Raw genomic sequence first — 57,671 nt, 5'->3', positions numbered from 1 at the left:
ACGTTTTTGTTGGCGGAAGATATATAAAAGAAATCATTCCGGAAGGAGATAATCCGGCAATAGATGTCCCCGGATTCGGAGAGATGAATGTTGTCGCCGGTTCCGAGTGGCTCTCTTCTAAAGGTCAGAAAGTTCAATATTACGTGAATATGGACAGTATCGACCATGAAATAGTATTGCCTGACCATAAAAAGATTACTGTAAAAGCCCTGCAAGGCATAAGAATAAATTTATAGAGTCATGAAAAACAGATATTCTTTACCATTATTTTTATTGAGTTGCCTCACATTCAGCTCTTTTGCTTCCAATACCTGGAAACTGCAAAATGTCGAATATCGTGTGGATACTTTATCACACGTAGTAATAGGTCCCGGAACTACCCAAACAACTTTAGCTTTGGAAGGACCGGTGAAGCTACGCGTGTTCTACACAACCACCGATATGACTAACCCGAATGTAAACCTGAAATTAATAATGGGGAAAGATAATCTGACAAGCAACGTAACCGTACCGAACATGCCGGCCTCTCACAACGATCCCGAAAATATATATTTTGCCGGGGTGAATGCCGATTTCATTGGTGGTATGGGCCCTGTCGGTACAACTGTGGCAGATGGCGAACTCTATAAGAGTTATAAGGGAACCGGCTGGTATGCAATAGGTATTGATAAAGATAAAAAATTCTGCTCCGGAGCTCCTTATACAACGTTCAAATTAGTCTCGCCAAATGCCGGACAGGCATCTATCAAAGCTGTCAATGCAGTACGTAGCGATAATGAGCTGATATTATTCACTTCGCGTAAAGGAAGTACTACAGGTACCAAAGGTGCGGGAGTAGAAGTAGGAGCTGTACCTGTCGACGGCCCGTTGAAAGCAGAGGGAGCAACCAAAATGCGTGTCACCATTGCACCGGTCAAAGACGTTGGTAATATGTCGATTCCGGAAGGAGGGTTTGTCTTATCCGGAACAGGATTTACAGCAAATACATTAGCCAAAATGCAATTGGGTGAAGAGTTTGAAGTGACTCCGACCCTCTATTTTGACAACGTAGTAAAAACAGATATCACAGAAATGTGCGGCGGATGCCCGATGCTGTTGCAGGGTGGTAAAATTCTTGAAACGCAAGGTGCATTGGATCATCTGGCCAACCGGGAACCCCGTACGGCAATAGGCTATAATTCGGATGGGACAAAAGCCATACTACTGGTTGTCGATGGCCGCCAAACAGGAGTATCGGTCGGTGTACCTTCAAAAGACCTGGCTGCAATCATGCTCAATCTGGGATGTACGGAAGCTCTGAATTTCGATGGCGGCGGTTCCTCTACTTTATATGTCAAAGAGTTGGGAGTGGTCAATACACCAAGCGAAGGGAGCCTGAGAGCAGTCAAAAACGGACTGTTTATCACAACTCCCGTCACCGAAGACAAGGTAATAGCAGAAATTCGCTTTGCCGACTATACTAAGAAAATAGAACGCAATAGTTATTACTCTCCGGTGATATACGGCTACAATGCACAGGGTGTGCTGATTGATACGAATGTAAAAGGAATCATGCTTTCCTGCAGTGCGAAATTGGGAAAAGTACAGGAAAACGGGAATACGGTATTGTGTAATGGCACAGGTACTCAACCACTAACCGCCTCTTTAGACGAATTGACATCAACAGTCCTTGTTACAGTAGAAAGTTCCGGAACAGGGATAACTTCCATAGCCGATGGAGACAAGGATGTGAATATCTACCCCAATCCCATAAGAACAGGAGAGCAAGCCCGTATCAATTTCAACGGAAGTGCAAAAATAAATATTTATAATGCTGCCGGACAATTGGTAAACAGTTTCAATTGTGAAAATAGCGAAGACGCAGCGGTAACACTACCGACCGAATCGCTAAGCCCAGGTTTTTATATGATTTCAATATCAGGTAAAACCTCCAACAAGATAGCCAAATTACTGATACAGTAATTCAATCAAAAATAGTTCTATTGTTTAACTTAAATTTCAAAGGTGATGAAAAAACAATTACTTACAGCAGCGTTAATGCTAACCGGCATGTTCGCTTTGACTCCTTCTGTTGCAGATGCGAAGTCTACTATGGATTCAAATCTTACTTTGTTATGGATGAACACGGATGTGGCTCCATTGACATTGGACGTACGCCAGGGTTTTGGTAGAGATGGAAAATTCTATCTTCAAAACAAGGCAGCCAAGACAATCGAAGTATGGAATGAAACCGGAAAAATCCAAGAGATTCCTTCCGGAGCAGGTACTAACATTACTTTCGATGATGCAGGAAACATCCTCGTACGTATCGGTACATTTCCCGATCCTTTCAACAAGGATATCAATGAATTGAGAATTATTCCTGCCGACGGCTCAGCAACGATAGATATTGCATTAAGCGGTATCACAGGAGGACGTTTGGACTTTTGGGGGCATGTTCAAGGCAATGTACTTGATAAGGAAACCGGCGGTATCATATACATGGGTACCACCTATTATCCCCAGCTGGTTGAAATACCTATCATAGACGGTAAACAAGATGTGGCCAACACATACACTTACACATATGCAAGCCCCTTCGAAATTGCAGGAAACTTTGCCACTACTACGATCATCTCAGCTTGGGAAGGAAAAGAGAATGTGTCTATTTTAAGTCCGTTATTTAATAAGACGAATTGCAATTCCATCCAGAAGCTATCATTGGATGAAGATGGAAACTGGTCGCACGACTCTTATTATATAACACCCCGCCACAGCGGATGTGCAGGATTCTATATCTTCAAACTCGGAGGACAAGATTACATCGTATATCCTTCCGGCTCGAACAATGCCGATGGTTTCACCGTATCAAAACTGGCTACGAAAGCTATTTCTGATGTTGAAGAGAGTGATGAATCGGTAAGAATAGCAACAAAATATTCAGAACAAAAAGATGATGGTAATCCCATGTATATCGGCAACGCTTTCTACGGAAATCATCTTTCGGCTGAAGCTATCAGCGAAACCCAGGCTCATATTTATCAATACTTCCCCAGTGGATACATTGCAAAATATTTATTCACAGTGGATGGTGGTACCGGTGTTGCAAAAGTAGAAGCTCCCAAAGCAACAATTATCGGTGGTAAGGGTGAAATAACCATTGAAGGAGAACCGACTTTTATCGAAGTTTATACCATTGGCGGTACTCTTATAAGCCGAAACCAAAACAACGTTAAGTGTATTCCGGGAACATATATTGTTAAAACTGATAACAATGTAACTAAAGTTATGGTTAAGTAAATGCCATTCGTTCAAATATCATTTTCTTAACATAACCAGTTACACAGGATAACAGAGAGAAGAGGTTGTAGTATTTTCTTTCTACAGCCTCTTTTTATCAATCACATTTACCTAACTATAAGAAACCATCTACACCATGAAGAAAGCCATAATACCTATATTATACGCTCTCGTCTTTTCATTTGGCAACGTACTGGCCGGTAATAAGCCATTGCCTAAAGATATAAATTCGATTATAAACCAACTTACTCTGGAGCAAAAAGCCCGGCTTCTGGTAGGATGTACGGGTAGTGATAACGGCTTAAGCCACATGGTTGCAGGTTCTGCAGGATATACCTTTCCTATCGATTCTTTAGGTATTCCCTCCATCAACCTGGCAGATGGACCGGTAGGTGTACGAATCACCCCTGTTCCATCGAATTGGAAATACATCATATATGATTCTCTGGGCATCCCCTCTGCAGGCAAGGCAGAAAACCCGGCAAGCGGGAAATCCCCCTCCCCCTATCCAACTAAAAAATACACCTCTTATTGCACCTGTTTCCCCTCTACTACCGCATTAGCCGCCACCTGGAACAAAGACATAGCACGGCTGGAAGGCAATGCAATAGGCGATGAAGCCAGGGCATATGGTGTCGACATCGTACTTACACCGGGAATCAATATCATGCGCAATCCTCTTTGCGGACGCAATTTTGAATATTTCTCCGAAGACCCTTACCTCTCAGGTATCATGGGAGCAGCCATGATTAACGGAATTCAGGACAAAGGCATTGGAACCAGCTTAAAACATTTTATAGCCAATAATCAGCAAACCGGAAAACTCTATAACGACGCACGTATCTCGCAACGCGCACTACGGGAAATTTATCTCAAAGGATTCGAAATCTGTATCAAAAACTCCGATCCATGGACCGTAATGGGTTCTTATAACAAAATAGGAGGTAAATATACTCAGGCAAATCCGGAGTTACTTAAAACAATTCTTCGTGATGAGTGGAAGTATGACGGACTGATAGTGACCGATTGGTATAAGAAACGGGATACTGTCGACCAGCTTAACGGTGGAACAGATTTAATGATGCCGGGAGAACAATCTCAAATAGACGAAATAATAGCCGGAGTAAAAAGTGGCCGGATCAGTGAAGCTACTTTAAACGAAAGTGTAAAATATACGTTGGAACTCATTTTCAAATCCATCTCTTATAAAAACTGGAAGTATACAGAAGCTCCCGACCTTTCCGAAAATGCAGAATTAGCGCGTAGTATAGCCACCGAAGGAATGGTATTACTGAAGAATGACAACTCTTTTCTTCCTATACCCAAAGGGACTAAAATTGCTCTATTCGGTGCTACTGCATACAAGTCTATTGCAGGCGGTACAGGTTCATCGAATGTAAATAAAGCCCATATTACTGATATATCTACCGGACTTGAAAATGGCGGCTATCAACTCAACAACAGATTGAAAGGAATCTACACAAAATTCGTAGAATTCCAGAATGATCTTCTTGATAAACACCCCCAAAGTACTGACTGGGAAAAATTATCTTATAACAGAACAGTCATTCCCGAAATGGATCTGACAAAAGCAGAAAATACCATCGAACAGGAAGCTAAAAATTCTGATATCGCACTAATCGTTATCGGCAGAGGCTCCGGAGAAGAATCCGACAGAAGGTTAGAGGGAGATTTCTATCTTACTCCCGAAGAAAAATTTATGATCGAAAAAGTATCCTCCCAATTTCATGCTTTTGGGAAAAAAGTAGCCGTAGTAATGAATGTCTGCGGCGTAATGGAAATGAATTCCTGGAAAGAGAAACCGGACGCTATACTGCTGGCATGGTTTCCGGGGCAAGAATGTGGAGATGCCATAACAGATATAATTAGTGGAAAAGTAAACCCTTCCGGGAAACTTCCGATGACTTTCCCGACAGATTATTTCGATATTCCTTCTTCTAAAAACTTTCCGATAGTGGGAGCGACCAAGAGTGGTAAGAATTTCGATTATACCAATTATGAAGAAGATATATGGGTGGGCTACCGTTACTTTAATACAGTAAAGCAATCGATTGTTTATCCTTTCGGATATGGGTTATCCTATACTGATTTCTCTTTCAGTAAACCAAAAATCGAAAGAACAAATAACAAGTGGGTAGCAAGTATTGAAGTGACCAATACAGGTAATGTCTCTGGTAAGGAGGTAGTACAACTCTATATTTCTGCTCCTGAAACCTTCATTCAAAAACCCGATATAGAATTAAAAGCCTTTGGAAAAACCCGGGAGTTAAAACCCGGAGAAAGCGAAATAATAAAACTTCAGTTTACCGATTATGATATAGCTTCATTCGATGAAAACAATTCGCAATGGCTTACGTCAAAAGGAAAATATCTTCTGTCTTTCGGTTCTTCAAGCAATGATCTTAAGGCTACTATTCCATTCAGTATCCGTAAAGATAAAACCTGGAAAGTGAATGATGTACTAAAACCCGTTGAGAAAGTAAACGTTATGAAACTCTCCATTAAATAACCGGTTTACAAAAAACGATTACTACCATTATTGAAAAAAGTCATGACTGATAAAAAGAAAAGAATGTTTATCACAACACTTAAAAAAAGATATATAACACTTATAGCCATAATAAGTAGCCTCACCGGAGTAAATACGACACTGGCTGCTTACCAGACTGATGTAATATCTGATATGGCTCTTATCTATCAGGGAGGTACCCATCGTCCCGAATGGACAGAAGACGAACTGCGGCCTTACGTTATACACACCTTTGCCGATGGGCATATGGACTGGTTTTTCGACTCTTTTCTATTTTTTGAGTTTACAGATAGCTGGCAGATAGCATTCGGATATAATTATGGAGCACGAAATGCCCGAAAGAGCGATTGGGAATGGTTACTCAACAGAATCTTTGAAAAAGGTAAATCTCTCGATGCACTGAATTCGTGTATCGAACACTATAAAACGATTATCGGAGAACCTCAGTTTAAACACAAAATAGTATTGGGGGTAGTATCGCCGATCACCGATCAAACCGATTGGGGAAGCCTTGATGGAGAAGTATTAAACTTTGCACATCGGAATGACCAGATAAAAGCTGCAAAATGGTACATAGACCAACTCATGGAACGGTTTAACGAAGGAGCATACGAGAATCTCGAACTAACAGGATTTTATTGGCTTGAGGAAAGTACTGCTAAATGCGGAGATTTACCCAAAGACGTAAGTGACTATATCCACCAACTGGATAAACGATTTTACTGGATTCCATACTGGAATGCCCAGGGGTATAACTTATGGAGAAAGTTAGGATTTGATACTGCTTTTTTACAACCCAATCATTTCTTTAACAAAGAGATAGCAGATGACCGCCTCCTTCAGGCATGCAATACTGCAAATAAATTCAATATGGGATTGGAAGTAGAGTTCGATAGCCGTGTATTGTATGAGAATGAAGATTCATATTACAGCAGACTGGAGAGTTACATCAATGCTTTTGAAACGAATAACGTCTTTGAAAATTCGGCAATAGCCTATTACTCAGGAACAAAAGGTATACTTGATATGTATCGTTCAAATTCTATTGAAAATACTCTCATTCTTGATAGAATAGCCAATCATATATTAAAGAGGCGCAGCCGGAGTGTAGGCATTGAAACGACCAATGACCCTAAAACTGATGTTATCGTGGCAGGGGGTGTCGGAGAATTACGTATAGAGGGAATCGCCGAATCGATTAAGATATACACTATAAATGGAATACTTGTCAGTGAAAATACCAGAAAGCTACAATGCGCACCAGGTGTTTATATAGTAAAAATTGACAGAGAAACCAGGAAGGTGATTGTACGATAATAAATTGTATTTCAAAAATAAAAACTTACTTATAAAAAGAACAAACATGAAAAAGATTTTATATTTCTTAGTGATACTAATCATTACAGCTCCTATACACTTGATAGAGGCTCAAAACAGTCAAGGAAATAAGTACAAAACCAGTAAGATCAGAGATCTTGCATTAATATACCAGGGAGGTGTACAGAGAATCGACTGGACTCCTGATCAGTTTGTCCCGTATGTCACCCATCAGTTTGCCAACGGCACGAAAGACTGGTTATTCGATGGCTTTCTGTTCCTCGAGTTTGCCGATGGTAAAGGTCATAATTATGCTTATGGATATGCCAAAAAGCAGGCACGAAAAATAGAATGGGAATGGCTTCTCGACAGGTTGTTTGAAAAAGGGAAAGCGCTGGATGCATTAAACCAATGCATTGAAAATGAGAAAAAAAATATCGGAAAACCATCCTTTAAACATCAAGTCATTTTAGGAATTGCTATACCATTACCTAAACAAAAAGACTGGGGAAGCATCGATGGAAATTCTCTTGATTTCAACCTGCAGTCTGACCAGGTTAAAGCAGCCCAATGGTATATAGACCAACTCATGACCCGTTTCAAGAAAGCTAAATACAAAAATCTGGAACTTGCCGGTTTCTACTGGGTAGATGAAGATATAGCAACCTGTAAAGATCTTCCTAAATATGTAAGTCAATACATCCACTCAAAGAAAAAGGAGTTTGTATGGATACCCTACTGGAAGGCTAAAGGATACGAACAGTGGAAAGACTTGGGATTTGACATCGCATATCAACAACCGAACCATTTCTTCACAAAGGACATCCCGGACTCCCGGCTGGACGAAGCTTGTGAACTTGCTTTGAGCAATGGAATGGCTATGGAATTCGAATGTGACAGCAAAGCTCTTTATGATTGTGAGGACTCTTCGTATGACAGAATGTTAGCCTACATCGAAGCATTCGAGAAGCACAATGTATTTGAAACCTCTGCCATCGCATATTACACCGGAAGCAAAGGATTTATTGACATGTATAATTCTACTTCCCCGGAAGATAAGAAGATTATGGATCGCCTGGCACGTCATATTACTGCCCGTAGAAATATGAAAGCATTAACCAAATAGATGAACCGGATTATATTAATTATATATGTGTTTATCTCCCTATCGTCTTATTCTCAAAACGAACTGAGCATAATAAAGAAGATAGGGGAGGATGTATATATATCTTCTATGATCGATGACCGTCATGAAATAAACTACTGGTTCAAAAAATGCATGGCCAATGATTTATTTACATTTTACCGTGTTTCCATTACTTCCGATTCCACTCATACTCAAATAGTAAATGAAACCTATAGCGATAATATAGGTCCATTTAACATTCTGGAAGGCGGTTGGTGTGGCGGTAACCATCTATTCCTGGATGAAAAAACCAAAACAGCCGAAACATTTTCTATCAAATTGTATGCTGATGGGCGTAGTATCACTACTGACACTACGCTCAAAGCGCATACAATTAAAATTGAAGTAAAAAATTATATTATTAACCCGCTCAGTGCAAAAGAAAAAGATAATCAGATATACTTCACCGACACGCTGTGCACTGAAAGTGTAAACTACACAGTAAACGGTAATAGTATCCAGGTGGATTTATCCCATGATTATACCAATAGAATCCCGGTTATAATAGAAAAATATTATGGAATGCAATCCATGTTTAAAAACGAAAAGCAACTTCTTACTCCTTCTGGTGAATATCCGTATTGGACTGACATAAAAAAAGTAAATAGATTCAAGAAAAAAGATTTCCCCCGTTTCAACCGGTATATTGAAAAGGGCGATTCTTACTTTCAGTCCTCCTTTCTCCTCAATCGCAGTTTGGGAACACACAATGAACTTCCTGATGATGATATTATTTTCATAGGTAATTCATGGACCAAATGCTATCATAAACTGATAGGAAACGTACCACGTACTGCCGGTGACTACGATTCATGGAGTGGAGTTTATACCTGGATTACGACACCACTACTCGACAATGAGTCCGCATTCGCCTATGACGGATTTATTGATGGGGAAAAAGCTATCTTCTTCTGCAATAATATAAAAGGGAACTTTACCTTTCCTTTCCCGGAAAGTATAGAATACAAGAAAATAAACTTTATAGAAAACTCCTCTGATTCTAAAATCAAAAGGAAAAACGGTTTTATTTATCTTCCTTGCAACTCACCGGGGAGTGTAATTATCTCATTGAAAAAATAATCCCAAATTTTAGAATATATGAAAAGGAAACTAACATTGATTTACTTAACAGGACTTCTTACAATTGGTATTACAAATACAAATGCCCAGCCAAAGGTCGTCGCCCACCGTGGACACTGGGATACCGAAGGCTCAGCACAAAACTCCATCAGAGCACTAATCAAAGCTGATTCTATTAAATGCGATGCATGTGAATTTGATGTATGGTTAACGGCCGATAAACAGCTTATAGTAAATCATGACGACGTTATAAATGGTTATGAAATAGAAACCACTTCCTCTGATACAATCCTCAGTCAAAAGTTAAAAAACGGAGAATTTTTGCCCTCATTAAGTCAATTTCTCGATGTCGCAAAACTCCTTACAATAGATCTTGTATTAGAAATAAAGCCTCACAAAAATAAAGAGCACGAAGCAGAAGCCGTCAAAATGGTACTCACCATGGTACAAGAAAAAGGTTTGGAAGAGAAAACATCCTACATAACATTCTCCAGAAATGCTTTTGATGAGCTTGTAAAACAAACCCGACGGCCAATTCTTTACCTGAATGGAGTGGCTCCGGATGTACTAAAAAGCATTGGTGGAACGGGAGCCGACTATCACATCAATGTATTCAAGAAAAATCCCGAATGGATAAAACAACTTCATAATTTAGGGCTTGAAGTTAACATCTGGACAGTTAGTGATCCTGAAGGGATTCAATGGTGCATCGACAATGGTGCCGACTATATTACTACCAACAACCCAGAATTAGTACAGAAAATGATTAAACAAAAATGATAAAAGAACACTATAAATAGCGGCGGTATTAAACAGCTATTTTGCATAGAAGATAGAAAAAAAATCATTTATAATGCAAAAATTACTATATTTGTGTTGGAGAGTAAGAACCAATGCATATAAATAAAGAACAGGAAAACTCATTTTCACCCTCAAACAGGCAAGAAAATCATCTTTGGATTGATTTCATAAACGGAGATGATAAAAGTTTTGAACTGATTTACAAGAAGTATGTCGGGGTTCTTTTTCGTTATGGCATTCAATTCACTCAAGACGAAGATATTGTAAAAGATGCTATACATGATGTTTTCGTCCGCATATATAAGAATCGTACACAATTGAAGAAAGAGGTTAATATCAAATTCTATCTTTTCACCGCACTCAAGAATAGCCTGTATAATACGTTTAAACGCGAAATGGTATTCGAGAAACTCGGAGAACAGGAATTATATAATATATTAGACCATTCAGATGAAAACAAAGCGTTGTCAAGTCTGGAACAGGAATCGACAAGAAAAATAATCCTGCAACTAATGAACCAACTGACGGACCGGCAACGCGAAGTCATTTATCATCGCTTCATAGAAGAACTCTCTATGGAAGAGATAGGCATCCTGATGCAGATGAATACTCAGTCCGTACAAAATCTCATTCAGCGCTCATTAAAAAAAATGCGCGAAAGCCGGTTACCTCTTTATCTATATATTTCATTGATATACAAAGTTATAGAGACTGTATAATCTATTCCCATACAACCACTTTTTCACTTTTCATAAAAAAAATCACTTAAGGTGAGTATGTTTTCCTCTACCAATTGTATTCTGTATGTTACCGTAAACACAAGAAAGGATTAAAGCATACATGAATTATAAAGGCTGCACATATAAAGAACTACTACAGGATGATTTTTTCCTGGAATCACAGCTTACTCCAACGGATGAAAGTATCCGTTTCTGGAATACTCTCATAGAGAATGACGAGGCATTAGCTTCTGAAATCAACCGGGCACAGGAAATTATTTGCAGAATACCTTTCCGAAAAAAAGAAATTTCAGCAGATGCGCAAGATGAATTACTAAACAGAATTAATCAAAGCATTGAAGTTACTAAAAAGGAAAAGAGTAAAAAGCATTTATGGATCACTATATCAGCAGCAGCAAGTATCGCATTATTCTGTATATTGGGTTGGACCTACTACAGTGATTTTTACTCAAATGATAATTTAATGGCCATTGAAGAAGTAGCAAAGCCCACCCAGCTTCCCTCAGAAGTACAATTAATACGAAGTGACAACAACGAGATGACTATCCAGGGAGAAGAATCCGTCATTCAATATGATGAAAAGGGTACGCTTTCTATCAATTCCGAAAAAGTGGCTACTAAAGAAAATGACAAACCGGAAAAAAAGCAATCGAAATTCAATCAGTTAATTGTACCACCATGCAAACGCTCATTCTTGGCACTCTCAGATGGGACCAATATATGGGTAAGTGCCAATAGCCGTGTCGTTTATCCGGAAATATTTGAAGACGATAAGCGGGAAATTTTTGTAGAGGGAGAAGTATATCTGGAAGTATCACCGGACAAGAAAAAGCCATTTATAGTAAAAACAAATCAACTGGATATAAATGTATTGGGAACAAGTTTCAATGTATCTGCTTATGAAGGAGACAGTAATACAGCAGTAGTACTTGTCAGCGGAAAAGTAAACATTCATACCCAAAATAATCTGGAGGCAACGCTCGCACCAAGTGATATGCTTTGCTTTGAATCCGGTAAGATTTCCCAAAGTAAAGTCAACACAGAAAATTACACCTCCTGGCGTTATGGTACTTACATGTTTGATAACGAAGAGTTTTCTGTCATATTAAACAAACTGTCCAAATATTACGGTCGGAAAATAGTATGGACGAAAGGAGTTGGAAAACTTCATGGTTCGGGAACACTCAATTTAAAAGATGATATATTTAAACTGCTAAAAGGTCTAGAAGCTGCAGCACCAATAACCTTTACTCCAAAAAGTGATGAAATATTTGTAGATGTTAAACCCTAAAAAAAAGTAAATTTATGATAACTTAGAAAAGCACAATAACCCTAAAAAAAACCGGACGATACTGCAATATCATCCGGCTGTAGATTTCTAATAACTGGACTGACTGCAACCAGTCCAATTTTATTCAAACAAAAATCATTGTAAATGTATGAAAAACATATGTATAATTGGCAAAAACAGATGCCAATTAAATAAATTTATGAAAATCGGTCTTATAACTTTCTTAGCCACTACATGCATAATCATCGACTCATTTGCAAACAGTAGCTATGCCCAGGCAACACATATTTCTATAGATGTTGAAAACACGACTTTAAAAGAAGTATTCAGAGAAATAGAAAGAAATAGTGAATTTGTAATTTTCTACTTAGAAGAAGACGTAGATTCCAATAGAAAAGTATCCTTAAAAGTCAAGAACCAGACAGTAGACAAAGTTCTTGACAAAGTATTGGCAAAAACCAATAATTCTTATCTGATAGACGACAAGCAAATCTTTATTACCAAAAAGGAGAAAATGGCTTCTCCGGGTATTCCGGCCGTCACTCAACAAAAGGTAACCGTGAAAGGAGTGGTAACAGATATAAACGGCGAAAAGCTCCCCGGTGCTACCGTTGTAGTAGAAGGTACTCCCAGGGGAGCTATTACAGATATTGACGGTACTTACACTATCGACGTAAATAAGAACGAGAAACTTACTTTTTCTTATCTTGGAATGGCGAGCCAGACAATTGCTGTCGGAGATAAAAAGATTATCAATGTAACACTGAAAGAAAAGGAAGATATGCTGGAAGAAGTAACAATCGTTGCTTTTGGAAAGCAAAAAAAGGAGAGTGTAATCTCCTCCATCCAGACAGTACATGTCAAAGACCTGCGAGTTCCCTCCAGTAATCTGACAACAGCCCTTTCAGGACGTATAGCCGGAGTCATTTCTTATCAGACGAGTGGTGAACCGGGACAGGACAATGCGGAATTCTTTATCCGTGGTGTAACCTCTTTTGGTGCAGGGAAGGTAGACCCGCTTATCCTGATTGACAATGTGGAAGTATCTTCCAATGACCTGTCACGGCTACATCCGGACGATATTCAAAGTTTCTCTATTCTGAAAGATGCCACGGCAACTGCTTTGTACGGTGCTCGCGGTGCAAACGGCGTAATCCTCGTTACAACCAAAGAAGGAAAAGAAGGGAAGATAAAAGTCTCCTTCCGTGTGGAAAATTCCTTTTCTTCACCCACCAAGAAAATAGAGATGGCAGACCCCATCACTTATATGCGGCTTGCCAACGAAGCAGTAACCGCCCGGAATCCCCTGGCTCCGGTACCTTACTCAAACAGCAAAATCGATAATACCATCCGCGGAACAAATGAGTATGCTTATCCGGCAGTAGACTGGATGAAGATGCTGACCAAAGATGTAGCCATCAATCAAAGAGCCAATCTGAATATTTCGGGAGGTGGCAAAGTAGCCCGGTATTATATTGCAGGTTCTTTCTCTCAGGACAATGGTATTCTGAAAGTAGACAAGCGCAACAACTTTAATAATAATATCAATCTGAAAAAGTATCTGATCCGTTCTAATATAAACATCAATCTGACCAAAACGACAGAAGCAATCGTTCGTGTACATGGTACTTTCGATGATTATTCGGGACCTATCAGAGGAGGTAGCGAAATGTACAGGAATATTCTGAATGTAAGCCCTGTACGTTTTCCTGCTTATTACGAACCGGATAAAACCTATGCCGGTACTACCCACATCCTGTTTGGTGGTAATGAGGGGGTGCAATATATGAATCCCTATGCCGAAATGGTAAAGGGTTACAAGCAGGAAAGCAAAACAGTAATGATGGCCCAGATGGAATTGAAACAGGATTTTGGAAAATGGGTAAAAGGGTTGACAGGCCGCTTGTTGGGTAATACAATCCGTACTTCCGGTTTTGATGTGACACGAGCATACAGTCCGTTCTACTATGAATCAACCTATGACAGACTCACAGATAGTTATACCCTGACAGAACTAAATCCGGACACTGGTGAAGAATTTATCAGCTATAATCCGGGGAGTAAAACAGTTATCAGTTCATTCTATGGAGAAGCTTCTCTTGCTTACAATCGCGATTTTAAAAAGAATGCAGTAAGTGGTATGCTAGTAGCCATTGCACGTAACTCACTGACGGGTAATGCTTCTACTCTTTCCGAGTCTTTACAGAAAAGAAATCTGGGATTATCAGGACGTTTTACCTATGCATACGACTCCCGTTACATGGCAGAGTTCAACTTTGGATATAATGGTTCGGAGAAGTTTGACAAGGGCCACCGCTGGGGATTTTTTCCTTCATTCGGACTTGGATGGTCTATCTCCAATGAAGACTTCTGGACAGACAATCTGAAAAAAGTTGTATCCAAACTCAAACTACGTGCCACATACGGTCTGGTAGGTAATGACGAAATCGGAAAGGAGAGTCAGCGTTTCTTCTATCTTTCACAAGTAACCATAGGTGGCGGAGATAGCTTCAGTACCGGATATGAATTTAACGGAAGAACCCGTAAAGGCGTAAAAATCAGTAATTATCCCAACTCCGAGATCGGATGGGAAATAGCTTATAAAACAAACCTTGGTGTTGAACTCGGACTGTTTGACGGAAAGGTAGATATCATGGCAGACTTTTTCAAAGAACGCCGTACCAACATTCTCCAGTCCAGAGAAGATATTTCCACTTCAATGGGACTATGGGCTACTCCGGATGTTAATGTGGGAGAAGCGAACGGCAAAGGTATCGATATATCGATAGATTACAACCACTCTTTCCATAAGGATTTGTGGATGGTAGGACGAGCTAACTTTACATATGCCAAATCTACCTATCGTTTCTATGAAGAACCTGACTATAGTGCCATTCCCTGGAAATCAAAAATGGGCATGCCTATTTCGCAGAAATGGGGATATGTGGCCGAAAGACTTTTCATTGATGATGCAGATGTACAGAACTCTCCCCGGCAGGATTTCGGTGAATATCTGGCAGGCGACATCAAATACAAAGACATCAACAATGACGGTGTTATCAATGAAATAGATATGGTACCCATCGGATATCCTACCACACCGGAAATCAACTACGGATTCGGACTTTCCTTCGGATATAAGAACTTCGACCTCTCCGTATTCTTTCAAGGCTCCGCCCGCTCCTCATTCTGGATAGACGCTGATAAAATGTCTCCATTCAACCAATCCACTGCCAACGGAAGAGTGATTGAAACCGGATTGGCCAAATTCATTGCAGACGACCATTGGTCATTGACCTCTCAGAATCCGAAAGCATACTGGCCAAGGTTATCAAACACGCTTATTGCCAACAACAACCAACGCAGTACTCAATTTATGCAGGACGGTAGTTTTCTTCGCTTCAAAAGTGCGGAAATAGGTTATACACTTCCCAAGAGTTTTACGAACAAGATGAGGCTGACTACCTGTCGTTTTTATGCAAGCGGTACCAATCTGTTATTATTCAGTAAGTTCAAACTTTGGGATGTAGAAATGGGTGGTAACGGATTAGGCTATCCTATCCAGCGCGTTATTAACTTAGGACTTAATCTTTCATTCTAAAAACATATACATTATGAAAACATATCTGACGATTTTTAAAACCTTTATCCTGATACTCTGCATTTCACTGGCATCCTGTCAGGAATATTTAAATGTAGTTCCGGACAATATCCCCACAGTAGATCATGCATTCAAAAACCGGCACGAAGCAGAAGGGTTCCTCTATGGCTGCTTTTCCTTCCTCCCTTCATTTGCCGATGCCGGTTCCAATCCGGCACTTCTTGGTGGAGACGAAGTATGGTATATTGATCCTGTAACCGGCATGAGCCCGCGCCTTTGGTACATTGCCCGTGGCGACCAGGGTACCAATGCTCCTTTGGCAAACTATTGGGGCAGCAAACAGAATGGCGATGATCTGAAAGGAGGTAAAGCAATATTCACAGCATTGAGCGATTGCAATATCTTTCTTGAAAACATTCACAAACCTTATGATCTGACAGAAGAAGAACGGACCAGATGGGTTGCAGAAGTAAAATTCTTAAAAGCATTCTATCATTTCTGGCTCTTCCGCATGTACGGACCTATCCCATTAATTAAAGAAAACCTGCCTATCAGTTCCACATCCGAAGAAGTACAAAGATACCGGGAGCCGGTAGACGAGGTAGTGAGTTATATCGCATCCTTACTGGACGAAGCTGCCAGTGATCTTCCGTTACAGATAGAAGATCTGATGAATGACCTGGGAAGACCTACCCAACCGATGGCACTGGCTGTAAAAGCACAACTCCTTACGTTAGCTGCCAGCCCGCTCTTCAATGGTAATCCCGACTATGCGGACATTACCGACAACAGAGGTATTCATCTTTTCCCGCAAAATTACAGTGCAGACAAGTGGAAAACAGCCGCAGATGCACTCAAAACCGCTATTGATGTAGCGCATGAAGCCGGTCATGATTTATTTGACTTCAAGCAGACAAACTATGCAAGCAAACTGAATGAAAAGACAATTCTGGCTATGCAAGTGAGGGGAGCCGCTACAGAAAGATGGAACAAAGAAATCATCTGGGGCGATTCTAATTCAAACACAGATAACCTGCAACGCGCCTGCCATCCCATCTTCATGAGCGGACAAGGTACAGGTGGCCTGCGGAAATGCTATGCTCCTCCTTTAAGAATAGTTGAACAGTTTTATACCGAAAACGGAGTACCGATCGAAGAAGACAAAGACTGGGTAGGAGTAGATCCAATGGGAATAAAGACAGCATCTGCCAGTGACAAGCTGTATATTCAGGAAGGATTCGAGACAATCAATCTTCATTTCAAAAGAGAAGCCCGTTTTTATGGTTCTATCATTTTCGACGGGGGTACATTTTATGGTAACAGCAGGACCACTTCCGATGATAATCTTTGGGTAACCCAATTGAAATTCGGCAATATCGGTGGAGGTACCAATCCTTCGGACAGACATTCCAGCACTGGCTACCTGTGCAAGAAAATGATTCATTATTTATCGTCCGTACCTGATAACAGCGACCAGTTTACCCAACACAGATATGCTTTTCCTATTATACGTCTGGCCGATCTTTACTTAATGTATGCCGAAGCACTGAACGAATGGAAAGCAGCCCCGGATCAGGATGTATATGAATACATCGACAAAGTGAGAGCCAGAACCGGACTGGAAGGTGTGGTAAAAAGTTGGCAGGAACATTCATTGACTCCGGACAAACCGAAAAACAAGGAAGGAATGAGAGAAATTATACGCAGAGAACGTATGAACGAGCTGGCTTTCGAAGGCGTTCGCTTCTGGGACCTGAAACGATGGAAACTGGCAGAAACATACCTCAACAAACCGATACGTGGCCTGAATATTCTGGGCGAAACAACACAGGATTTCTATCAGGTGAAAACTGTCTATCAATTGAAATATACAAAGAAGGATTACTTGTGGCCAATCAAACAAAGCGTTTTGTTAAGAAACAAAAACCTGGTACAAAACTTAAACTGGTAATTGTAAATAGATTAATAACAGTTTAATAATAAAACAAAATGAAAAGAAATTATATAGCATACATATTGTTAACAGCTTCCCTGATGTGGAGCTGTTCGGAAATAAAAGACTGGCAGGATGAAAAAGACAATATTCCTCCTAAGAGTGTAACAGACGTAGTAGTAGAGAATATAAACGGTGGTGCAATAATCACTTATAAACTACCCGATGATCCCGATCTTCTGGCTGTAAAAGCAGTGTACTACTACAAAAAAGGAGAAGACCTGAAGGAAGCATACTCATCTGCATTCAATAATACAATTTCACTGGAAGGCTTTCCTGATGTAAACGAACGTACCGTACAACTATTTGCCATTGATAAAAGTATGAATCACTCTGACCCTGTAGAAGTACAGATCAAACCTCTCCTTCCTCCGGTAGAAATGATTCGTAAATCACTAAAAGTGAACCCTACATTCGGTGGAGTCTATATGCTATGGGAAAATGCACAGGAAGACGAGATATCTATCACTCTTTATAGAAAAGATGCTAAAGGTGACATGGCATTTTATGATGCCTATTACAGTAAAGCCAAAGAGGGCAAATACACGTTCAGAGGATTGGAAAACGCGGAACAGGAGTTCTATTTCGAGATCAAGGACAAATGGGGAAATTATTCAGCTCCGCTGGATACCGTACTGACTCCTTTGTTTGAAGAAGAGATCGTTGGACGTAACAATAGTGGTGATATCTGGCAAAGATGGGGATGGGACGATAAATCTTGCATCTACAGAGGTGACATCGTAGGGCAAGAAGCCGCTGCCAATCGTCAGTTCCGCCTGATTCATGATGGTAACACCTGGAATAATTCTACCTGGTGGCATACCAAGGGCAACAAGCTATCCGACTTTATCGACTGGCCTAATACCGAATATACAGTAATGCCCTTGTACTTCACCATTGATATGGGCAGAAAAGCCTCTTATAGCCGGCTCAGGTATTGGATGAGAAGCCGTAGTCCTATCTTCTCAGCACAAACATTTACGAGTTTCGAAGTATGGGGTACCAACAATCCCAAACCTCTCAGCCAGATAGGAGACGGAAGTAAAGAAGATAACCTGAAGTACTGGACGGAATGGCCGGAAGTAAACGGCACGGATGAGTGGAAGAACGATTGGGAAAAACTGGCAGATTTCAAACTGACTTTACCCTCAGGAGCCACGGACCCCAATTTACTGACCAATGAAGATACCGAATTTATAAAAGCCGGATTTGAAGTAGAAATGGACCCGAAATACGCTAATGAACCTTTCCGTTACATTCGTTTTGTGGTTCGTGAATGTAGGGAACCCAGTGCTCAGATTCAGCTAAGTGAACTTAAATTCTGGGGAGCGTATAAAGAATAATTATAGAAAAGTATACCAAAGAGATGATTGACTGAAACGCAGATTAACCTGGATTCCCGCAAAGTAAATAAACGGAAAATAAAAAAGAACCGTCTTTCTAATTTGCACGAATTTGTGTTAATTTGCGTTCTATCGAATTAATTCATTTCTCATAAATGCATCAAAGTAAATGTCGACAAAAGTCCTGTATATCATTATCTTTACTATATTTGCGTCAACCTCTGTGGCGCAAAATAGGATTCTGAAGAAGTTTCCCGAAGGTTACACTCCGGAAGAGGTAGGAATCAAGGTTGCCAACCGCTTCCTATCGAGTAAACATATGCTACATGGTGGTAAATGGATACATTATGCCGAAGTATGTACCTGGTACGGAGCAGTGCGTTTTGCCAGCGAAAGCAAGAATAAAGAGTTATCCAGGCAGTTACAAGAACGTTTTGACTATTTGTATACAGCAGAAAGAGATCTCCTGCCTATTAAAAATCATGTCGATTTGAACATGTTCGGATGTCTTCCTCTGGAATTCTATCTGATAACAAAAAAGATGCAATATCTGGATTTGGGAATTTCTTATGCCGACACACAATGGGAACTACCTGTAGAAGCCTCAGCCGAAGAAAAAAGGTGGACCGACAAAGGACTTAGCTGGCAAACCCGCTTGTGGATAGACGATATGTATATGATAACCATCTTGCAATCGCAAGCCTACAAAGCAACCGGTAACCGGAAATACATCGACCGGACTGCACGTTCAATGGCCGTCTACCTGGACGAATTGCAACGCCCTAACGGGCTGTTTTATCATGCCCCGGATGTTCCTTTCCTTTGGGGAAGAGGCAATGGATGGATGGCAGCAGGTATGGCTGAACTGTTGAAAGTATTACCCAAAGACAACCCGGATCGTCCGCGTATTCTACAGGGGTATCTCGATATGATGAAAAGTTTAAAACAATATCAGGCAGAAAACGGTATGTGGAATCAGTTGATAGACGCTCCCGATTGCTGGAACGAGACTTCCGGAACGGCGATGTTTACCTACGCCATGATCACAGGCGTAAAGCAAGGCTGGCTGAAAGCCCGGGAATATGCTCCTGCAGTCCGTAAAGCATGGCTATCCCTGGTATCTTATATCAATGAAACCGGAGACGTAACAGAGGTATGTTCGGGCACCAATAAGAGAAATAACCGGCAATACTATTATGACCGACCCAAAAAAACAGGAGATTATCATGGACAGGCACCCGTACTGTGGTGCGCTTTCGCATTAATGGAAAACAAATAAATAGGTATGAAATTATATTTAAGTTTATTATGTACACTACTGCTATCCGGTTGTTCTATGACGCGGAATGAGAAATATGCAGACTACGTTAACCCCGTCATTGGTACAGACATACAAAGACATGCACGAGGTGACAAAGCACCCTCAGAGGAGAAAGGACAAACCATGCCGGCAGTCGGTGTACCCAACGGAATGACCAACTGGGTACCACAAACACTGGAAGGAGAGCATAAATGCAATCCCCCTTATTATTATTACCACGACGAAATACAAGGATTCCGTGCCAGCCATTGGATCAGTGGCTCATGTACACAGGATTATGGCAGTGTAACAATAATGCCTGTCACCGGTGAATTAAAAACAAATGCCAGAGAGCGCGCTTCTCAATTTAGCCATGATGAAGAAACGGCAAAGCCTTACTATTATCAGGTAATGCTGAAAGATTACCTGATTCATGCCGAACTTACAGGTTTGTCTCACGCAGGAATCATGCGTTTTAGTTTTCAATCGGATAAAGATCGTTATATCATTATAGAACCCAATAGTGACAAGCAACAGGGGTATTTAAAAATTGATGCAAAGAGCAGGGAAGTAACAGGCTATAATCCTGCCTACAGAATCTATCAGGGAAGTGGAAAGAGTGCCGGATTCAGCGGATATTTCGTCATCCGGTTTGAAGAAGACTTCGACTCCTTCGGAACATGGAAAGACAGTGAAATTACAACGGGAGAAACAGAAATAAAAGGGAACAAAAACAGGGTAGGGGCCTGGATTAAACTCGCTCCCGAAAAAGGGAACAGCATACAGGTAAAAGTAGGTACCTCTTTCACCAGTATTGAAAATGCCCGTAAAAATCTGGAAGCAGAGATTCCCGGATGGAACTTCGAGAAAGTAAAGAAACAGTCGGCAGCCAGCTGGGAGAAAGCACTGAGCCAGATAGCTGTAAAGAGTAGCGATGAGAAGAAAAAGACTCAATTTTATACCGCTCTTTACAATGCCCGTATGCTGCCCCGTACTTTCAGCGATGTGGAAGGTTATTATCCCGGTTTCTCCGAAAATTACACCATCCATCAAGCCAAAGATTTCACCTATTATTGCGATTTCTCCATGTGGGATATCTACAGAGCCGTATTACCTCTCTACTCCATTCTTAACCCGTCCCTCACAGGAGATTTTTCTAAATCTTTCATTGTAAAAGGGCAACAAGGTGGGTGGCTACCTATCTTTCCGCTATGGAATAATTATACGGCAGCCATGATCGGCGATCACGGAATAGCCATGATGGGGGATGCCATCCTGAAAGAGGTTCCGGGATTCGACTATGAGGAAGCCTACCGGCTTATGCGCAAAAATGCATTTGAAGTCAATACAGACCGGAAAAGTTATGTAGAAGGTAAAGGACGCCGGGGTCTGGAATCCTATCTTCAATACAACTATATCCCATTGGAAGACAATGTATGGGATGCATTCCATAAGAGAGAACAAGTATCCAGAACACTGGAATATGCCTATGATGACTTCGTTCTGGCACAAGTAGCCAGGAAATTAGGAAAAACGGATGACTACAGAACATTGGTAAAAAGGGCCATGAACTATAAAAACGTGATCGATCCGGAAACCGGCTATGCACGCGGACGTTATGCAAACGGAGAATGGATCGAACCTTTTGAATTCGATAAATTTGTAGATTATATATGCGAAGGAACACCTTACCATTACACATGGTATGTTCCCCATGATGTAAACGGACTGATGAAACATATCGGCAAAGAACGTTTCCGGACACGTCTCGACACTTTCTTTGAAAAAGATTACTACTGGCACGGCAATGAACCGGGACATCATATTCCCTACCTTTTTGCTTTAGCTGGTGAAGCCTGGAAAACTCAGAAATGGGTACACAACATATTGAATAGAGAATATTATCCTACGCCCGATGGCCTGAGCGGGAACGACGATGCCGGACAAATGTCCGCATGGCTGGTATTCAGTATGGTTGGATTTTATCCGGTATGTCCCGGTATGCCTTATTACGTCATTGGCAGTCCGGGCTTTGAAGAGAGTATCATCACGCTGGAGAATGGAAAAAAATTCAAGGTAGAGGCCAGAGGATATACAGAGGAAAACATCTATATCCAGTCGGCAACCTTGAACGGACAGCCTTACAACAAATGCTATATCCTGCATGAAGACATACTGAAAGGGGGTACTCTATCTTTCGTCATGGGAAATACTCCCAACAAGCAATGGGCATCCGGTGCCGATGCAATGCCTTACGTTACAACAGAATAAGACACAATTAATATAAATACAAATCAAAATTATGAAGAAGTGGATATTAGGAGGGATAGGGCTCTGTATGTTTCTGCCTATCCTGGCACAACAAATTCAAAAAGAGGGATACCTGGTAATGGACATGGTACATCACAACCCCGGGGATGCCATGACACAGAGCGTTTTCCGCAAGCCGGAGAAGTTAGCCTCTTTTGGCATGAATAGCATGGTTATCAATGAGTTTAAATTCCCGCAATGTGCCGTCAGTTTCTCAAAATTCGACAAGCGTATTTTTCCGAAAGGATCAGAAGAAAAAGCATGGATCGAAACACTGACAAAAGAAATCAGAACACAGATCAAAGCGTGTCACGAGAACGGTTTACAAGCGTTCTATTTCACTGATATCATTGTATTACCCCAAAAGTTAGTTGAGCTCTATAAAGACGAGATTTGTGACGAGGATGGAAAAATATCTTTCGAGAAACCCAAAACCTGGGAAATTCACCGGATCATGCTGAAAGAATTATTCGAGCGTTTCCCGGAGATGGACGGATTGGTGATCCGTACCGGAGAGACTTATACCCACAACATTCCGTATCACATAGGAAACGGCCCGGTAGACTATAAAAACAGATATGATAAAAGTATTGAGATACATGCCCGGCTAATGAATCTGCTCAGAGAAGAGGTATGTGTAAAAAGAAATAAGAAGATTATATACCGTACGTGGGATTTTGGTTTCTTCCATGTCCGCCCTGATTATTACTTAGCCGTTACCGAGCAAGTAGAACCACATCCCAATCTCTATATGGCTATCAAACATACCAATGGAGACTATTTCCGGACTTTCCATTTCAACAAAACGATCACATTGGGTAAACACAAACAAGTAGTGGAGGTACAATGCCAGCGTGAGTATGAAGGAAAAGGAGCTTATCCGAACTATGTGGCAAATGCCGTAATCAATGGTTTTGAAGAGACAAAGCAGGATGCTTCTCCCCGTTGCCTGAACGATGTGAAAGATAATCCATTGTTCTATGGCGTATGGACCTGGTCGAGAGGTGGAGGCTGGTACGGTCCTTACATCTCCAATGAACTTTGGTGTGACCTCAATACCTACGTGATGAGCCAATGGGCTCTGAATCCTAACCGCACAGAAGAGGATATTTTCAATGAATATGCACTGAAAATTGGCATCTCCCAAGAGACTCTCCCATTCTTCCGCCGCCTGTGTATGCTGACCCCCGATGCTATTATCCGGGGAAGAGGTTCACTCCTGCACTCCGTCAATGTGACCTGGACACGCGACCATTATCTGGGAGGAATCAACCAGCTAAAGAGAATCTTCGATGAAATCTTAAAGAAGAACATAGTCGACGAGTCATTGTATGAAATGAAACTTTCCGTAGCACTCTGGGAGGATATAGTAGAATTATCCGAAAAGATACAATGTAACGACAAAGCCATCGAACAGTATATCAAAACCTCTTCTCTATATGGACTCTGGCTTCACAGAATTATGGAACAAGGCTGGATTGTCATGCTTAAAGGATATCAGGGTGAGCAAACAGGTGTATATGATAAAACAGCAATTAAACTCGCACTCGAAAAATACGATCACTCATGGAATGAGTATCGCCAACTGAAAGAAAATAACGGGGATTGCGCCACACTCTATTATGATCAATACGTTAAATTCAATGTGGGTGGTGATCGTACTAAAATCGGATTTGTAGATGGTATGGGAGCAACCGTTAACAAGTACCGCGCAATGGTAGAATAACAGAAATTCAAATTAACATTATTAACAGAGTCTCTTAACTACCATTGTTAAGCTTACAAAAGTACGTACTTTATGCCTATAAAAGTACGTACTTTTGGTATATAAAGAATACTAATTAACACACAGTTAAATACGTATCTTTATGAAACTCCTGATTAATAAATAAAGTATCTATGAAATACGGATTAGAAGAACAAACCATCTTTCTTATATTCGGCAAATACCCGGAAGTAGAGGAAGTAATACTCTATGGTTCAAGAGCTAAAGGGAATTTCAAGCCTTTCTCTGACATAGACATCACTTTAAAAGGGAAGATCTCACCAGAGACCTTACTTTCCATCAATTGTGCATTCTCCGAATCCTCACTGCCATATCTGTTTGATATTTCAATATTTAATGATTTAAATAATCAGAATTTGATTGATCATATCAACCGTTGGGGAAAAGTTATTTATACCGCCGCCTCAACCGATATATCAGCCAACCAGCCATAATTAAAGCAAGTCCGATTACAATACCAAAGGCCCACCCTCCGAGCTCCATTTTAATAGACTCCCAACGAGATAACTGCTTCTCAATGGGATAAGGTACACAGATACTATCCGTCCGATTGATATAAGTCGTATCATATACAAGTTTATTTCTATATTCAACATGCCAACGGTCACGAAAAACAGTATCCCCTTTCATAAACATAAAAATACTATCATGTACGTGGATAGAATCACGTAACCAGCGATCGCGATATTCTGTATTTATCTTAACCGTTTCTATCGGAACATATTTAATACTATTGCAAGATACCAACCATGCCCCGATGGATAGGAGCATGGTCAGTATGTAAATAAACCGTTTCATGGTTTCACAATTGTGTTACGCAAAAAGTTATTAAACTCACTTCGCACATCGAAGCACGGGCAGCTTTTGATATATTCTCCCGGTTCAACTTCACCACTGTCATCAAGATCAGGAGAAGTATCGCGATGTCCAAGCAACTCAATGATATCATATTCTTTACATAACTTTGCAACCAAATCACGAAGAGAGTTCTTCTGCGCTTCTGTCCGGGTATCTGCCGGACGTCCATTCACATCGAGCCCACCAATGTAGCAGATACCAATACTGTGTTTATTGTATGACACCCCGGAAAATCCTTTCGTATTACAGTGTGCACCATCAAAAGAGAGTGGGCGTCCGTTCTCTACAGTACCATCAAGATCAATTACAAAGTTATAACCGATCCGGATGAACCCTCTTTGTCTGTGCATATAGTCAATATCTTTTGCACGTAAATCCAGTCCGGTACGTGTGGCCGAACAGTGAATAATAATTGAATCAATTTTATTCATACATTTTTCTTTTATTTATTATAGAAAAGCATAACAGAATTATCAATAAGTATTTTATAGGACTCAATAATCAGAAGGTGGTACACGGTCGGTACATCCACGAACATTACACTTCTTCATTTCAGCCTCTTTAAGACACATCTCTAATTCATGCTTTTCACTAGTCACCTTAAGAGCCTTCTCTTCTGATTTTCTAAGCTCTATATACAAATAGTCCACTTTCTCATCTCTTTTTATTTTTTCAGACATAACGCGTGCTATTTCATCTTTCAACGTATTGATAACGATAAGAAGATTCTGCATTTCCACCCCATCTGCTGAAGCATTCTCTTTTCGGGCATTCGTCCTATGGTTAACAAAGAAATTAACAATCCACTTTATGGCCTCCAAACCTCCTAATGCACCAATTATGGTTAGCCAATCATTCAAGTTCATCCTTACCTGTTTATTATTCCTCTATCTATTAAAAAGAACTGTTCACTATTATGTATTCTCTCCTATTACAGTAAAGAAAAACGCGGACCTCACATGTTTATTGGCAGTGTCGGCGTCATTAAAGAATACACCAAAATTATTCCCATTTAAATAGCTGACAATCGGTGTCACATTATTCTCGGAACTATTCGGCCGATATGGAGTTATCTGTACTGTATAGTTAGCATGCCCCAAATCGTGTATTATCTCATAATCATTTCCGGAAATATTCACACCGAAAGCATAAGCGGCACTAAGTCTGCCACGTCCTTTGCGCCCATATTGGTATTCGACCTCTCCATTATACCCGATTCGTCCGGCAAGAATAATGCCGGGAACATCCATCAGATTTCCGGGAGAAACTCTTACTGTTCCGTTGGGAATACTAACAGCTATATTTTTATCACGCGGATCACCTAAGCCCCCTTGTATAGATGAAGGAACTGCGTTGAGAATTACAAGTGTCTTTGCCATATTGCCCGTACTTTTATCTTCCAACCACAATGCCCCCCTCGATCCGGAAGTTCCAGGTAGAACTCCCGTCCCGAGTGCAACATAATAGTTATCATCAGAATATCTTAAGAAACCATTATACACAGACATCTTACCGATTTGAGATCCGTCTTCTATAGTTACATTTTTGAATGTACCTTCGTCAGCGTCAACTTTTCCTTTAAACTTATACTTTTTATTAATCGGATCCAACTCAAAAACAGGCTCATTATCTACAAGAGCAAAAATACCTGTACGTGTAGTTCCATCTGAAGCTGTGATACAATCTTTACCTTGTGCAATACCTGTCAATAAACGAGTTCCACTCTCATCAGTCTCAACTTTGCCGGAAAACATTTTTGGAGTAACAATATAATCACCGCCCAATTCGGTAGCATAGCCATTCCATTTTTCTATCCATGGAAGTAAATTGGCATCAGCGCCAGGATTACCTTGTTCTCCCTGCTGGCCATCTAAAACTTTATGTATGGTTGCCAGAGCAATAACTGTATTTACATCATCATACGCTGCTACTGTATAAGACTGTATAGATGAATCTCCATAGTCAATAGAAATTGTATGAAGCGGACCTCCCCCCATCGGAGGAATTACTTCCCAAATTTGACTACCTGCTGAAATTGTAAATCTTCTTGCACCACATAATCCTTTCTTCCCAGAAGTTATTTTATAAAGGGAAGCTTTTAATGACTCTCCTTTAGGTACTCCATCTGCCATTGCCGAAATAGATTGAACCCCATTTCCATCCTCATTGAACTCGATTAAGTAAAAAACAGCATCTTCACCCCTATCCCCTTTCAGATTCTCTTTCGCTTCATCCGAAAGGTTATCCCAGGTCAAAACTATATCCTGCATTGTACATACATACTTCCCCTTCGATTCATCCCATTCCCAAGAAATTGTACCTCCGGCAATGCACCCGGATTTGTCAGCGTTAAATTGTGCAGAGCCATCACCGAACATGGCTGAACCGTCCGGTTTGATCTGATAAACAACGTGGTTATCTACAGTTCCTTTTATCATACCATTCTCACAATAGAATCCTTTCATGTCGCCTTCACCCGGTATGCTTCCTCCCATTCTCATATTAAGGCAGCCCTCAAAGCTTTTCGAGTTTATATTAAAGAGGATATCAATAGCAGGTTGCCCTCCTTCGTCTGCATGTAAATAAATAGCAGATTGCCTGTCTTTGTTTACTCGATTACCAAACTGAATAATTTCATCGCCCGGCTCCGGAATATTCATCTCCCCACTACCAGTAACATACTCAACTCCATCTTTATACTCAAGCGAACCCGTAAATTCTGTAGCAGGAATAATAAGAGTAGTGTTATCATTAATAATATCAGTTATTTCTACCCAATAGAATTTCGCCATATTACTAAAATGCTGACAACGGATAATATCATGGGCAACAAATGACATTTCATCCTCAATTGTGATATACCAATTACCATCTTCCTTCAATTCCGCTGTTTTAATCTTACCATTACCCTGTGAGATATTTAATGCACCTTTTATACAACGTATTTTACTAATCAGCATTTCAAACACAATCATTGTCCTTCGAACTACCAGTTCATCCGTTTCTATTCGCCATATACCAGACACACGTTCCCAAATTTTCCAACCATGCCCGGCAAAGCCGGACACAAAATCTTCTATATACTCCGGGATTAACTTTCCCGCCTTATTCAATATTTGTTTTCCCGTAGCTTTTGCCGACGAGAGGAAACCGGATACTCCGGTTGATGATAATATAGCCATAATTAATCTTTTATATTTTTTCTGATAATGGATAAATTTTATTTGCATATTGACTCCAGTTGGAAGCTGTTTTATAAACATCCACAGAAGTATCGGGAACATAAAACTTACATGTTGGTTCTATCATCTGAAACGATTTTACAACCATAGGAGGAACAACAGCTCTGATTATTACTTCATTCAAAGGGGAATGCTGAAATTCATAGTTTATTAATTTAATCGAATTTCCGAGGTCTACATTTGTCAGAGAGGTGCACTGCCAGAAGCAATTACTTAGAGTCTCGCATCTGTTCCCTATCCTGACAAAAGATAAACGCTGACAAGTGGAAAAGATACTTGCCCCCAATGTTACGACATTATCTAAAATAACTGTTTCTAATCCTGATTTATAAAATGCTGATCTCTGAACTTCTTCAATATTTTCCAGATTAATGCTATTTAATGCTTCGCATCCATAAAACATACATCCAGATACTATTTTTAATTGCAAAGGAAGTTTTACAGACCGTAATGACAGGCAACCACTAAACACATCCCATGCACCAGTTGTATATCCTATAAATAACTCAAATTCATCAAAAGATTTTATTTCCGTTCGGTCCCTAAAGATCCCATCAAATGAAGAAACAATCTTTATCTGTTCTATTTTCGTACCTATACCGTCTCCATAGTGAGTGGCAATAAGGTTTTGTACAAAACTATCCTTAAACCTAGTATAGTATTCACCCGTTATATTCAATACCAACTTCTTAAACGTATTTTTCAAAGCCTCAATAGAATCTTCATAGCAATTTGCATTGATATTCAACGTACCGTCCAACACCGGATAGTCGTCCTCACCGGAAAGTCCTTCACTACTCAAACCAGAATAGGAGCCATCCGCCAGTTGTGCCAGTTTATCCAACATCTCCGAACTCTCATAGTTCTCATCAAATCCAACGGCACGTATGCGCTTCAAAGCATGTGCTCCTCCCTGATCATCTTGTGTATTCATTATATCTACAAGCAGCCTCATCGGATCAATGCGTGGACAATCGACCACAAAGAAGTCAGTGATAATCCCTTTACACAAGTCAATTCCCACACCTTCATTGGTCATCAAAGGATAGTTTGCCAGCGTCAGATATTGATTGTATGCACTAAACTCCACCGTACGCAAACCACCACCAGCAGGAAGAATAACTTGTACAAGCGATGTTCCATCCGCATGTACCTCCTGCAAATGTGTACAAGCTGCCAGATTCAACGTACCGGCCAATGTAGATATATTCGACAATAGCAGCCGTTGTAAGGATACGCAATTAGAAATAGTCAACGACGAAATAGAGATGACAATAGGTTCTGTCTTACTACCCAATCGGATATCACGTAACATCTGTCCCTGAATTATCATCGATCCCTGTACATTCTTATTATGCCAGTCACCTATATCCTGCAGATAAGAGGCCCCCTGAATAGCATTCTGTTGATCACCGGACCCGGACAGTTCTATCTCCATTTCACAAACATCACCGGACTTCGTACGTGTCCCCCGGATAATTGACGTACCATTGGCTATTGCCGGATACATATCCATAGCCGGAGTCAATTCATACTTTATGGTATTTCCGGCAGCACGAACAGTGATTGTATCTGTCCCTCCGGCACTGAAAGTCCCAAAACTATATTTAGACATCATATACAAGATGCGCTTGGTTATCCACCTCTGTTCTGCCAGATAATGATCGCCAAGACTCTGTGTGATAGGATCGGTATCATTGGAGTATTTTCCCGCATTATAAGCAAGCTTACCATTCTCATAACAATACTTTGCATCCGCATTATAAGCGTTCTCCGGGAAATACTCCTGTGCATTGTCAAAGAAATACTTCTGATAAAATGCGTAAATCTTCTCCAGGTCATTACCGCTCTTCAAGCCACCAAGTGTTTGCATGGCTGTCATCATTTTGCGCATACTTGTTATCTTCTCATCCGGAAAAGCCAGTTCCATCAGATTAAAGAAGTTGTTTGTCTCACCGTTCCAGATGGAAGCTCCCGTTTTGTCCACATCATGTGTTTCTACACTATATTCTTTGTCCGGCAATCCCCGGTTGGTAGTATCAAAGCGGGTATCAGCATCATCTACACGCCATCTCCACTTCGATGTTTCCGTTCCAAAACAGTAAGGATACGTATTCTTTGCACGCTCATCCGTACCTGCATTAAATTCTACATTATTCATAAAAAACAACGTATCCTCCACATCCCAATACTGCGGAGCTTCTTTCCTGAACTTAGCAATGCGGGCATTGACAAAAAGCATATTCAGTTCATCGCCCGTTTTGTTTTCCAGATCGGCAGTCCCCAATCCATACCCTTTATCCACAAGCTGAGAGACAAGATTTATCGTGCCATTACCTATATCAGAAGGAATAAATTTATTTTGTGAGGACTCAAAATAGTACACATTATATAGGTTTACATCCCCCTCTTTGGCTATCCAAAATTCATAAGGCTCATTGCGATACGTTATCACCTGGGCATTCAGTTCATCCAATGTGCCATTAAAGGGTTTCAGACGTGGAGAACACTGATAAACCATATTATAAGCAGGAATGAATTTAGAGATTTTATCCAGTTCCCCCTCACCGAAGTTCCATGAATTTGCACCATTATACTGCCATGCCTCTTTGTCTTCGTTGTAAAACACGTTGTTATTCCACGGGACGCGAAACAAAGTACACAATGGAGAGTTATCCGATCCTTCAATGCTCAAAAGATCCGGGAACAGATCCGTATCAAATCCAAACGTATATTTATCCCCTTTATCCGGTCCGAAAGTATACAACCCTCTGAATATATAAATCGTTTCACCCTCATCATTTACCTGTTTTTCAAAACATACAAATGGAATCTGATAAACAGCCACACGTGCATTTGCATATTTCTCTGTCTTCATCGCCTCATTCAGCAAGCCCACTTCCCGATACAGGTCATCATAAGAGTTGACCGAACCTATCTTATGTGAATGCATAGAGGAAGCAAAATTCTTCTTTGCCGTGAACTTCTGTCCTGCAGGAAGAAAAGGCGTCATCTGCCACTTCTTTGCAGAAGTAGTCCCATCGGCATGTGTTACCACAGAATTCACTTTATCGAGCTGATAACGGGTATTCCATATCCAGTACTTCATAGAAGAAGTTCCCTGTCCTTTGGCTGTCACATTGCTGATTGACACATTCCAGTCGGGATGATCGTAGAAAAATACCTCCAGTGTACCTACCCGCGAGGTCTGATCGGCCATAGAAGGAATCGTGTTGTCATATACTATCACATTAAACTGATCTTTCGTATTTTCAAAGTCGATCTCCGAACCATTTGAGTCAAAAATATCATTATTTGCTTTGGCGGCCGTTTTCTCATTTATATCGGATAGCCAGTTGATATAGTTGGTCATCACCCCCTGTGAGGTTAATCCGGAGTCGTAAACACGTATTCCATAAATATCCACATCCGCATATTCAGATCCAATAACAATACCGCCACTATGCGCAAAGTAATCATTACTTTCATAGGTAAACTCACGATTCTTCACCCCGTTTACATAGAGAATACACAGATTGAATCCGGAGTTCCCGTATGCATCCGGAAGAATAGTCAGTGCCAGACGTGTACGTTTTCCTTCAAATGTATGCAAGCTCTGTATATCCTCATTTTTGAGTGACTGAGAATGCATAATAATCTCATCGGCATATATATTAAGCCCCACAAAGGAATCTCCCGAAGCAGATGAAATCGTAATAACAGGCTCCGTATAATCCGTCACATTATCAATCCTGTAATCCACTTCAATGGTTTTACCCTTGCGTGCGCATTCTACCTCAAAAGGTTTGTAGTCCATTGTCAGCATAGATTCTGCAAGTAGTCGGAGGGTTTTATTTCCATCCATATCCGTCATCCAACCATCATTACCCCAGTTCAGATTTTTCCAGACTCCGGTTATACCGGAACCATCTACCTCATTGATGATCGACTTATAGTTTTCCTGCCTGTTGGAACGTGTCTTCGGATTCATGTAAAACACCGAACCTGCCACAGCAGAATATCCCAAAGAGTTGTTCACAGAGAAAGAGATCGGACTTACCAGCTCCGTTTCCCCATCCAGAATATGAGTCACAATTTCAAAATCTGTGTTATCCATTGTTTCAATTTCCATCGGAAAAGAGAAAGTATGTTTAGTCGAACAGGCAATATTATCCTCGGTTGAGGCAAATACAGACATACTATCCTGCTTCACTACAAACTGTGCAGAAGTAGCCACATTATCACCATCGTACATGGCATACTCAAACAGAGTATTCTCGGACCAGTTGATAGCTTTGACCAATGCATTATTCACTGCCACCAGCTTGACTTGTTCGCCCGGAACAGCACAAATTACATTGAAAGACAGCGTCTTCGTCTTTATACTCCCATCAGAATTTGACACATAAGCAGATATTCGGAACACTCCGGTCTTTCCGGGATGAGGAATGGCATAATTGTAAGCAGTTTCCACATATACACTTGTACCTAAAGCCACCTCATAAGACTCATTATAATCTGTACCGGATATATTTACATACAGAGTTTTAGATACATTGCCACCAATATAAAGAGGAAGTGTCACGTTACCGGTATAAGCTGTCCACCATTTAAAGTTACCGGCATCAACAGATAATGAAGTGAGCTGAACGGTGTACACAAATGCCGGTGTAGTAACCTCCGTCACTGTTCCCGTCACTTTAATCATCACATTATTAACTCCGGAAGTCAAAAACTCAGCTACATCAATAGTAGTTGGAACTGCAGAATTAACAGATAGCTGTTTGACCACTGCATATTCATCACTATTACTGCTCTTCACTGATATCAGGCACACTCCACGTTCTCCCGTATCTTCATAAGCTTCACCGGAGTCATAGCGTTCCTGAGAAACAAAGGTGAACTTCAAAAAGCAAGGTTCCCCTTTACTTGCCGAGATATTCTTGCTATCAAGGTTATTCGTAATACGTACATTACGTTGTATCCCGGTAGAGCCTCCTCCGCCTAACTCTTTCTTTTCCCAGGCAGTTCCTGTCCACTTATATAGTGCATCCTCATTAAATACATAGCATACGCATCCTTTGAGCAGATAAGAGGTATCAAGTGCATCTCTTTCGGAAGTTGTATTAACGGGAATCCAGCCGCTACGTATCAATCTCTCTACAGCCCACTCTTTCGTACCGGCTTTACGAACCAGAATATCATCCGTATCCGAAAATGTATCGGCAGTATCGTCTACATTGCGTAACCCGCCAAGCGTGGTGGCTCCGTCACTTGCCGGAACTTCTATCAATGCAACAGAAAGGGGCTGTGAATCATCATCACTCTCTTCGATGATATTGGCTGACATACCCATGTTACTCTCTTCTATTAATCCATCAGATAGTACAGAATGAAATTGCGATGCTGTCTTTGATGAACGTACAATAATTCCTCCGTTAAGTTCCAATAAATAATCAGTACCATCTGCCTGATCTTTACGTAAAAATCGTTCATTAACCGGACTATCTATATCCAAATCATATGCTATATCCGCATAGGCTGCTTTATTAGCATGAGCGGCTTCATCAGAATAAGCAGCAGCATCAGAATAGCCAGCTTTTACTTTCTCATCAATATTCACTACCTCCCCACTATCATCATCAAGAACAGAAGTCTTCAAATGCAAATAATTATCATCATCAATAGATATCTTATCCAATGTTAACAAATTTTCATGAGTATGTCCATCTCCTGATACCGAAGAAGTGTTCATATTAACGTTAACACTTCCACCACTAATTCCGACTTTTTGTAACCTTTTACTCCGTGCTTTTGCTTCTCTGGTTACTGTTAGAACATTATATTGTTTTTTCATAATCTATCCCCTCAAAATAATCTGGTTCTACCTGTACTAATTTCACTTCACTTTCTTCAGTTATTACATGCTGCACATCACTAACTATCATATAATTACCCGGCTCACTAAGATCTGTATACAATCCAAAATCATTAAGTAATCGAACCGTACCGGTCAACATATTCATTCGATGACTGTATTGGCTGTATACAGTTCCCATGAGTAACTTTTCTATATAATCTGTAACTCCTGCACGGCTAAATTTTACTACAGGATTATAATCTTCTTTCCGTAACAGTATCCCCAATCCACACACCTTCAAATCTCCACTATTTCCTAAAAAGGTGTCTATATCCAAGTCCTCTTTTGCAGAAGTATTTACCCATGAGGAATATTCTATATCCTTAGTTTCAATTTCTTTGCCATAACCATCAACTATATCCAAAGTAGGTGTTTTATAAAGCAACCAACGAACTTTTTCTGCAAAGCCATCAAATACCGGATGCTGTGCTATATCACTATTAGAGTAGCCCGATGAACCTTGATTAAATATTCCTGTACCTATTTCTACTTCTATCGTGCCTTGTACATTTTTCGGTATAGAGATATATTCACCTGCCCCCATTATATCGTATAAATGACATAAAGAAAAATGTGGATATTGTACACATTGATGGTTTTCCATCCATCCTCCCGGATATTCAGCCTTAGTCAATTTATCTTCACGCGGAGGAGTATAATAAGAGAGTACAGCATACGGTCTATTAGGTTTATTAGTTTCCGGATAATCTCCATCTACCCAACGTTGGTTACCACCATAAGAAACGCCAATTTCCTTATCATAAGAAACATTTGCATAATGTTTCATTACAATTCCCTCTGCATTTCTTATACGCATTCTAAAAGGAATATGTACACATCTGATTTTAGTTCGCATCTTTTCATAATCCCCTTGCTCATTATAATCTCCGGATGTTTCAAATGGATTATAACGGACATCAAGTAATACTCCCATCTTAAGTCGCAACAAACGTTGCCTTTTCTTACCGTAAGATACTGATGAAAGAACATTAGGAACATCTATTTTTTTATCTATTTTTATCAACGTTTCATAATTAGTGAATAGCGAATTATTCACTATCGTATTATACAGACCATATTGATTAGCTCTAATTTTTACAATCCAGGCCACTCCTTCACCTTCATAATTGGAGAAAACCGGATCTATTTTGAAAAGCATCGCATATTTATGTATAAAAAGCCCCTTTGGTGCCGGTACAGATTGAAAAAGATCCATATAGAAACCTTCCGAAGCATTCATAAGGTCATCACTACCCACAGAATAATCCGTACGCACAAGCAGATCAGTAGCAAAAGGAGATAAACCCTCTGTTATGACTTCTTGCTTCATAAGTTCTGTCTTATCATACGGACTAAAAGATACCTTCGCACTTTTATATACAGCATCTACTCCAAGCACAGCATCCTTTCCTTCCCAATGTATTAATTCCGGTTCAAAGGTATCTTGTATAGCATTCAAATCATATATAAACACATCTCCGGATCGCTGTATCATCCTCATTGCAAATGGCCTCAATGTTTCATCCAATACGGTTCTCCATGTCATTGGCTCTCCATCTTCATCATAAAAATTACCACAGTTAATACAAGTATGAGAAAGAAGAGTTTCTGATGAAGTATCTCCTGCTCGAGAAGTAGAAATATATTGTTGTATACCCCGGATATTTATAAAAGAATTATGTAATGCTTTCTGAAAAAGCTCTAAAAGAGTCAGAAATCCGTCCTCTTGAAACTTCAATCGGTCTAATACAGCAAAATCACTAAATGTTAATGTAACCTCATACTCCTTTTCATAGGAAAAAGGTTCTTCATAAAGTTCCGTATCCAGTGTTCCACTCCAATAAAGTGTATCGTCACGATATACATCCATGCGGATACTACCCGTATCAACAGTATACAGGTCTTTATACTGTCTATCTACCCGGCTTACAACAGTTAAAGTAGCCTTACTACTTTGAACCGGCTCTAATTTGTCTGTTTCTCCCCACTCTATTACCAATGGATCATCTGCCGGAAAATCCAAACGCCCGATAGTTGCATATTTTTCCTCGGCATCCTGCCATATCTCAGCTCGCCATAAAACACCAGCTATACTGAAGAATTCACCTTTATATCTAAGATATTTTTCCATATTATTTTGTACGTTGATTAATCCTATCTACTTTATTCAATATTCCACGAAGAACCCGTCCGTCTATTACAAACTCAACTTCCCCCCCTATACCTCCGGCAGGTTGTAACATATTACGCAATCGATTGAGCGGAGCCACTACTTCCGGATTATTTTGTGCTCCGGAATATTCGCCAAAAAGCCCGAGAGTAGGACCATAAGCTAAACCGCCTGCCGCAAATTTTGGAATAGAAGCCAATGCAGCCAAAACACTAGCAACAGCGGCAATGGCTAAGATCGGTCCAACAAATGGAATACTAGCCATAGCCGATGCTGCACCCGTACCTGCTGCTGCTGTATTTGCTGCAACCTGTGTCCCTTGTGCTGTACATAATGCCAAAATTTGTGGTATAGCCGCTCCTATCGCTTGAACACAATTGGCTCCCCAATCAAGCCATTGCCCGGCTGCCCCTCCAATAAGATCACCAATACTTCCCATGGCTGTACCCATAGATCCCAGCCCATCAATCATATTAGCATTTCTCTCTCCCATTTCATCCACTGCCATATTCCACCTCTCCATATTGGAAAGTGGTTTTTCCATATTTGGCACCTCCGGCTCCGGCAATTTCATATCCTTAAACCCTTCTTGTGTCAACATGGAAGATCTCATTCCCGGATTGTCTTTTATGGAATCATTCTGTAAGCGCTCTACCATCCCACTAATACTACCCCCTACAGGTGTAAAATCTATCGGAATAGATATCTCACCATACTCTTTTTTGAAGGTTTCTCTTTCAATCCAGTCTTCTGCACCTGCTATTTGTTTTTTCAGGCTATCAATTTTCAACTGAATATCTATAGAAGCCGTACCAACTGTAGTATTTGACAAACTTTTTTCCAATTCGGAAAGTTCCTTTTTCATAGCTGCAATACTTCCTTTAGCAGGAGTATCCGACTCTGAAGAGAAGACTGATTTTGGTTTCTCTGTTATCGTATTCGTATCAGGTTTTTGAAGTGGAGAGCCTAAAACCGCATTTATCCGTTTCACTTCTTTTTCATAATCCTTTCGGGCAGACTGCATACTATATATATAAGGCGTAACCGGATTGTCAATATAAGAAGAAGCCTGGCCGGCGGTTCCATAACTCTGTACAACTGTTTTATTCAACTTACGGACAAATTGCATCCATCGTTCCGGAATTTCTTTATCTCCTCTCCGAATACTGGCAGCTATACCCTCAAATACCCGGTTACCAGTCTCTTCACCATATTCTTCCGTAAGTACCTGACGCATTTTTGTGAGATTCTGACCTTCTTTATCAGCCAATGCATCTCCTGCCGAGGATAAAGCACGTTCGCTGGCACGGGCACGGGCTGTTTCAAGAATAGCTGTACTCAGTTTACTATAGGCTACACGTGCAGTGTCTACATTGGTTATCTCTATTCCTAACTGACTTAGATAATCTCCATACTTTTCCTGAATTTTATCTTTCGCCCGTTTCCATTCATTTGTTCCTTCCTTAGCTTTATACAAACTACCAAAAAGTGTATCCAAAGAATTCTGCTCCGTAGATACCTCTTTATTCATGTCGGTCATTGCTTCATCTAAGCGCTTCTGTGCTTTTGCTGTTTCGCTATTACCTAATGCTAATTTGTATATTGCAATTCCAAGAGTTGCAGCAGCGGCAGCAGCTATAAGATAAGGACTGGAAGCTATGGCAATATTCATAGCTTTCGTTGCACCGGTAGTGGTGGCGATGGCAGCACGAGCCAATAGTACTTGCATCTGGTAGATATAAAGGGCACGTTGTCCCCAAATAATAACTCCATTATAAGCATTTTGAGCAGTGGATACGAGATTAAAAGAACTACTCATTCGCTTTAATCCTTTCGCAAAAAAAGTCATTATAGGAATATATTCATTAAATAACGAAAAAAACTTAGCTGAATCTCCTGTAATATCTATAAATTTAAGCTTCAGTTGTTTTAGTTCATTTTGGAACTCCTGCATTTTTTTTGATGTAGAGTCTGTACTTTCAGAAAAAAACTGAAAATCATTTGAATAACGTTGAAATAACTTTGCATAATTCGACAACGATTCAAAGCAACTAATAGCTACGTCTTCCATTTTTTTACATACACCAGTAACAGATTCTACTGCCTTTGTAAATTCATCCAATGACCTTGAAGCCATTTTCATATTCTCTTTTACATCAAATAATATTTGATATTCTATCTTATTATTCATATATTTGAAGTATTAATTTAATTTATATAATTATGAATTTTATCATAGGTACGATCATCTTTTTAATTCTTTGTTTAGGTATAAACTCTTTTCTTAATGATATTTCGTCTTCTTCAAAAGAAAAGAAAAGAAAAGAAGAAGATGAAGAGTTAAAACAACGTCTACACGATGAAGACAAATACGATAATGATTATCGCAAGCGCCATTCATAATATTTTCATTTATTTCAATAGAAATTTTGTATACTATTTTATTATTCATATATTTGAATTTATTTATCTTTCAACATGCAAACATTACTCATTCTCATACTCATGTCTGTAGTGATTTTCGGTAGTTTAGCCGCAATTATACCTGAAGATCCGGTTCACAAATATTTTCGTAAAACAATCGAAGAAAAAAAACGTATGAAAAAGAAAAAAGAAGCAGAAGAATTAGAACGACGGCTTCGTGAGGAGGATAAATACGATAATGATTATCGTAAACGCCATTCATAAATGCATTATCAATTTCCTTACACAATTCTATCTTACTATTCATATCTTGTCATATAAATTATTTAATAATATGAAAGTTCTTATAGAGTTATCGTACTAATATTATTTATTGGTTATTGCAATTATAGTTTTCGTAAAGAAACTATTGTAGACGCCATAAACTGCTAAATTTCCAGTTATATCAATTATATTAGCTTTAAGGCAATCAACCTCAAGACGAAATTTGGCTAACTGCTCAGTTTTTTTCTATTAATACATTATCTTCTAATAGTGACCCTATGTCAGATGGATTATTTCTCATATATTTGTTCTATTAATATAAATTCATTATACTATGTGTACAATCCCAATATTACAATTACTTTTTATTATATCCGAAGGTTATGGGGCTGCTATCATATTTATTATTATTGTAATTTTTCTCATCATCAGTTCCGTTAGTGGTGAAAAAGCTATTATAAAAGAAGCTATAAAAAATGCCCTAAAAGAGAAAAAAGAAGAGAAAGAGAAAGAAAAAAAAGAAGATGAAGAGTTAAAACAACGTCTACACGATGAAGACAAATACGATAATGATTATCGCAAGCGCCATTCATAATATTTTCATTTATTCCAATAGAAATTTTGTATACTATTTTATTATACATATATTTGAAATTTATTTATCTTTCAATATGAAAACATTATTAGGGGTTATTAACCACTGTTGTTGCTTGTTCCTCATATATCCAGAAAGTGAAAACTAAATATTATAAAGAATAAGTCAAGAAATGAGTATTAAAAATATGCCAACATACATTATAAATATAATTTTAATTATTACTTATTCTTACCACACAGTTTAATATAGAACTAACAATGAAAGAAATTTTAATAACATCACTCATTGTAATCGCCATATTTGGTATTTTACATTATTGTTCTAGCGATAGTATCATAGAGCTTCTTTTTAAGAAGCTCAAGAAAGAAGAACGTGCTAAAAAAGAAGCTGAAGAATTAGAACAACGGCTTCGTGACGAGGATAAATACGATAATGATTATCGTAAACGCCATTCATAAATGCATTATTAATTTCCTTGCATAAATATCTTATTATTCATATTTTGTCATATAAATTCATTAGTGTCCCGTTAAAATCGGGACGCGTTAATAATTAATCAAATAATCCCTGAATAAGGGGATTAAATTGCTCTTTGACATCATTGAAATTAGTCTTATTGAACAGTCCTTGTAAAGGAGTTTTATCCGTCAATGAGATGCTAAGAATCTGTAAGACCTCATAAGTTGAACGATTCAACTGCATATCATGTTGGACAATAGCTACCAAACAATAGGTGATGATAGCAACACTAATCTGTATTCGAACAGCATTCTCTGTGGTACCCCAGAACCTTTTTACCTTAAGATGCTGCTTCAACCATTTGAAGAATAGTTCCACGAGCCATCTCTTTTTATAAAGATTGGCAACATCAAGTGCAGAAATGTGTTTGGCATTCGTCAGGAAAGTGAATTCACGTTCATCCTCTTCATCATAAAAACGGATGACTCTGAATGATTCAGGATACTTCTTTTCAGAGGTGTACCCGATCAGTTTCACTTCCGCATCTGAAAGGATATTCTTGGGCATTCTACGCTTCCATTTACAGAACTTGCACTTCAGATTAGACTTCGCTCTGACTACAAAGAAAGAACCTGTAAGGTGAATCCGATAAAGTTCCTTAAACGAGTCATAAGCTCTGTCGAATATATAATAAGCATTTGGCTCATAATTAATAGCGGACATTGCTGTTGAATCATGCCTGGATGCTGTAGTTACTGTATAAAAGGTTGGTATTTGTGCTTCTATGTCATAAAGGACATGGGCCTTAACTCCACCTTTCTTCTTGCGGAACTTCGCCCAAGGGAATGTAGCCAAACATAAAGGAATCGTAGTGGAATCAAACGCATACTTTCTTCCTGGAATATCCAAGATATTAGTAACTCGTTTTTCACATGCTTCCTTCATCATGTAGAAAGCAAAGTCTTCGAAGATTCTATAATCTCGATTCTGATTGGCTGATGCAAGCGTGGTTTTGGCAATGGGTTCACGACCCAACCCCAAATGATAACGCTTTCCTTGATGGGCCTCCAAAGCTACAATCAAATCACGAAGACTTTCACGATTACTGAGTTGACCGAACATCATTGCAAGTAACTGGTTCCAGCAAGCGAAATGTTTCACATATCGATTGCCATCGTACTTGTCTACGAGCCTTCTGAACTTATCATTGTTCAAGAATTCTACTAACTGAGCGAAAACGTATTTGTCTTGGTGCATTTGAGACCGCTTTAATCGACCTCAAAGATATGATTTCAAATCGTCGCGCTTAGAAAAGCATGTCTAATAGACTATATTTCAATCATTTCAAAGAACTATTTATCCTCTTTTACGGGACAGTAGTGATATAAATTATTTAATAATATGGAAGTTCTTATAATTATCGTACTAGTATTATTTATTGGTTATTGCAATTATAGTTTTCGTAAAGAAACTATTGCAGACGGTATAGAAAAAGCCCAAAAACGAGAAAATGAAAAGAAAAAGAAAGAAGATGAAGAATTAAAACAGCGTCTACGCGATGAAGATAAATACGATGGTAACTACCACAAGCGCCATTCATAATATCTCATCTATCCCATAATTTTGCAATCTCGTCAAACCGATCTTTCGTACTAATAGATTCTTCCTTTTCATCTTGTGGTTGATTTTCCCATGAAAACCTACAAATATCAGTAGGAAGTAACTTTCTCTTACTATGAGGTTGCAACATACAGCAAGCTAAAAAGCGGGTTTGTTCCCATGACTCCCGTTCTAATCGTTGTTCCTTTTCTTGCCAGACTTTATAAGCTATAGAAAATTCAGATGGGGTACACCGGCTAAAGTCGTTCATACTCATTCCCATGCACCCCATTGCAATGCCCAACAGTTCCTCTGCTGTTACGCTTTCATCTTCTTTTTTTTTGAGCCTTCAGCACCTTCCGATAAGTTTTCCTGGAACTGTGCAAAGTCCTCCAGATTAATGCCATCGGCAAAGTGATCAAACTCCATGTCAAATGTTATTCCATCGGCACGACAAGCACTACGTACACAACAAAACATAAATAGAGTCAGCAGTTCGAGCTCAGCACCGATGTCATTTACATCCTTGCCGGTTTGACGTTTAAAGTCAATCATAGCACCCATAGTCATGCGACTGGGATACTCTTTTCCGTAAAGTTTCACTTTGTGCATATCTGTGTGAAGATTTACTTTTCAGTAGGTATTAGTTTCAATTCTACCTGACCACTGTTTTCCATTGAAATAGTGTAGCTGGCATCATCATCACCCGGATCTTGTTCTTCGAGACTGGTGATAATGAAATTTCCTTCACGATATTTCGTAGCCTCTTCACCACGCAACGCATAGCGCACTTTCACAGCTTTGCCTGCTTCCCACAACTCAAACAATTTGTCGTACCCCAGTTCATCACCATAAAACTTAAAACCTTCGGCACTAATACTGACAGACAGACCACTGACTGACTTCTCTTTCCACATACCGGGATTGTCAGCTGTCGCTTTTTCAGTAAGAGTAGGTTTCACAGCCCGTTCCTTTGTTTCTGCACTGTTAGTAATTGTACACGTTTTACTGTGTCCCAGCGGAGTGAATGTGTTTTCGCCGGTTACAATGCCCACAAGCATATCACTTCCATGTTGATATCCAGTTTCCATAATTTAAAAAATTAAATTTGTTAATAATTTACCGTTTTATCATTAAAACGAACAGAAACAGTAACGGCTACCTGTACTGTCCGTATCGCTTCGATGATGCAAACATAACGGGGTAAAATTTCAAAAACAAATAACAGTGTAATGGTTACACAAAAGTATGTAACCATTACACTGTTATTTCTCTTATTAGCGATTAATAGGCACCTTTACAGTGAAATATTAAAAACAATTTAAACATAAATTATTATGAGAAAAAAACTTTTCGAGACAGTGACAGACTGTCTAAAGACACTAACCGATTCGGAAACAGGAAAAAAAGTAGTGAAACACATTGATCTTTGGCAGACTTCCATTACCGAATCCGGTAACGAAGCCTCATTTCCAACACCAGCTGTATTTATTGAATTCCTACCAGCTACCTGGAAAACACTTTGTGGAAACAAACAAACGTGTGAAGTGCAGTTACGCCTGCACATAATAGAATATACCGCAGAAAACGACACACAAGTTGCATTACATGGATTTGAACTGGCAGACAGGATCGCCAGTTTACTAACTGAATGGCAATTGGAAAACCGAAGTAGATTCCTGCGAACAGAAAGCCTGACAAATCATGAAAGTGAAAAGGTGAAAGATTGTATGGAAACATTCAAGTTAACAATCTAATAAGTTGTTTCAACTAATCGTGCATTAAAAACAGACACTACTATTATTAATTTTCAGAATATTCATAAAATGAAAAAAAAATGCACAGGCTTCAGCTATATTAATAAAGTCAGAGATGTTAACAATATATATGACACATATGCACGATCGGGGTTATCAAACAGAGAAATCCTGAGACGATACATTTGGCCAAAGCATCTAATTTCAGAAAAAACGTTCTACAACTACTTGAACGCTTATGCGGATCCTAATTTTTTGGAAAGGCTAAAAGAAATGGAACATTCACTATCTATTAAATAATACTTCCCACAACTCAGATATAGATAGCATCACCCAATTAATAGAAGTTCATATGAGCTGCCTACAACAACTTGAATGAACTTCTATTTTCATAAATTTTTAGTGTGGTTACCTCACCTGATAATTAAGAAACACAAAAATATTAAGGAACATCCTAACGAAACCTATTCAAACATTTATAAAAAAGTTTGTATATTGTTGTATTTTTTATTACATTTGCACAATATTAATCAAAACACACAAACTTATGAAACAATCCTCATTATTCCTTATCAATTACTCTCACTTCTTGTTCCAAAGATTAGAATGATACAGTAAACAACTACAATAGTTTAAAGAAACAGGAATAAATATCAAACTTATTAACATGCAAACAATGAAAAAGATTTTATTATTAATGATGACTACATTGGCGATAGCCGGATGCAGTAATGAAGAACAGGACAACCTCGTTCCAGAAGAAGTAACAGTAAACATTGATTATGATTTTTGGGAAAGTGGAAGCATGTCAAGATCCGGAGCAGATCTATACACTAACTTCTATAATAAATATGTAAAAACCAAGTTATTGACTCCGACAACTTATTCATTATCCCTAAGTACAAAAGATACGCCTAAACCAACAACTATTAATGGGTATTGGGGAAATAAGGATGGAATTAGATTAGTAGAGGGAACCTATAATATATATGGTACATCTATTCCTACAAGTTCTGAAGCGTCTATTGATACGCTGTCTATGTCATTTAATGAAAAAGTTACGATAACAAAAGAAACTACTTCAATAACATTGACAGCTAAACACTCATCATTCATGCTGATATTTGACGCAAGCAATACCACATCAATAGAATACTCAGGATATCTTGGTAATATACACAGCACTTGTAGCCTTAATAAAAAAGATGAAATCTATTACATATTTCTAAGTAAGGACATTGAAGCATCCGATCAAATTGTTGTAACAAGAAAAAACAAAAAGAAAGTTATTATTAATCTTTATGGATTATCTTTCGAAAAAGGAAAATACTATTACTTTAATGACGTGACAAACTCATTTGATATACCACCAATGACTGAAGGGAACTAATTAATCGAGGTTCAAGGTTGATTTCGATAAGTTGAAACATTCTTACTCACCCCTGATCAAAGTAAATATCTGAGACGAATGAATAAAAATCTCTGATCAATAATAAGTGGTAATAAATGGAACTACAAGTAATTCAAAGTAAGATCTACGAGATACGAGGAAGTAGAGTTATGTTAGACTTTGATCTGGCAAAATTGTATAGTACAGAAACGAGTTTATTAAAACGTGCTGTCAGACGAAACATGGAACGTTTTCCGGAAGATTTTATGTTTCAATTAACGAAAGAAGAAGCTAATAGTCTGTATTCCAGTGGGGTATTCCAAGCTGGCACACCCCAATATAACTTTAGTGCCTATGCTCCTTTTGCTTTTACAGAACAAGGTGTAGCTATGCTAAGTAGCGTATTAAGATCTCCCATTGCTGTAAAGGTGAACATTAATATCATGCGCGCATTTGTTAGTGTTCGACAATTCGTCTTAACCAATGAAAGTAATACCAAAGAGATAGAGTACCTTAAACATCGTATTGAGGAACTGGAACATCAAGGAGTGAAAGCATTTGCTATGATAGAAAGGCTGGGAGAAGAAACGTTAGAAGCCATCAATGATTTATCTGAGGATAACCGTAAAGAATTCGATAACGTTTACCTTGCACTCTCACAGTTGGCAGACAAGAAGAAACAATCTAAACCTCGTAATCCTATTGGTTTTAGGAAGTAATTCTATAATTGACCAATAGAAATAAAACAAATTTTACAAATCAATGAATATGAGAATTAGAAACAATAGCCAGAGGTATATTGTTCTTTCATGAATAGGTAAAGGAAACGAATTAAAATAAAAAGACACTGAAAGACATACACCACTTCATCTACTTTACAAGGCCACGAACTTGCAACAGACTGATAATCAACACTTATAAGATTGTACACTTTTGTTATACAAGAATGTACAATCTTATATGACAAGAGTGTACAATATTGCATGGTAAAAGTGTACAATCTTATAGTTCGTTGGCTATTTAGGTTAAAAACGGAATTCGAATGGACTGACGAGCCGGTATTGGTGGCATTGAATGCAATATCGTGATGGGACTAATAAAGGTTTCGAAAAATGTAGTTATCCTGTCTTTTTGTTCCTATATGGCTGATTTTCATGACACCCTTATTCTAATTATTACTGCAATTAGAGAATAAAATGCATAATAATATCAATTATTATGCGTATTCTATCGTATAATCTTTCTTTAGTTGGATAATCATGCACATTTATTCGGCGTGTTATCCTAATTTTCCCGGTATGATAAGTTCGGTTCCTCTACGAGAAACAACTCGAACCTCGTAGAGAAACGACTCGAGACTCTACGAGAAAAAATAAAACTGCCTAAAAAGACGTTTTCAGACGCTAACTGATGGCTAAATTCACTCCAATCTTAACTATTAAAAGTATAATCAAAGAATTTCATAAAGTTGAATTATGTAATAAATATCAAAAAAACAAGATGTTTTTGTCATGCAATTCTCCAAAAAAACATACAATAGGAATAATAGAAGCCAGAAATGCCGAAGATTTTTATTACTTGCAAGAAACCTTCCCTTAATTAGAGGATTCTAAAGGATCAGGAATGTCACTTTGTCAAATTGTAAGTAAGTATGTACTTTGAATAGACACGAACTAATTATTATTTTTCAGACATAAGAACAAAAGAACACATTTTCTGTATAACCTCCATAAACAGCTTATTTGTTCTTATGTTCTTATGTCTAATCTCCATCTATACTGATAGGATAAAACTATCCTGAATATGTTGCCAGTCTGGACAAATTTAACATAGAAAATGAGGTAACCGACAGTATACACCTGTATCAATTCGATTTTTTAATGCGAGCAACATTATAATTCTCAATCGAATTTATTTCCTTTATAATATATTTCCATAACTTTGGCCCGTACTATCAAAAACACTCTCTGTATATGGATAAAAAATACATTATAGGCTTACAGAAGGGCTCATACTCCGATTTTAATAAATTATATGACCTTTATGCAGATAGATTGTATGGCTTTGCTTACAACCTGACACATTCGTCGGAGATGGCAGAGGAAATTGTGCAGGAAGTCTTTTTAAAAATCTGGCAGATGCGGGAACACTTATCTCCCGAATATTCTTTTCGTTCTTTTCTCTTCACGATTGCCAAAAATAAGTTTCTGAACGATTTGAGAAACCGGCTCACCTTGCTTTCTTATGACGAATACATAACTCAACTGGATGATGCGACGGAAAGAGGAGAAAACTCCACAGAAAGTGAGTTTAACTTCAATGAGTTGAATGAACAGGTCCTCCAGTCCAAAGATAAACTGAGTAAGCGGCAAAAGATGATATTCGAAATGAGTAAAGAAGAAGGATTGTCAAATCAGGAAATTGCTTTGAAACTTGGTATCTCCGAACAATCTGTCAGAAATCAATTAAGTAGCGCACTCAAAGTACTTAGAGAAGAACTCATTAAAATCGGCTTTTCTTTCGCTCTCTTTTTTATGAGTTAGTGATAAACCTAAAAAAAGTTAATAACAAAGGATACATATGTTACATGATTCGTATTTCTGTGTATCACTTATAAACGGACAGGATTGATTATGGAGAAACAGAATAATATACTTGAAAAATATATTCGCGGCAGCATCAGCGAAGAAGAATATAATGAATTGCAACAGCAGATTCAGAATGATTCTGATAACAGTGTCGGGGATATGCTAAATGAGTGTTGGCAAAAAGACCTGAATATCCACGTTATGCCCCGGGCTGCGAAAGAACGGACCCGGAGACTGGTTAACGAAAAGATAAAGAAGGATATGAGACGCGTCTGGTTCAAACGGGCGTCGACCATTGCAGCTTCTATTCTGGTACCCGTATTAATCATCTCTACGGTTTATTTCTATAAGGAAATGGACCATTACAAGCAGATACCCAATATCGTATCTGTCAACAAAGGACAACGAGCCGGTATTACACTGCCTGATGGAACAATTGTTCATTTGAACAGTGAATCTAAACTGACTTATACTCCGGACTTTAATGGTAAGTTGCGAGAGGTGGTTCTGGAAGGAGAAGCCTTTTTTGAGGTCACTCCCAATAAGGAGAAGCCTTTCATTGTGAAAACGTCCGTTTTCGATGTAGAGGTATTGGGAACTTCTTTTAATGTCTCGGTTTACAATGATGAGAATATTGTAGAAACCGCACTTATGGAAGGAAAAGTGAAACTGACGATGCAGGGCTGTCCGTCTAAGCCTGTTTATCTGACGCCTTCACAGAAGTTTATCTATTCCAGAAGCGATCGGCAAGGTACTATCTCCATCATGGAGGGAGATACCGAACTGGCCTGGAAACAAGGTATACTTGCATTCAATGCAGAACCGTTGGAAGAGGTTTTCCGGAAAATAGAACGCTGGTACGGAGTAACGATGCACTACGACAAAGAAAGTTTAGTGAACGACAACTTCACAGGACAATTCAAGATGATTTCCATCCAGGAAATGATGAATATATTGCGCATGCACTATAACCTGAAATTTAAAATAGAGAATAATGACATATACATAATCTAAAAACAAAAAAGCATATGAAAAATACCGATTAAAAAAATCCTTTCGTCCTCCACCGTTCCGTCCTTTTTTTAAGAAGCTGATAAAAATAATCAAAACAGTTTCTTAATATCCAAATTCATTTTAATCAATTCAATTGACAGGGAGCCTTCTCAGGGTGGCTCCAAGCCATTGCTATGCCCTTTTTTAAACAAAAAATGCTTATGAAGAAAATAATAATGTATATCGCCTTACTGATGTTGCCGATCCTTTGTTCAGCGCGGAAAGCCTTTGTGATAGAAGAAGGCCGAACCGTAATACTGACAGGTAAACATGCTTCATCACCGGCACTGCTTGCAGCACACGAACTGCAATATTTCGTAAAACAATCATTGGGGATACACGTACCCATAGTGAATGAATTACCATCGAAACCCACCGGGATTATCTATGTGGGTAACAGTGAATATACGGATAAAATACACTTTGAACCACAGGAATATCTGATACAAATCACTCCGGAAACAATCGTTCTGATGGGACAGGACGAAAACTCTGACAGTGATGGGGGACGCGATAACAACGGTATAACACCCTCAAAAGACCGGTTAAAAATTAACTACTCAAAGCTGACAGGTAATTCATCGGCCAACGTAGAGTTGACGCTGCCGTCTATTTATGATGCACAAGGAACTTGTTATGCTGTATATGACTTCGTTGAGAACTATCTGGGTGTCCGTTTCTATGGTCCGGCTCCGCTAAATGTGATTGTCCCCAAACAGAAGCAACTGAAACTGGCTCCAACCCGAGTGATGCGTTCTCCTGCAATCAAATACAGAGACAGTAGCTATTCTTTTGATTGGCCGATGATGAAAGAACAATATTTTGAAGCTACGCCGGAGATGACCCAGCTATTCCTCAGAAGAATCCGGTTCGGCGGAGAGAAATGGGCTGCCAATCATGCTTTCACAGCTTATCAGGACCGTTTCCTTCAAAAGAACCCGGATCGTCCGGAACTCTTCGAAGGTTACCATCCCGAATATTTTGCCGTCGGACGTACCGGAGGACCTCACGAACGCCAATTCTGTTATACCAATCAGGCATTTATCAAACAGGTGGCCAAAGATGCCTGCGACTATTTTGACGGGCAGCCCCTGAAAGGTGAACAAATAGCTTTAGGAGACTATTTTGCAGTGGTTCCGCTTGACAATGCCAACTGGTGCCAATGTGAAGAATGCAGCCGGCAACTGGCTATTGATAAAGATAATATCCGGGGAGAACACTTCAATTGCGGTACTGCCACCCATTACCTGTGGACCTTCGTCAACAATGTGGCTAAAGAGGTAAAGAAAACCCATCCCGGAAAAAAAATAGCCGCCCTGGCCTATCATGTATATGCTTATCTGCCTGAGGATATAGAACTGGAAGATAACATATCGGTAGCCCCCTGCCTTCACCCACGCAACTATTGGGCACCAAAGATGAAAGAGAATGAAACTGATTTCTACAAAGACTGGATTGAAGAAAGCAAGAAGAGCCATCGTCCCGTCTATCTGTGGAATTACCTGTGTTTCCCAACCGAACGCGGACTGGTACAGGGGTTCAACGTATTTCCCGGATTCAGTATCCACCAGGTGGCCGAAGAAACAAAAATGTACGCCCGGGATGGTGTACGAGGTATATTCCTTTGTGGAATAGGAGAGCAGTTTGATTTCTATGCCACCATGAAACTCTATGATAATCCGACATTAGACATAGACCACCTGCTAAATGAATTCTTCACCTCTTATTTTGGTAAAGCAGCCCGCCCCATGCGCAACTTCTATGACAAAATAGAACAGGTATACAGTGATTCCAAAAATTATCCGTTGGACATTCAGACTAAAGATGCACAGTTTCACCAGACAGAAGCAATAGCATGGGAATACCTCGGAACAGACCGGGTAATGAAGGAACTGGAAGGGTATATCCGTAAAGCACAATCGCTGGCAGATAGTCCGGCAGAAAAAGCACGCGTGGATTCATGGGTGAAAGGAGTCTGGGAATATATGCAAACAGGTAAAGCAAAATACATATCTAAAAAAGCAAAAGAATGAAACTTATCAATCTCTTTCTGTTCCTCTTCCTGCTGGGATGCGTAAGTTGCAAAAGCCCGGAAGAGAACATACCCAACGAGTCTATACAGATTATTCCTCTGCCAAACTCGTATGAACTCAAACCGGGCAGTTTCTGTATGACCGGACAAACAACGATCGGAATAGATACTTCTGACCCGGCAATGGTAGCCCTGGCAGAATACTTCAACGAAAAGACAAGTGATGCTACCGGATTCTCTTTACCGATTGGTGACTCCGGAACAATCGTCTTTCAATTAGGCGATTATAAAGAGTTGGGAGAGGAGGGATATCAGTTGTCCGTATCCTCCGGGAAACTCGTGCTGAGTGCATACAGGCATCATGGTATATTCAACGGCATACAATCTGTTCTTCAACTACTCCCTCCGGAAATAAAATCGAAAACAGTGCAGCCACAGAAAACATGGTACATCAATTGTGTGGAAATCACCGATAAACCTCAGTTCGCATGGCGCGGGCTGATGCTTGACGTCAGCCGGCACTTCTTTACCAAACAGGAAGTGAAGCGGTTCATAGACCAAATGGCAGAATACAAGTATAATGTGTTTCACTGGCATCTGACCGATGATCAGGGGTGGAGACTTGAAATAAAATCACTGCCTGAACTGACCAACATCGGTGCATGGAGAGCTCCCCGGGTAGGTAACTGGTGGGAGAGAGAACCCCAACTTTCTACCGACTCTTTGAGCTATGGAGGGTTTTATACTCCGGAAGACATCCGGGAGGTCGTAGACTATGCCCGGAAACGCTATATTACGATAGTGCCCGAAATAGATATACCCGGACACAGTATGGCTGCTCTATCGGCATATCCGGAAATCTCTTGTACGGGTGGCCCTTTTCATGTGAATGTAGGAAATACATTTTATACAAAAGTAGAAAATTCCTTGTGTGCAGGCAATGAACGGACGTTTGAAGTTCTTGATTCTATATTCTCTGAAGTTGCCCGTCTTTTTCCTTCCCCATATATACATATCGGAGGCGATGAATGTTATAAAGGCTTTTGGGAGAAATGTCCCAAATGCCGGATGCGAAAACAAAAAGAACATCTGAAAAATTCGGAAGAACTGCAAAGCTACTTTATAAAACGGGTGGCCGACATGGTTCAGAAAAAAGGGAAACAAATCATCGGATGGGATGAGATACTGGAAGGTGGCTTAGCTCCGGAAGCAATTGTAATGTCATGGAGAGGTATAAAGGGAGGTGCGGAAGCTGCCCGCCAAGGACACTCGGTTATTATGACTCCGAGCGATCATTGTTACCTGGATTTCTATCAGGGAGACCCGGCTGTTGAACCGAATACTTATGCTATGCTTCGCCTGCAGGATTGCTACAAATATCAGCTTATCCCCGACAGCATAAATCCGTCTTTAGTAATGGGCGGACAAGGAAACCTTTGGACAGAATCCGTACCTCACTACCGTCAGGTGGAATACATGGTCTGGCCCCGTGCTTTAGCTATATCCGAGACATTATGGACCGATGCCCGGCTACGTAACTGGAAATTCTTTGTCCACAGGGTAGAACAACAATTTGAACGCTTCGACCAATCCGGAGTTAACTATGCCCGTAGCATTTATGATCCGATCATCTGTCCGCACCGGGATAAAAAGAACGAACTGAAAATAGAACTGAAGACAGAAGTAGAAGGCCTAAGCCTGTTCTATACATTCGACAATACAATCCCCGATGTCTACTCCAATATGTATACAGATACACTTTCTGTTCCTAAAAATGCATCGATGCTTCGCGTAGCCACTTACAAGGGACAGGTACAAGCAGGCAGACAGGTTGATGTTACAATCGAGGAGCTGAAAAAGAGAGTGACGGAATAAAAAGTAATATGTTATAAAACATAAAAAAAGAGATGTTACAAATAAAGCCAATCGGTGTACTACTTACAGAACGGACAAGGACAAAGAAAAACGAGACATCTGACTAACAAGTAAAAACACCTGAAAATCACTTATGATAAAATACTTAAAATCATTATGAGTACAAGAAAATTTCGCATAATACTGCTTCTATTGTTAATGACCGGATTCGTATCCGCCATTAATGCCCAGGAGCAAAAAATCTCTCTCTCACTTAACAATGCCACATTGAAGCAGTTCTTTAATGAGATAGAACACAAAACCGATTACTCTTTCTCTTACCGTGAAGGAGTATTGGATAACCGGAAGGATATAACGGTTTCTGTACAAAACAAAGACCTGTTGGAAGTCCTCAAAACGGTACTCACTCCAAGAGGATTAAGCTTTAGCATACAATCCAAATCAGTAGTCATCATTCCACAGCAACAGGTAGCCGCAAGCAAACCGGTTATCATCAAAGGAAAAGTTACAGATACTACCAACGAACCACTTGTAGGAGTTACCATCCGGGTTAAAAATGGTAATGAAGGTACAACGACCGATATGGACGGTAACTACTCAATCCAGCTGAAAAACAAGAATTCCGAACTTCAGTTCTCTTACATCGGTTACAAACAAAAGGATATAAGAGTAAAGGACAAAACGGTAGTCAATGTACAGCTGGATGAAGATAGCCATATGCTGAATGAAGTAGTGGCTATCGGCTACGGTGTGATGAGAAAAAGAGACCTGACGGGTTCTGTAGCCCGCATCGGAGAAAAGGATATAAACAATGTTCCTACAATCCGTCTGGATCAGGCACTGACCGGTAAAGTATCGGGTGTACACGTCACTAACACTTCCGGTGAACCGGGTGCAGCTACCAATATCCTGATTCGTGGTGGTAACTCTATTTCGGCAAGTAATCAGCCTTTGTATGTTGTAGACGGATTTATCGGTGCAGGCGACCTGAACCTGATTGACCCCAATGACATAGAATCAATAGAGATTCTGAAAGACGCCGCAGCTACTTCTATTTATGGTGCCAGAGGTGCCAATGGTGTTGTTATCATTACGACTAAAAGAGGAATCGAAGGTGGCAACAATGTTACAGTGAATGCCTACGTCGGTATCCAGCATGTTGCCAAACGGTTGGAAATGCTCAATGCGCGTGAATATGCCGAAATGCTGAATCAACAGGATGTGGCTGCCGGACAAGAACCTTCTATTGAGAATCCCAGTATCTATGAAAAAGGTACTGACTGGCAGGAGGAAATACTCCAAATGGCTCTGATGCAGAATTATCAGGTAGCAGCTTCGGGAGGAAGTAAAGACACCCGTTACTATTTATCATTGAGTATGTTCGATCAGGAGGGTGTCATCAAAAGATCCGGGATCAGACGTTATCAGACCCGCCTCAACTTGGACAGAAAGATAGGTGATAAGATAAATATCGGGGCTAATTTCCAATTTTCCCACTCGTCCAGAAAACCCAATCTGGTAAGTTTGGGAGGATTTGATTACCAAAGCTCGGCTCTGGCAACTCCTCCGACCATGCCTATTTATAATGAGGACGGTTCGTATGCTGCAGACAGCCCTTCACGTGTGGTAAGCAACAAGATTGACAACGTAGTAGCACAGCTTAACCTGCGTAAGAAAGAAGAATTATCGACCACTGTCTATGCAGGTATATTTGCAGACTGGGAAGCCATAAAAGGATTGAAGTTCAAAACTTCTTTAGGATTGAACGCCAGTACCAGTAAAACAAATGAATACAAACCCGGTTCACTCCCAACCATGATGCAGAATAAAACCAAAGGTGAAGCGTGGATCAATCAGGGAGAAGGTTATTCTATCTTATGGGAAAACACAGCCAACTATATGAAAGAGATAGCCGAAGGACACCACCTGACTGTTTTGGGAGGATATACTTTACAATTCGGACGTAACGAAGGGCTAAGCCTGTACGGGAAAAACTTCACCAATGACCTGTTGGACTGGAACAACCTCTCTGATGCAGAAACCAAAACCCGCCAGATAGGCAGCTCTGCTTCCGAATGGGCCATCATTTCGTATCTGGGACGTATCAACTACTCTATTCACGATCGTTACCTGCTCTCGCTTGTAGGCAGATACGATGGTTCATCCCGTTTAGGCAAAGATAACCAGTTTGCTTTCTTCCCTTCCGTAGCTTTGGGATGGAGACTCTCGGAAGAGAAGTTCATGAAGCGCTTTTCCAAACTGAATAACCTGAAACTGAGATTCAGTTATGGTCTTTCCGGAAATCAGGATATTGCACTGTACCAGACATTACCGTTGATGAAACAACAAAATGTGATGCTGGGCGACATTCCGCAAATCGGATACATCCCCGATCGTCTGGGTAATGACAAACTGAAATGGGAGACAACGGCCCAGTTCGATTTTGGTGTGGAGGCTTCTTTCTTCAATTCACGTTTGAATATAGAACTTGACTTTTATTCTAAAAGAACCAAAGATCTTTTACTGGATGTGGAATTCCCCTATATCTCAGGATTCAAGAATGGTTTCATGAATGTAGGTAAAATCTCAAACCAGGGAGTAGAGCTTATGATTCGTACTACCAATATCGCTACAAAAGATTTCACATGGTCTACCGAATTTAATATCTCTACAAATAAAAATAAAGTCTTAGCAATGGGACCGGATAAAGATTTTGAATATACTTTCCGTCCGGGTTTGGGTACACATCCTTACTCCTGGTTAAAGGTAGGACAGCCCGTCGGAGTATTCTATGGCTATATTATGGATGGCATTTACCGCTCACGTGCACAGATTGAAGCCGGTAATGAGCCAAACGCTTCACTCGGACAAAAGATCTACCGGGATATTAATGGGGATGGCGTGGTTTCCATTGAAGACCAGACAACCATCGGCGACCCGAATCCCGATTTCTTTGGAGGTATCAACAATACGTTCACTTACAAGAATTTCACTCTAAGTGTATTTTTACAGGGAACGTATGGAAATGACATACTTGCAGGAGGTGACTTCCTGTATGCCACAGTCGACCCCCGGTTTGTAAATCAGTACAAACGGGTAAAGAATTTCTGGTCACTCGACAATCCCAACGGAAATTATCCTAAACTCTATTCCAATGACGAATACCAGCCTTCTACCTACATGATTCATGATGGTTCACATCTGAAAATAAAGAGTATCAGCCTGTATTACAACTTCCCGGTTAAGAGCTGGAAAAAGAATAAGACGATTCAGGAACTGCAATGTTACGTTACCGGTACCAACCTGTTCACGTTCACCTCATACAAAGGATACGATCCGGAGGTAAATACCGGAACGGAAGGCGGTTATAAGGTCTATTCGGCCAACGTGCTACGGGGTATGGACTTTACCGCTTATCCCTCAGCGAGAACTTATACTTTTGGCTTTAAAATCACATTATAATGAAAAGAATCATGAAAAAACTAAAGATAATGGCACTGTGCATCCTGACTGCTACTTGCAGCTCGTGCCTGGACATGCTCGATAAAACACCTATATCACAACTCAGCGTCGGTAAACTGTTTGAAACGGCAGATGGGGCGGAAGCTGCCGTATCCGGATGTTACAGTTTCCTCAATGGAACAGGATATTACAGTCAGGACAGATGGTGCTTTGCCTTTGAAGGTACCGATATATCCGGTAGTGCAGGTGGCTCAGCCAATTATCAATGGACTTCCGGTGAAAACCGGTGGAGTGACTGGTGGCTCACCACTTATCAGGCAATCGGCGCTTGTAACACAACCATAAGCCGCATAAAGAAATCAACCTTTGATGAGAGCCGCCGTACTTCGCTGCTGGCAGAAGCTCGTTTTCTACGTGCTTTCTACTATTATCATGCATTGACTTACTGGGGAGGCGTGCCCTTATTGAAAGATGAAATAACCTCGCTGGATCAGGTAAAGAATATAAAGAGAGCCACACGGGAAGAACTTTCAAATTTCATCATTGATGAACTCACTGAAGTATCGGACATCTTAGAGAAAAGCCCTGCCATCGTAGCAAGAGCCAGTAAAGGAACCGCACTTACCCTGTTGGCAAAAATGTACTTACTGCAAGAACAATGGGAAAATGCAGCAAAGACCTGTGAGCAAATCATGGGCTTGAACAAATATAAACTGTTCGACAACTATAGCGACATCTTCTCACAGGCATTCGAGAACCAGCAGGAACACATCTTCTCTATTCAGTTCAATGCCGATTATACCGACTTCTCGGCCCGTATGCTGTGGTATCTGGGTCCAAGCAAAGAAGAATGGGACAAGTTCAATGGTTTGGGAGGAAGTTCAGCCCCTACTTCCTTCTATGATAAATACGATGAATGGGACCTGCGCCTTGAACACAATCTGGCCAAGACCTGGCGGGGACAGGCTTTTAAAGACAGCCGTATCGCCATCATTAAATACTGGGACAGGACCGGTAAACAAATGCTTGACCACGACGGACTGAACTTCCCCGTATTCCGCTATGCAGACGTTCTTCTCATGTATGCCGAAGCATTAAACGAATGGAAAGGAGGACCTACCCAAGAGGCTTATGACGCAATCAATGAAATTCGCGAACGGGCAGGGGTAGATGAAATAGAAGAATTGGATTACAAACAATTTCAATCTTTTATCCGTGACGAACGTGCCCGTGAATTATGCTATGAGGGGCATCGCCGATTCGATCTTGTGCGTTGGGGAATACTTGTAGAGACGGTAAAAAGAGTCAGTAAAGAGATTAACTCAAAGGGAGGTGAATACATTAGTGAAGCCCATAACCTTTGCCCTATCCCTCAGACAGAGATTATAAAGAACTCAAATTT

Annotated in this window: 43 protein-coding genes (2 of these 43 cut by a window edge); 31 read left to right on the top strand and 12 right to left on the bottom strand. The window is 39.9% G+C overall.

From position 1 onward, the window contains the following. The 17 genes from HCG69_RS00395 to HCG69_RS00315 form a co-directional block, all read left to right on the top strand. Nucleotides 1–236 carry the 3' end of a DUF6259 domain-containing protein gene (locus HCG69_RS00395; protein ID WP_221648370.1) on the top strand. The gene continues 1,801 nt to the left of window position 1, outside the view, so the window shows 236 of its 2,037 coding nt (coding positions 1,802–2,037); its start codon lies beyond the left edge, outside the window; its stop codon occupies nt 234–236. Nucleotides 237–240: 4 nt separating this feature from the next. Then, on the top strand, nt 241–1,962 hold the full coding sequence (locus tag HCG69_RS00390; RefSeq protein WP_221648369.1) for a phosphodiester glycosidase family protein: 1,722 nt from the start codon (nt 241–243) through the stop codon (nt 1,960–1,962). A 45-nt stretch (nt 1,963–2,007) separates the two neighbouring features. Next, a complete protein-coding gene (locus tag HCG69_RS00385) occupies nt 2,008–3,279 on the top strand; it encodes a hypothetical protein (protein ID WP_221648368.1) in 1,272 nt (423 codons plus the stop codon). A 136-nt stretch (nt 3,280–3,415) separates the two neighbouring features. After that, nucleotides 3,416–5,809 (top strand): glycoside hydrolase family 3 protein, encoded by a 2,394-nt coding sequence (locus tag HCG69_RS00380; protein ID WP_221648367.1) that lies wholly within the window; start codon nt 3,416–3,418, stop codon nt 5,807–5,809. Nucleotides 5,810–5,851: 42 nt separating this feature from the next. Beyond that, a complete protein-coding gene (locus tag HCG69_RS00375) occupies nt 5,852–7,147 on the top strand; it encodes a DUF4855 domain-containing protein (protein WP_255585220.1) in 1,296 nt (431 codons plus the stop codon). A gap of 46 nt (nt 7,148–7,193) precedes the next feature. Beyond that, nucleotides 7,194–8,273: a DUF4855 domain-containing protein gene (locus HCG69_RS00370; protein WP_221648366.1), complete on the top strand. Its 1,080-nt coding sequence runs from the start codon at nt 7,194–7,196 to the stop codon at nt 8,271–8,273. Next, nucleotides 8,274–9,413, top strand: a complete 1,140-nt coding sequence (locus HCG69_RS00365) for a hypothetical protein (RefSeq protein ID WP_221648365.1) — start codon at nt 8,274–8,276, stop codon at nt 9,411–9,413. It abuts the gene before it with no gap. A gap of 18 nt (nt 9,414–9,431) precedes the next feature. Continuing rightward, nucleotides 9,432–10,193: a glycerophosphodiester phosphodiesterase family protein gene (locus tag HCG69_RS00360; protein WP_221648364.1), complete on the top strand. Its 762-nt coding sequence runs from the start codon at nt 9,432–9,434 to the stop codon at nt 10,191–10,193. A gap of 113 nt (nt 10,194–10,306) precedes the next feature. Further along, nucleotides 10,307–10,933: an RNA polymerase sigma factor gene (locus HCG69_RS00355; RefSeq protein ID WP_221648363.1), complete on the top strand. Its 627-nt coding sequence runs from the start codon at nt 10,307–10,309 to the stop codon at nt 10,931–10,933. A 121-nt stretch (nt 10,934–11,054) separates the two neighbouring features. After that, nucleotides 11,055–12,245 carry a FecR family protein gene (locus HCG69_RS00350; protein ID WP_221648362.1) on the top strand — a complete coding sequence of 397 codons (1,191 nt, stop codon included), beginning with the start codon at nt 11,055–11,057 and terminating at the stop codon, nt 12,243–12,245. Between the two features lie 199 nt (nt 12,246–12,444). Continuing rightward, the gene (locus HCG69_RS00345) at nt 12,445–15,846 is read left to right on the top strand and encodes a TonB-dependent receptor (protein WP_255585219.1); all 3,402 of its coding nucleotides are present in this window, start codon (nt 12,445–12,447) and stop codon (nt 15,844–15,846) included. A 13-nt stretch (nt 15,847–15,859) separates the two neighbouring features. Then, nucleotides 15,860–17,797 (top strand): RagB/SusD family nutrient uptake outer membrane protein, encoded by a 1,938-nt coding sequence (locus tag HCG69_RS00340; protein WP_221648360.1) that lies wholly within the window; start codon nt 15,860–15,862, stop codon nt 17,795–17,797. Nucleotides 17,798–17,835: 38 nt separating this feature from the next. Continuing rightward, complete coding sequence (locus HCG69_RS00335) at nt 17,836–19,182, top strand: DUF5126 domain-containing protein (RefSeq protein ID WP_221648359.1); 1,347 nt, start codon at nt 17,836–17,838, stop codon at nt 19,180–19,182. Nucleotides 19,183–19,351: 169 nt separating this feature from the next. After that, nucleotides 19,352–20,461: a glycoside hydrolase family 105 protein gene (locus HCG69_RS00330; RefSeq protein WP_221648358.1), complete on the top strand. Its 1,110-nt coding sequence runs from the start codon at nt 19,352–19,354 to the stop codon at nt 20,459–20,461. 6 nt (nt 20,462–20,467) lie between these two features. Continuing rightward, complete coding sequence (locus tag HCG69_RS00325) at nt 20,468–22,753, top strand: GH92 family glycosyl hydrolase (RefSeq protein ID WP_221648357.1); 2,286 nt, start codon at nt 20,468–20,470, stop codon at nt 22,751–22,753. A gap of 31 nt (nt 22,754–22,784) precedes the next feature. Further along, nucleotides 22,785–24,518 carry a hypothetical protein gene (locus HCG69_RS00320; RefSeq protein ID WP_221648356.1) on the top strand — a complete coding sequence of 578 codons (1,734 nt, stop codon included), beginning with the start codon at nt 22,785–22,787 and terminating at the stop codon, nt 24,516–24,518. Nucleotides 24,519–24,691: 173 nt separating this feature from the next. Further along, a complete protein-coding gene (locus HCG69_RS00315; protein ID WP_221648355.1) occupies nt 24,692–25,012 on the top strand; it encodes a nucleotidyltransferase domain-containing protein in 321 nt (106 codons plus the stop codon). Here the strand turns inward: HCG69_RS00315 and HCG69_RS00310 are convergent. The 7 genes from HCG69_RS00310 to HCG69_RS00280 all read right to left on the bottom strand — a co-directional run bounded on the left by HCG69_RS00310 (nt 24,966) and on the right by HCG69_RS00280 (nt 38,959). After that, nucleotides 24,966–25,376 carry a hypothetical protein gene (locus HCG69_RS00310; protein ID WP_221648354.1) on the bottom strand — a complete coding sequence of 137 codons (411 nt, stop codon included), beginning with the start codon at nt 25,374–25,376 and terminating at the stop codon, nt 24,966–24,968. The two genes, HCG69_RS00315 and HCG69_RS00310, sit on opposite strands and share 47 nt — an antisense overlap. Next, nucleotides 25,373–25,867 carry an N-acetylmuramoyl-L-alanine amidase gene (locus HCG69_RS00305; RefSeq protein ID WP_221648353.1) on the bottom strand — a complete coding sequence of 165 codons (495 nt, stop codon included), beginning with the start codon at nt 25,865–25,867 and terminating at the stop codon, nt 25,373–25,375. The genes HCG69_RS00310 and HCG69_RS00305 overlap by 4 nt, the downstream gene beginning before the upstream one ends. 63 nt (nt 25,868–25,930) lie before the next feature. Beyond that, nucleotides 25,931–26,302 carry a hypothetical protein gene (locus tag HCG69_RS00300; RefSeq protein ID WP_221648352.1) on the bottom strand — a complete coding sequence of 124 codons (372 nt, stop codon included), beginning with the start codon at nt 26,300–26,302 and terminating at the stop codon, nt 25,931–25,933. 48 nt (nt 26,303–26,350) lie between these two features. Then, a complete protein-coding gene (locus HCG69_RS00295) occupies nt 26,351–28,618 on the bottom strand; it encodes a hypothetical protein (protein ID WP_221648516.1) in 2,268 nt (755 codons plus the stop codon). A gap of 10 nt (nt 28,619–28,628) precedes the next feature. Then, nucleotides 28,629–34,535, bottom strand: coding sequence for a leucine-rich repeat domain-containing protein (locus HCG69_RS00290; protein WP_221648351.1), 5,907 nt, complete (start codon nt 34,533–34,535; stop codon nt 28,629–28,631). Further along, nucleotides 34,519–36,729: a hypothetical protein gene (locus HCG69_RS00285; RefSeq protein ID WP_221648350.1), complete on the bottom strand. Its 2,211-nt coding sequence runs from the start codon at nt 36,727–36,729 to the stop codon at nt 34,519–34,521. Before HCG69_RS00285 ends, HCG69_RS00290 begins: the two co-directional genes overlap by 17 nt. A gap of 1 nt (nt 36,730) precedes the next feature. Continuing rightward, entirely contained in the window at nt 36,731–38,959 is a 2,229-nt protein-coding gene (locus tag HCG69_RS00280; RefSeq protein WP_221648349.1) for a hypothetical protein, read from the bottom strand. A gap of 32 nt (nt 38,960–38,991) precedes the next feature. On the opposite strand from HCG69_RS00280, the gene HCG69_RS00275 reads away from it, so the two are divergent. The 4 genes from HCG69_RS00275 to HCG69_RS00260 all read left to right on the top strand — a co-directional run bounded on the left by HCG69_RS00275 (nt 38,992) and on the right by HCG69_RS00260 (nt 40,512). Continuing rightward, nucleotides 38,992–39,171 carry a hypothetical protein gene (locus HCG69_RS00275; protein ID WP_007483097.1) on the top strand — a complete coding sequence of 60 codons (180 nt, stop codon included), beginning with the start codon at nt 38,992–38,994 and terminating at the stop codon, nt 39,169–39,171. A 75-nt stretch (nt 39,172–39,246) separates the two neighbouring features. Beyond that, entirely contained in the window at nt 39,247–39,456 is a 210-nt protein-coding gene (locus tag HCG69_RS00270) for a hypothetical protein (RefSeq protein ID WP_007483096.1), read from the top strand. Nucleotides 39,457–39,790: 334 nt separating this feature from the next. Continuing rightward, nucleotides 39,791–40,051: a hypothetical protein gene (locus HCG69_RS00265; protein ID WP_122201242.1), complete on the top strand. Its 261-nt coding sequence runs from the start codon at nt 39,791–39,793 to the stop codon at nt 40,049–40,051. A 260-nt stretch (nt 40,052–40,311) separates the two neighbouring features. Then, nucleotides 40,312–40,512, top strand: coding sequence for a hypothetical protein (locus HCG69_RS00260; protein WP_122201243.1), 201 nt, complete (start codon nt 40,312–40,314; stop codon nt 40,510–40,512). A gap of 94 nt (nt 40,513–40,606) precedes the next feature. Here HCG69_RS00260 and HCG69_RS00255 read toward each other — a convergent pair whose 3' ends face one another. Continuing rightward, nucleotides 40,607–41,770, bottom strand: a complete 1,164-nt coding sequence (locus HCG69_RS00255; RefSeq protein WP_221648348.1) for an IS4 family transposase — start codon at nt 41,768–41,770, stop codon at nt 40,607–40,609. A gap of 144 nt (nt 41,771–41,914) precedes the next feature. Between HCG69_RS00255 and HCG69_RS00250 the strand changes: the two genes are divergently transcribed. Next, a complete protein-coding gene (locus HCG69_RS00250; protein WP_221648347.1) occupies nt 41,915–42,115 on the top strand; it encodes a hypothetical protein in 201 nt (66 codons plus the stop codon). A gap of 4 nt (nt 42,116–42,119) precedes the next feature. Here the strand turns inward: HCG69_RS00250 and HCG69_RS00245 are convergent, their stop codons facing one another. The 4 genes from HCG69_RS00245 to HCG69_RS00230 are packed head-to-tail and all read right to left on the bottom strand — an operon-like array spanning nt 42,120 to nt 43,370. Continuing rightward, the gene (locus HCG69_RS00245; RefSeq protein ID WP_255585216.1) at nt 42,120–42,383 is read right to left on the bottom strand and encodes a hypothetical protein; all 264 of its coding nucleotides are present in this window, start codon (nt 42,381–42,383) and stop codon (nt 42,120–42,122) included. A 47-nt stretch (nt 42,384–42,430) separates the two neighbouring features. Next, complete coding sequence (locus HCG69_RS00240; RefSeq protein WP_122201245.1) at nt 42,431–42,724, bottom strand: hypothetical protein; 294 nt, start codon at nt 42,722–42,724, stop codon at nt 42,431–42,433. A gap of 14 nt (nt 42,725–42,738) precedes the next feature. Next, the gene (locus HCG69_RS00235; RefSeq protein WP_007483092.1) at nt 42,739–43,203 is read right to left on the bottom strand and encodes a phage tail tube protein; all 465 of its coding nucleotides are present in this window, start codon (nt 43,201–43,203) and stop codon (nt 42,739–42,741) included. 20 nt (nt 43,204–43,223) lie between these two features. After that, on the bottom strand, nt 43,224–43,370 hold the full coding sequence (locus HCG69_RS00230) for a hypothetical protein (RefSeq protein ID WP_007483091.1): 147 nt from the start codon (nt 43,368–43,370) through the stop codon (nt 43,224–43,226). A 79-nt stretch (nt 43,371–43,449) separates the two neighbouring features. On the opposite strand from HCG69_RS00230, the gene HCG69_RS00225 reads away from it, so the two are divergent. The 9 genes from HCG69_RS00225 to HCG69_RS00185 form a co-directional block, all read left to right on the top strand. Then, nucleotides 43,450–43,869 carry a hypothetical protein gene (locus HCG69_RS00225; protein WP_007483089.1) on the top strand — a complete coding sequence of 140 codons (420 nt, stop codon included), beginning with the start codon at nt 43,450–43,452 and terminating at the stop codon, nt 43,867–43,869. A 676-nt stretch (nt 43,870–44,545) separates the two neighbouring features. Beyond that, a complete protein-coding gene (locus HCG69_RS00220) occupies nt 44,546–45,259 on the top strand; it encodes a hypothetical protein (RefSeq protein WP_221648346.1) in 714 nt (237 codons plus the stop codon). Nucleotides 45,260–45,375: 116 nt separating this feature from the next. Next, nucleotides 45,376–45,978 (top strand): ORF6N domain-containing protein, encoded by a 603-nt coding sequence (locus HCG69_RS00215; protein ID WP_122201249.1) that lies wholly within the window; start codon nt 45,376–45,378, stop codon nt 45,976–45,978. A gap of 1,254 nt (nt 45,979–47,232) precedes the next feature. Next, nucleotides 47,233–47,802 carry an RNA polymerase sigma-70 factor gene (locus tag HCG69_RS00210; protein ID WP_195350868.1) on the top strand — a complete coding sequence of 190 codons (570 nt, stop codon included), beginning with the start codon at nt 47,233–47,235 and terminating at the stop codon, nt 47,800–47,802. Nucleotides 47,803–47,892: 90 nt separating this feature from the next. After that, nucleotides 47,893–48,861: a FecR family protein gene (locus tag HCG69_RS00205; protein WP_122201252.1), complete on the top strand. Its 969-nt coding sequence runs from the start codon at nt 47,893–47,895 to the stop codon at nt 48,859–48,861. 200 nt (nt 48,862–49,061) lie between these two features. Next, nucleotides 49,062–50,933: a DUF4838 domain-containing protein gene (locus tag HCG69_RS00200; protein ID WP_221648345.1), complete on the top strand. Its 1,872-nt coding sequence runs from the start codon at nt 49,062–49,064 to the stop codon at nt 50,931–50,933. After that, nucleotides 50,930–52,807 (top strand): beta-N-acetylhexosaminidase, encoded by a 1,878-nt coding sequence (locus tag HCG69_RS00195; RefSeq protein WP_221648344.1) that lies wholly within the window; start codon nt 50,930–50,932, stop codon nt 52,805–52,807. The genes HCG69_RS00200 and HCG69_RS00195 overlap by 4 nt, the downstream gene beginning before the upstream one ends. A 156-nt stretch (nt 52,808–52,963) precedes the next feature. Next, nucleotides 52,964–56,269: a TonB-dependent receptor gene (locus HCG69_RS00190; protein WP_221648343.1), complete on the top strand. Its 3,306-nt coding sequence runs from the start codon at nt 52,964–52,966 to the stop codon at nt 56,267–56,269. A gap of 11 nt (nt 56,270–56,280) precedes the next feature. Continuing rightward, nucleotides 56,281–57,671, top strand: the 5' portion of a protein-coding gene (locus tag HCG69_RS00185) for a RagB/SusD family nutrient uptake outer membrane protein (RefSeq protein WP_221648342.1). Its footprint extends 37 nt past the window's final position; only the first 1,391 of its 1,428 coding nucleotides appear in the window; it begins with the start codon at nt 56,281–56,283; its stop codon lies off the right edge, out of view.

It is taken from the genome of Bacteroides sp. K03 (genome assembly GCF_019734355.1).
Taxonomy (GTDB): Bacteria; Bacteroidota; Bacteroidia; order Bacteroidales; family Bacteroidaceae; genus Bacteroides; species Bacteroides nordii.
This window is presented reverse-complemented; position numbering and strand designations above follow the sequence as displayed.

Excerpts from the sequence above, each read along its gene's own strand:
- HCG69_RS00390 (WP_221648369.1), top strand. The coding sequence starts at position 241 with ATGAAAAACAGATATTCTTTACCATTATTTTTATTGAGTTGCCTCACA.
- HCG69_RS00385 (WP_221648368.1), top strand. The coding sequence starts at position 2,008 with ATGAAAAAACAATTACTTACAGCAGCGTTAATGCTAACCGGCATGTTC.
- HCG69_RS00380 (WP_221648367.1), top strand. The coding sequence starts at position 3,416 with ATGAAGAAAGCCATAATACCTATATTATACGCTCTCGTCTTTTCATTT.
- HCG69_RS00375 (WP_255585220.1), top strand. The coding sequence starts at position 5,852 with ATGACTGATAAAAAGAAAAGAATGTTTATCACAACACTTAAAAAAAGA.
- HCG69_RS00370 (WP_221648366.1), top strand. The coding sequence starts at position 7,194 with ATGAAAAAGATTTTATATTTCTTAGTGATACTAATCATTACAGCTCCT.
- HCG69_RS00365 (WP_221648365.1), top strand. The coding sequence starts at position 8,274 with ATGAACCGGATTATATTAATTATATATGTGTTTATCTCCCTATCGTCT.
- HCG69_RS00360 (WP_221648364.1), top strand. The coding sequence starts at position 9,432 with ATGAAAAGGAAACTAACATTGATTTACTTAACAGGACTTCTTACAATT.
- HCG69_RS00355 (WP_221648363.1), top strand. The coding sequence starts at position 10,307 with ATGCATATAAATAAAGAACAGGAAAACTCATTTTCACCCTCAAACAGG.
- HCG69_RS00350 (WP_221648362.1), top strand. The coding sequence starts at position 11,055 with ATGAATTATAAAGGCTGCACATATAAAGAACTACTACAGGATGATTTT.
- HCG69_RS00345 (WP_255585219.1), top strand. The coding sequence starts at position 12,445 with ATGAAAATCGGTCTTATAACTTTCTTAGCCACTACATGCATAATCATC.
- HCG69_RS00340 (WP_221648360.1), top strand. The coding sequence starts at position 15,860 with ATGAAAACATATCTGACGATTTTTAAAACCTTTATCCTGATACTCTGC.
- HCG69_RS00335 (WP_221648359.1), top strand. The coding sequence starts at position 17,836 with ATGAAAAGAAATTATATAGCATACATATTGTTAACAGCTTCCCTGATG.
- HCG69_RS00330 (WP_221648358.1), top strand. The coding sequence starts at position 19,352 with ATGTCGACAAAAGTCCTGTATATCATTATCTTTACTATATTTGCGTCA.
- HCG69_RS00325 (WP_221648357.1), top strand. The coding sequence starts at position 20,468 with ATGAAATTATATTTAAGTTTATTATGTACACTACTGCTATCCGGTTGT.
- HCG69_RS00320 (WP_221648356.1), top strand. The coding sequence starts at position 22,785 with ATGAAGAAGTGGATATTAGGAGGGATAGGGCTCTGTATGTTTCTGCCT.
- HCG69_RS00315 (WP_221648355.1), top strand. The coding sequence starts at position 24,692 with ATGAAATACGGATTAGAAGAACAAACCATCTTTCTTATATTCGGCAAA.
- HCG69_RS00310 (WP_221648354.1), bottom strand. The coding sequence starts at position 25,376 with ATGAAACGGTTTATTTACATACTGACCATGCTCCTATCCATCGGGGCA.
- HCG69_RS00305 (WP_221648353.1), bottom strand. The coding sequence starts at position 25,867 with ATGAATAAAATTGATTCAATTATTATTCACTGTTCGGCCACACGTACC.
- HCG69_RS00300 (WP_221648352.1), bottom strand. The coding sequence starts at position 26,302 with ATGAACTTGAATGATTGGCTAACCATAATTGGTGCATTAGGAGGTTTG.
- HCG69_RS00295 (WP_221648516.1), bottom strand. The coding sequence starts at position 28,618 with ATGGCTATATTATCATCAACCGGAGTATCCGGTTTCCTCTCGTCGGCA.
- HCG69_RS00290 (WP_221648351.1), bottom strand. The coding sequence starts at position 34,535 with ATGAAAAAACAATATAATGTTCTAACAGTAACCAGAGAAGCAAAAGCA.
- HCG69_RS00285 (WP_221648350.1), bottom strand. The coding sequence starts at position 36,729 with ATGGAAAAATATCTTAGATATAAAGGTGAATTCTTCAGTATAGCTGGT.
- HCG69_RS00280 (WP_221648349.1), bottom strand. The coding sequence starts at position 38,959 with ATGAATAATAAGATAGAATATCAAATATTATTTGATGTAAAAGAGAAT.
- HCG69_RS00275 (WP_007483097.1), top strand. The coding sequence starts at position 38,992 with ATGAATTTTATCATAGGTACGATCATCTTTTTAATTCTTTGTTTAGGT.
- HCG69_RS00270 (WP_007483096.1), top strand. The coding sequence starts at position 39,247 with ATGCAAACATTACTCATTCTCATACTCATGTCTGTAGTGATTTTCGGT.
- HCG69_RS00265 (WP_122201242.1), top strand. The coding sequence starts at position 39,791 with ATGTGTACAATCCCAATATTACAATTACTTTTTATTATATCCGAAGGT.
- HCG69_RS00260 (WP_122201243.1), top strand. The coding sequence starts at position 40,312 with ATGAAAGAAATTTTAATAACATCACTCATTGTAATCGCCATATTTGGT.
- HCG69_RS00255 (WP_221648348.1), bottom strand. The coding sequence starts at position 41,770 with ATGCACCAAGACAAATACGTTTTCGCTCAGTTAGTAGAATTCTTGAAC.
- HCG69_RS00250 (WP_221648347.1), top strand. The coding sequence starts at position 41,915 with ATGGAAGTTCTTATAATTATCGTACTAGTATTATTTATTGGTTATTGC.
- HCG69_RS00245 (WP_255585216.1), bottom strand. The coding sequence starts at position 42,383 with ATGAACGACTTTAGCCGGTGTACCCCATCTGAATTTTCTATAGCTTAT.
- HCG69_RS00240 (WP_122201245.1), bottom strand. The coding sequence starts at position 42,724 with ATGCACAAAGTGAAACTTTACGGAAAAGAGTATCCCAGTCGCATGACT.
- HCG69_RS00235 (WP_007483092.1), bottom strand. The coding sequence starts at position 43,203 with ATGGAAACTGGATATCAACATGGAAGTGATATGCTTGTGGGCATTGTA.
- HCG69_RS00230 (WP_007483091.1), bottom strand. The coding sequence starts at position 43,370 with ATGGTTACATACTTTTGTGTAACCATTACACTGTTATTTGTTTTTGAA.
- HCG69_RS00225 (WP_007483089.1), top strand. The coding sequence starts at position 43,450 with ATGAGAAAAAAACTTTTCGAGACAGTGACAGACTGTCTAAAGACACTA.
- HCG69_RS00220 (WP_221648346.1), top strand. The coding sequence starts at position 44,546 with ATGAAAAAGATTTTATTATTAATGATGACTACATTGGCGATAGCCGGA.
- HCG69_RS00215 (WP_122201249.1), top strand. The coding sequence starts at position 45,376 with ATGGAACTACAAGTAATTCAAAGTAAGATCTACGAGATACGAGGAAGT.
- HCG69_RS00210 (WP_195350868.1), top strand. The coding sequence starts at position 47,233 with ATGGATAAAAAATACATTATAGGCTTACAGAAGGGCTCATACTCCGAT.
- HCG69_RS00205 (WP_122201252.1), top strand. The coding sequence starts at position 47,893 with ATGGAGAAACAGAATAATATACTTGAAAAATATATTCGCGGCAGCATC.
- HCG69_RS00200 (WP_221648345.1), top strand. The coding sequence starts at position 49,062 with ATGAAGAAAATAATAATGTATATCGCCTTACTGATGTTGCCGATCCTT.
- HCG69_RS00195 (WP_221648344.1), top strand. The coding sequence starts at position 50,930 with ATGAAACTTATCAATCTCTTTCTGTTCCTCTTCCTGCTGGGATGCGTA.
- HCG69_RS00190 (WP_221648343.1), top strand. The coding sequence starts at position 52,964 with ATGAGTACAAGAAAATTTCGCATAATACTGCTTCTATTGTTAATGACC.